This window comes from Oceanobacillus chungangensis (genome assembly GCF_003369565.1).
GTDB classification, from domain to species: Bacteria; Bacillota; Bacilli; order Bacillales; family Amphibacillaceae; genus Oceanobacillus; species Oceanobacillus chungangensis.
Genome location: NZ_PIOD01000008.1, coordinates 173,015 through 218,156, shown reverse-complemented (window position 1 = coordinate 218,156; position 45,142 = coordinate 173,015). Strand labels below are relative to the sequence as shown.

The 45,142-nt window shown below is 38.7% G+C and carries 38 protein-coding genes and 1 riboswitch (1 of these 39 only partly in view); of the genes, 5 read left to right on the top strand and 33 right to left on the bottom strand.

Features of this window, described 5'->3' with window-relative positions:
• Positions 1 to 75: 75 nt before the first annotated feature.
• Positions 76 to 1,452, bottom strand: coding sequence for a 23S rRNA (uracil(1939)-C(5))-methyltransferase RlmD (rlmD, locus tag CWR45_RS09270; RefSeq protein ID WP_115749585.1), 1,377 nt, complete (start codon positions 1,450 to 1,452; stop codon positions 76 to 78).
• A 151-nt stretch (positions 1,453 to 1,603) separates the two neighbouring features.
• Here rlmD and CWR45_RS09265 point away from each other — a divergent pair, with 151 nt between their 5' ends.
• Entirely contained in the window at positions 1,604 to 2,062 is a 459-nt protein-coding gene (locus tag CWR45_RS09265; RefSeq protein WP_115749584.1) for a CBS domain-containing protein, read from the top strand.
• Positions 2,063 to 2,191: 129 nt separating this feature from the next.
• On the opposite strand, the gene CWR45_RS09260 is transcribed toward CWR45_RS09265, so the two are convergent.
• The 5 genes from CWR45_RS09260 to CWR45_RS09240 all read right to left on the bottom strand — a co-directional run bounded on the left by CWR45_RS09260 (position 2,192) and on the right by CWR45_RS09240 (position 5,864).
• Positions 2,192 to 2,767: a DUF6434 domain-containing protein gene (locus CWR45_RS09260; RefSeq protein ID WP_115749583.1), complete on the bottom strand. Its 576-nt coding sequence runs from the start codon at positions 2,765 to 2,767 to the stop codon at positions 2,192 to 2,194.
• Positions 2,768 to 2,888: 121 nt separating this feature from the next.
• Positions 2,889 to 3,794 carry a hypothetical protein gene (locus tag CWR45_RS09255; protein WP_115749582.1) on the bottom strand — a complete coding sequence of 302 codons (906 nt, stop codon included), beginning with the start codon at positions 3,792 to 3,794 and terminating at the stop codon, positions 2,889 to 2,891.
• Positions 3,791 to 4,864 (bottom strand): hypothetical protein, encoded by a 1,074-nt coding sequence (locus tag CWR45_RS09250; protein WP_115749581.1) that lies wholly within the window; start codon positions 4,862 to 4,864, stop codon positions 3,791 to 3,793. Before CWR45_RS09250 ends, CWR45_RS09255 begins: the two co-directional genes overlap by 4 nt.
• Entirely contained in the window at positions 4,864 to 5,322 is a 459-nt protein-coding gene (locus CWR45_RS09245; RefSeq protein ID WP_115749580.1) for an anti-sigma factor, read from the bottom strand. The genes CWR45_RS09250 and CWR45_RS09245 overlap by 1 nt, the downstream gene beginning before the upstream one ends.
• A complete protein-coding gene (locus tag CWR45_RS09240; protein ID WP_115749579.1) occupies positions 5,319 to 5,864 on the bottom strand; it encodes an RNA polymerase sigma factor in 546 nt (181 codons plus the stop codon). The genes CWR45_RS09245 and CWR45_RS09240 overlap by 4 nt, the downstream gene beginning before the upstream one ends.
• 241 nt (positions 5,865 to 6,105) lie before the next feature.
• Here CWR45_RS09240 and CWR45_RS09235 point away from each other — a divergent pair, with 241 nt between their 5' ends.
• The 4 genes from CWR45_RS09235 (at position 6,106) to CWR45_RS09220 (ending at position 11,641) form a co-directional block, all read left to right on the top strand.
• Positions 6,106 to 6,855, top strand: coding sequence for a DeoR/GlpR family DNA-binding transcription regulator (locus CWR45_RS09235; RefSeq protein ID WP_115749578.1), 750 nt, complete (start codon positions 6,106 to 6,108; stop codon positions 6,853 to 6,855).
• Positions 6,852 to 7,763 carry a 1-phosphofructokinase gene (gene pfkB, locus CWR45_RS09230; protein ID WP_115749577.1) on the top strand — a complete coding sequence of 304 codons (912 nt, stop codon included), beginning with the start codon at positions 6,852 to 6,854 and terminating at the stop codon, positions 7,761 to 7,763. The genes CWR45_RS09235 and pfkB overlap by 4 nt, the downstream gene beginning before the upstream one ends.
• Before the next feature lie 42 nt (positions 7,764 to 7,805).
• A complete protein-coding gene (locus CWR45_RS09225) occupies positions 7,806 to 9,689 on the top strand; it encodes a PTS fructose transporter subunit IIABC (RefSeq protein WP_115749576.1) in 1,884 nt (627 codons plus the stop codon).
• A 497-nt stretch (positions 9,690 to 10,186) separates the two neighbouring features.
• On the top strand, positions 10,187 to 11,641 hold the full coding sequence (locus CWR45_RS09220; RefSeq protein ID WP_115749575.1) for a GMC oxidoreductase: 1,455 nt from the start codon (positions 10,187 to 10,189) through the stop codon (positions 11,639 to 11,641).
• 98 nt (positions 11,642 to 11,739) lie between these two features.
• Here CWR45_RS09220 and CWR45_RS09215 read toward each other — a convergent pair whose 3' ends face one another.
• The 27 genes from CWR45_RS09215 to CWR45_RS09090 form a co-directional block, all read right to left on the bottom strand.
• Positions 11,740 to 12,645: a diacylglycerol kinase gene (locus CWR45_RS09215; RefSeq protein ID WP_115749574.1), complete on the bottom strand. Its 906-nt coding sequence runs from the start codon at positions 12,643 to 12,645 to the stop codon at positions 11,740 to 11,742.
• 137 nt (positions 12,646 to 12,782) lie between these two features.
• A complete protein-coding gene (gene gatB, locus CWR45_RS09210; RefSeq protein ID WP_115749573.1) occupies positions 12,783 to 14,213 on the bottom strand; it encodes an Asp-tRNA(Asn)/Glu-tRNA(Gln) amidotransferase subunit GatB in 1,431 nt (476 codons plus the stop codon).
• Positions 14,213 to 15,679 carry an Asp-tRNA(Asn)/Glu-tRNA(Gln) amidotransferase subunit GatA gene (gene gatA, locus CWR45_RS09205; RefSeq protein ID WP_115749572.1) on the bottom strand — a complete coding sequence of 489 codons (1,467 nt, stop codon included), beginning with the start codon at positions 15,677 to 15,679 and terminating at the stop codon, positions 14,213 to 14,215. The genes gatB and gatA overlap by 1 nt, the downstream gene beginning before the upstream one ends.
• Positions 15,680 to 15,774: 95 nt before the next feature.
• Complete coding sequence (gene gatC / locus CWR45_RS09200; RefSeq protein ID WP_115749571.1) at positions 15,775 to 16,071, bottom strand: Asp-tRNA(Asn)/Glu-tRNA(Gln) amidotransferase subunit GatC; 297 nt, start codon at positions 16,069 to 16,071, stop codon at positions 15,775 to 15,777.
• A 254-nt stretch (positions 16,072 to 16,325) separates the two neighbouring features.
• Positions 16,326 to 16,463 carry a hypothetical protein gene (locus CWR45_RS19810; protein ID WP_170138832.1) on the bottom strand — a complete coding sequence of 46 codons (138 nt, stop codon included), beginning with the start codon at positions 16,461 to 16,463 and terminating at the stop codon, positions 16,326 to 16,328.
• 18 nt (positions 16,464 to 16,481) lie between these two features.
• The gene (locus tag CWR45_RS09195; protein ID WP_342770091.1) at positions 16,482 to 17,753 is read right to left on the bottom strand and encodes a helix-turn-helix domain-containing protein; all 1,272 of its coding nucleotides are present in this window, start codon (positions 17,751 to 17,753) and stop codon (positions 16,482 to 16,484) included.
• A 288-nt stretch (positions 17,754 to 18,041) separates the two neighbouring features.
• Positions 18,042 to 19,289, bottom strand: coding sequence for a CamS family sex pheromone protein (locus CWR45_RS09190; protein WP_115749569.1), 1,248 nt, complete (start codon positions 19,287 to 19,289; stop codon positions 18,042 to 18,044).
• Positions 19,290 to 19,305: 16 nt separating this feature from the next.
• Positions 19,306 to 21,309 (bottom strand): NAD-dependent DNA ligase LigA, encoded by a 2,004-nt coding sequence (ligA, locus tag CWR45_RS09185; RefSeq protein WP_115749568.1) that lies wholly within the window; start codon positions 21,307 to 21,309, stop codon positions 19,306 to 19,308.
• A gap of 11 nt (positions 21,310 to 21,320) precedes the next feature.
• Positions 21,321 to 23,555, bottom strand: coding sequence for a DNA helicase PcrA (gene pcrA, locus CWR45_RS09180; RefSeq protein WP_115749567.1), 2,235 nt, complete (start codon positions 23,553 to 23,555; stop codon positions 21,321 to 21,323).
• A gap of 17 nt (positions 23,556 to 23,572) precedes the next feature.
• On the bottom strand, positions 23,573 to 24,256 hold the full coding sequence (pcrB, locus tag CWR45_RS09175; protein WP_425453612.1) for a heptaprenylglyceryl phosphate synthase: 684 nt from the start codon (positions 24,254 to 24,256) through the stop codon (positions 23,573 to 23,575).
• A gap of 263 nt (positions 24,257 to 24,519) precedes the next feature.
• Positions 24,520 to 24,822: a YerC/YecD family TrpR-related protein gene (locus tag CWR45_RS09170; protein WP_115749566.1), complete on the bottom strand. Its 303-nt coding sequence runs from the start codon at positions 24,820 to 24,822 to the stop codon at positions 24,520 to 24,522.
• A gap of 21 nt (positions 24,823 to 24,843) precedes the next feature.
• Positions 24,844 to 25,911, bottom strand: a complete 1,068-nt coding sequence (locus CWR45_RS09165; RefSeq protein ID WP_115749565.1) for a DUF3048 domain-containing protein — start codon at positions 25,909 to 25,911, stop codon at positions 24,844 to 24,846.
• Between the two features lie 198 nt (positions 25,912 to 26,109).
• On the bottom strand, positions 26,110 to 27,852 hold the full coding sequence (locus CWR45_RS09160) for an adenine deaminase C-terminal domain-containing protein (RefSeq protein ID WP_115749564.1): 1,743 nt from the start codon (positions 27,850 to 27,852) through the stop codon (positions 26,110 to 26,112).
• A gap of 589 nt (positions 27,853 to 28,441) precedes the next feature.
• Positions 28,442 to 29,689, bottom strand: coding sequence for a phosphoribosylamine--glycine ligase (gene purD / locus CWR45_RS09155; protein ID WP_115749563.1), 1,248 nt, complete (start codon positions 29,687 to 29,689; stop codon positions 28,442 to 28,444).
• A 61-nt stretch (positions 29,690 to 29,750) separates the two neighbouring features.
• Complete coding sequence (purH, locus tag CWR45_RS09150; RefSeq protein WP_115749562.1) at positions 29,751 to 31,286, bottom strand: bifunctional phosphoribosylaminoimidazolecarboxamide formyltransferase/IMP cyclohydrolase; 1,536 nt, start codon at positions 31,284 to 31,286, stop codon at positions 29,751 to 29,753.
• A 5-nt stretch (positions 31,287 to 31,291) separates the two neighbouring features.
• On the bottom strand, positions 31,292 to 31,864 hold the full coding sequence (gene purN, locus CWR45_RS09145; protein WP_115749561.1) for a phosphoribosylglycinamide formyltransferase: 573 nt from the start codon (positions 31,862 to 31,864) through the stop codon (positions 31,292 to 31,294).
• Positions 31,861 to 32,880 (bottom strand): phosphoribosylformylglycinamidine cyclo-ligase, encoded by a 1,020-nt coding sequence (gene purM, locus CWR45_RS09140; RefSeq protein ID WP_115749560.1) that lies wholly within the window; start codon positions 32,878 to 32,880, stop codon positions 31,861 to 31,863. Before purM ends, purN begins: the two co-directional genes overlap by 4 nt.
• Before the next feature lie 286 nt (positions 32,881 to 33,166).
• On the bottom strand, positions 33,167 to 34,537 hold the full coding sequence (purF, locus tag CWR45_RS09135; protein ID WP_115749559.1) for an amidophosphoribosyltransferase: 1,371 nt from the start codon (positions 34,535 to 34,537) through the stop codon (positions 33,167 to 33,169).
• Positions 34,538 to 34,627: 90 nt separating this feature from the next.
• Positions 34,628 to 36,853 carry a phosphoribosylformylglycinamidine synthase subunit PurL gene (gene purL / locus CWR45_RS09130; RefSeq protein WP_211315956.1) on the bottom strand — a complete coding sequence of 742 codons (2,226 nt, stop codon included), beginning with the start codon at positions 36,851 to 36,853 and terminating at the stop codon, positions 34,628 to 34,630.
• A 41-nt stretch (positions 36,854 to 36,894) separates the two neighbouring features.
• Positions 36,895 to 38,025: a 5-(carboxyamino)imidazole ribonucleotide synthase gene (gene purK / locus CWR45_RS09125; protein WP_115749557.1), complete on the bottom strand. Its 1,131-nt coding sequence runs from the start codon at positions 38,023 to 38,025 to the stop codon at positions 36,895 to 36,897.
• Positions 38,012 to 38,503, bottom strand: a complete 492-nt coding sequence (purE, locus tag CWR45_RS09120) for a 5-(carboxyamino)imidazole ribonucleotide mutase (RefSeq protein ID WP_115749556.1) — start codon at positions 38,501 to 38,503, stop codon at positions 38,012 to 38,014. Before purE ends, purK begins: the two co-directional genes overlap by 14 nt.
• A gap of 174 nt (positions 38,504 to 38,677) precedes the next feature.
• Positions 38,678 to 38,775, bottom strand: a riboswitch (purine riboswitch).
• A gap of 145 nt (positions 38,776 to 38,920) precedes the next feature.
• Complete coding sequence (locus CWR45_RS09115; RefSeq protein WP_115749555.1) at positions 38,921 to 40,402, bottom strand: AMP-binding protein; 1,482 nt, start codon at positions 40,400 to 40,402, stop codon at positions 38,921 to 38,923.
• Positions 40,403 to 40,655: 253 nt separating this feature from the next.
• Positions 40,656 to 41,399 carry a 3-oxoacyl-ACP reductase FabG gene (fabG, locus tag CWR45_RS09110; protein WP_115749554.1) on the bottom strand — a complete coding sequence of 248 codons (744 nt, stop codon included), beginning with the start codon at positions 41,397 to 41,399 and terminating at the stop codon, positions 40,656 to 40,658.
• 91 nt (positions 41,400 to 41,490) lie between these two features.
• On the bottom strand, positions 41,491 to 42,396 hold the full coding sequence (gene phaZ, locus CWR45_RS09105; protein WP_115749553.1) for an intracellular short-chain-length polyhydroxyalkanoate depolymerase: 906 nt from the start codon (positions 42,394 to 42,396) through the stop codon (positions 41,491 to 41,493).
• Between the two features lies 1 nt (position 42,397).
• Positions 42,398 to 43,423, bottom strand: coding sequence for a 3-oxoacyl-ACP synthase (locus tag CWR45_RS09100; RefSeq protein WP_115749552.1), 1,026 nt, complete (start codon positions 43,421 to 43,423; stop codon positions 42,398 to 42,400).
• Complete coding sequence (locus tag CWR45_RS09095) at positions 43,401 to 44,447, bottom strand: branched-chain amino acid ABC transporter permease (protein ID WP_115749551.1); 1,047 nt, start codon at positions 44,445 to 44,447, stop codon at positions 43,401 to 43,403. The genes CWR45_RS09100 and CWR45_RS09095 overlap by 23 nt, the downstream gene beginning before the upstream one ends.
• Before the next feature lie 6 nt (positions 44,448 to 44,453).
• On the bottom strand, positions 44,454 to 45,142 hold the 3' portion of the coding sequence (locus CWR45_RS09090) for a branched-chain amino acid ABC transporter permease (protein ID WP_115749550.1). It continues 172 nt past the right edge of the window; the window shows 689 of its 861 coding nt (coding positions 173-861); its start codon lies off the right edge, out of view; its stop codon occupies positions 44,454 to 44,456.

The following is a 45,142-nucleotide window of genomic DNA, read 5'->3' as shown; positions in this document are numbered from 1 at the left end:
TCGGAAATGTTTATTTTCACGAAATCGGGGTCTGAATCGGTAATGTTTATTATGGTTGCGGGATGTTAATTATTGTTAGACAAATTTCCTCTCCAACCAACAAACTGCCTCCACATGTGCCGTCTGCGGAAACATGTCAACAGGCTGGACTTCCTTCGTCTCATATCCACCATCTTCTAGAATTCTAAGATCCCTTGCTAATGTCGATGGATTACAAGAAACATAAACAATCCGCTTTGGCTCGGTTTCAATCATCGCTTGTAAGAATTCTGGTTCACAGCCTTTTCGTGGTGGGTCAACAACAATGACGTCTGGACTCAGTCCTTGTGCTTTCCACCATGGCATTACTTTCTCTGCTTCGCCAACAAAGAATTCTGCATTATCAATGCCATTTAACTTTGCATTCATTTTCGCGTCGCTAATTGCTTCTGGTACTATTTCCACGCCATATACTTTTTTAGCCTTTTGTGCTAAAAATAATGAAATTGTGCCGATGCCGCAATAAGCGTCGACGACAACATCGTTATGATCAATCTTGGCATACTCCAATGCTTTATCATAAAGTACCTTTGTCTGTTCCGGATTTACTTGATAAAACGATTTTGCAGAGATTGCAAATTTAACGTCGCCGATTTTATCGTAAATATATTGTTCGCCCCATAATACTTTGGTCTTATCACCTAAAATAACACTTGTGCGTTTATCATTGACATTTTGCACAATTGATTTTATCTCTGGGAACTTCTCGGTTAACTCTCGAATTAAGACTTCCTTATTCGTTAATTTATCTGTACGTGTTACGAATACGACCATGACCTCATTCGTCGCAAAGCCTTTTCTTACCATGATATGGCGTAATTCCCCACGGTGGCTTTCTTCATTATATGCCCTAATCCCAATTCGATTGGCAATTTCTCTTGCCGCCGGGACAATCACATTAATCGTCTCGTCTTGAATACTACATGTATCCATATTTTCAAGGATGCGATGGCTGCGCTTCTGATAAAAACCAGTAATCAGCTCTCCATTTTTTTCACCAACTGGAATTTGTACTTTATTACGGTAATGTAATGGGCTTTCCATCCCGATGATTGGATGAACCGGTACATGCTCGAGATGGGCAACTTTCTTCATCACATTTTTCACTTGATTTTGTTTCATTTCAAGCTGCAAATGATAGCTCATATGCTGCAGCTGACATCCGCCACAATGAACATGGCAGGTTGGTTCTACACGTTCCGGGCTTCGTTCTTCCAGTTCCAGTAATTTACCAAAACCAAAATTTTTATTTGCTTTTACTACCTTTACTGTTCCAACTTCACCTGGCAGAGCATTCGGTACAAATAAGGGATATCCGTTAATTTTCCCAACGCCATTCCCTTCATGAGTTAAATCCTCAAATGTAAGTGTAATCGTTTCATTCTTTTTCACTGGTATTGCTTGTTTAGCCATTTGTATCTTCCTTTTACGAGCATTATTTGTGACCTTTATCTTACCATATTTCCCGTAAATAAATCATGTTTCGACAGATATTGTCTACATTTTCCGCTATTGTAGTATAATAATAGTGTAGAGGATTTTCCAATTAAAGGAGGAAAATAACATGCAAGCACGCGATATTATGATTACGAATGTCTTTACAGTTAAAGCAACAGACAATCTAAAAGATTTATTGGAGATTATGGTAAAGAACCGAATCGGCGGATTGCCTGTAGTTGACGATCAAGGCAATCTCGTTGGAATGGTCTCTGATGGTGATGTTCTGCGTTTTCTAGCACCTAAACCTTTTCAAATTATCGATCTATATAATGCCATGTATCTCGAGGCTGAAACAATTGAAGATGTGTTGCAGCATAATTTAGATACTCCTGTGAAGAAAATCATGACGAAACATTTTATTTTGAAGGTATCACCTGATGAAGAATTCGAAAAGACGATTCGCTTATTGTCACAGCATCATTATAAGAAGCTCCCTGTCGTCAATGAAGCAGGAAGAGTAATTGGTGTAATCAGTCGAGGTGATTTAATATATAATATATCTCAGAAAATGATTTCACTTTAATTAATTGCGCCTAAAGATAATTATCTTGCCCTCTACCTTTAGCAGAAGAATTCTCTGCTAATGGTTTGTAGAATGTATTAGGGAAGGTCTCTGCTTCTCTTCTATAAAAATATTAAACTAAAATGTCGCCTACAGATTCTTATTAGGGTCATATTTATTACTCCCTGGGAGCAGTTTTATCTCATTCCAAGCGGCAATCGCTTCTTTACGGTTTTTGCCTTTATTTTTGGGGACAGCAAAAAAATCACGAATAAACTGATTGTACTCAAATTGGGGAGCAATTTTCTTCTTGTAAGTAGGATTCTTTTTGCGCTCTTCCTCTTCATACCAAGCATTTACTGCATCTCTATATGTTTTTCCAGCATTATTTTTAAAGTAATCTTGAATATATGTAGAAAAATGAAACCTTGGAATAACCGATTTTAGAAACGCTCGCACCTCCTGACTGCAGCGGTGATTCTCCGTAATAACTGTATCAAGACTTAGTTCTATTTGCTTCTCTGCTTTTCCAGACCTAGCTGCTTTTCTGGAAGGCTTTTTTATCTCTCCTGTAAGAAGGAAGGCTTCAATCCTATCAGCAATCTCTAATTTGGAGCCTGACGCACTAATTCCATTTTCCCTGCAAAATGATTGCAATTCCTCTTTTAGCCAATAAAAGTCCTTAAATTTATCTATACTAATATTTTTGGTTAGATTTGGCCGCATTGTCCCACCCCTTTTGTTAATCATTATTATAGAACAAACGTTTCTAATTATCAAAGTATAGACGATAAAAATAAAACATAGAAAGCAATACTGCTCTCTACGTTTTCATTCAAAAAATTCATCAAGACTGTGGCACAGATACTGATACAGCCTCTGCATCATTAATCGAAAGGGTAGCTTTCCCTTCCCCTATTTTCATCGTACCTGAATGCAGTGAATCATCTTGTTTGGAATTACGGCTTTCCCAATCTTTCCCATTTAATTCATAAACATTATTTGCTTCAATAAGTACATTTGCTTCCTGACCGACGAGCATATTTACATCGGCAACTTGATTGATGATCCACGCTTTCGAGATATTTCTCGGCTTTAGGTTAATAGAATTATAATTGCCAGTTACCTCCAATTGCACATCTGATGGAATTAGAATGGTAGCAGATAAATGTACCGGGTCATTAAACGGCTTCGGAAGACTATAGATTTCTTTAAAATCGATATACAATGTGTCCCCTTGTTCTTTTACAACTAAGTAATCATCCTGTGATTTAATCGTCGCCTCATTATCCAGTATTTGCGTGCGGTAGGAACCGAATATGTCCACATTATCCGGCTGACTATCTTCAAAAGTAACAGCGTGATTCCCCGTATTGACAACAATCCTTGAGATCTCCTCATCAATTGCTGTTGTATATTCAGGGAGATGCATTGTTATTGTTTCGATATTTGCCCAGTTATTCATTTTGTCTAGAATCCCTGTCGTTGTGAGAATCGTCAAGCCAATGCCAACCATTCCAATGATGCCGACAAAGAAAATGCTAATAAAGTCGTATTTCACCTTTGCCTTTTCTTGTTTTGATAAAAAGAGATATAGAAGAATCTCACCTCCTAATATAATTAAGATGATTGGCCACCATGTTAACAGAATTGTGACTGCCTCTATATGAAAGACTTGCGATAAGAGGAGCACGATACCTAACATAAGAAGCGCAATTCCCATAGAAATACTGCCTACACGCCATGTTCTCATTCTTTTCCCTCCCTCTTTCGCTTATTGCCAGCGATAAGTTTAATTCCGCCGCCAATAAGGAGCAGACAAACAACTGTTGTTTGGAAATAACTATAAAACCAATATTGGACATTAAAATTCAGCAACCGTTCAACAACTGGTGTGATTGCTGGAATTACCATATCTGCAAATAAATAATAAAGTCCGAGCAATACTAAGCCGATACCGACCCATTTTTGATGATTTATAAAATATGAAATAACAGGTAAGTCCTCAATCTCTTCTTTTCCATATTTTGAGGCTTTTTGCAGTCCATCAAAGAAGCTATAGAACCAGATTATTGGAATTAAGAATAAGAAAATACTAAGTCTTAATACATCCAGTACGTAAATAGAAAAGAGAAAAGCTGCCATTAATTGAATCCCTCTTCTTTGTAATCCTAGATAAAGATGCCCCGCTCCTGGGAAAATTGATAATAAGATTGCAAGCGTCTTGCTCTTTTTCCCATCATCCTGGCGCATCTCGAATTCTTCCATAATCGAGCGATCAATCAATTCCTCACCAGCCTGTTTCTTCGATAGCTGCTGCATCGCATCAAAGAATCCAAATACCCATATAATCGGCAAAAATGCCAGGAATAAAAGAAACTCTCCTCGGTTAGATAGTGCGGTAACAAAGACAACCATCACTCCTAAACCAATAAATGTAACGAGAAGTGTAAGACCTCGATTCACCAAGCCCAATTGAAAATGGCCAAGCCCAGGGATAAAGGATAATATGATTGTGAAGAATCGTTCGGACTCCGGATTTTGAGTGATTTTTCCTTCTTCTAAACCTCCTTTAGAGTGATAAAGACGTGAGGCTGTAACCGCGGTATCGATAAAATTAATGACATATAATCCAAATGCCAATACAATCAGTAAAAATGGCAATTCAAAATTTCCAATTAGACCTTGAATTGCTAATGCCATAATTGGGAGTCCAAACACCACAAGTGTGTAGAAGATTCCCCGTATTTTCCCTAAATAAAACAATCCCCCACCAGGGAAAAATGCCAGTAAAAATGCAATCATTGGATTTTTATTATTCATTATTGTTCACCCTTCTCTGTTTTCATTTCAAATTTATCGATAATCGAAGCAGATTTATCCAACATGTTTGTAAGAATCGACGTTTCATTTTTATTAGATGCTTCAAAGTCAGTAACTGCAGTCATCAGCTGTGAAAATACCCCCTGCGACATAAGGAAGAGTGTAACTGTTGCTGCAACAACATAATGCACGATTGTTTTCTGAAAAAAGCTCAATTTTGCTGTTTTTACTTTCGTTTCTTGCTTTTGCTCACTGTTTATTTTCTGCATCACTTCATCCGTAAAGGTTGCGTTCGTAGACATCACTGGGATTTTCTGTTCCATTGCTTCGATTGCCTCTAAGTAGAGTGACATACATGCATCACAAACATAGAGGTGATTCTCATAGTGCTCACGAGTACCCTCATCTAATGTATCTTCTGTATAGGAAAGCCACTCTTTATATTGAATGTGATTCATGAGAAATCATTCTCCTTCCAATGCTTTTTCATCCACTTTCTTGCACGAAATAATTTGGTTTCAATCGTTTTAACTTGAACCTGTTGTTCCTCCGCTAATTGCTGGTACGATTTTTCCATTATGTAAAATCCGATAATGACTTCACGATACGATTCAGGAAGCTCTTTTATCCGGCTTCTTATATATTGTCTCCTCTCTTTAGCAATTACCAGTTGCTCAGTACTTTCTATTCGCGAAGCTTCCTGCTCAGTAGTTTCAATATCGCTTAGACTTTCTTCACGTCTTCTTTTTTGTTTGCGCATTATATCAATCGCGTGATTCACGGCTATTCTGGTTATCCATGTTTTAAAACCTTTATTCTCATATTTATGGAGCGAAGTGTAGATCTTCAGAAACACTTCTTGTGCCGCATCCTCTGCATCCTTTTGATTGCGCAGAACTGGATAAACACTTTTGAAGATATGTGTCCGATACTTTTCAACAAGCAGCCGGAAAGCATGTTCATTACCATTCTTCGCTTTTTCAATTAATGTTTCATCCACACTTCACCCCCCCTTCGGCAACTCTATTATAATAGACGAAACAAAGTTTATGGTCCCCTACACATAAAATAAATATTTTTTCGTTTTGTTTAGAAAAACTTAGGTTTAACCAAGCATTTAGGTGACAAACCTTTGTTGTACTTATTCGTTAAGAAAGTATTTTACACTTTCTTACCTACCAAAAATCCTTTGATTGTTTTTGAACGTTTTTAATGGTAAAATACTGATTTGGAGGTTTTCTATGTTAACAGAAGAACGATATGCTTTCATATTAAATCAATTAAAACACAATGGCATCGTAAAAACTCAGGAATTAATGACGGCGCTTGAATGCTCAGAATCTACAATTCGCCGGGACCTTGATCAGCTTGAGAAGGATGGGGAGCTAAGACGTGTTCACGGTGGAGCAAAACGAATTTACCGATTAGATGATGAGCTATCCAATAACGAAAAATCATCCAAAAACATTCAAGAAAAGAAAGTTATTGCGAAATTTGCCGCCTCACTTATTGAGAAGAATGATATCATTTTCATCGATGCTGGGACATCCACACTAGCAATGATTGATTATATCGAATATGGGGATATTACAGTTGTGACGAATGGTATTTTACATGCTTCTATACTTACTGATAATAATATCACCACCTACCTTATTGGCGGGAAAATCAAACCCTCAACAAAAGCAATTATTGGCCCAACCAGCTTAGATGAATTAAGGAATTATCGCTTTAGTAAAGCTTTTTTAGGCATTAATGGGATTGACCGTGAGTTTGGCTGTACAACGCCAGATCCTGAGGAAGCAGCATTAAAAAGCTTAGCAATAAAACAATCATCCATTACATATATGTTGGCGGACCAGAGCAAATGGAATAAAGTAAATTTCGCGAATGTATGTGACTTGGAGGAAGTTACAATCATTACGGATGAAGTAAAGGGAAACAATGATTCCTTTAAACAAAAAACAGAAATTATGGAGGCAAAGAAATGATCTATACAGTGACACTCAATCCATCGATTGACTATGTCGTTCATGCAGATAATGTAAAGCTTGGTGAATTAAACTATATGCTAAGCGATCTCAAACTTCCAGGAGGAAAAGGGATTAATGTCTCCCGTATCCTGCATGAACTAAACACGGATACAACAGCACTTGGATTTATCGGTGGATTTACAGGAGAATTTATTACAACATGGTTATCGCGCGACGGGGTAAACACCGACTTTGTTAACGTAAAAGAGGATACAAGAATTAATATTAAGCTGAAAGCCGATGCTGAAACTGAAATCAATGGAAAAGGACCGGCAATTTCTGAAGCAGAAGCAAATCAGCTTTTAGATAATGTGGAAAAAATATCAAGTGAAGATATGATTGTTCTTTCTGGCAGCATGCCCCCAACTCTACCAAAGGATTATTATGAGCAGCTGGTAAAACGAATTATTGAAACTGGTGCTTCATTTGTTATAGACACGACCGGCGATGCATTGAAATCCGTATTACCCTATGGCCCATTACTCGTAAAGCCTAATTTAGAAGAGCTGCAGCAATTATTTAATGTAACCTTTAGCACAAAAGAAGATATTTTACATTATGGAAAGCAGTTACTTGAATTAGGGGCGAAAAATGTGATCGTTTCAATGGCTGGCGAAGGTGCACTCCTATTTACAGAGGATGCAATTTATCAAGGAATCAGTCCTAAGGGAGAAGTGAAAAATTCTGTAGGTGCAGGTGACTCCATGATTGCTGGGTTTATTGGCGAATTCCGTAAAACAGGCGATGTAGAAACTGCCTTTAAAATGGGACTTGCTTCCGGTAGTGCTACAGCATTTTCAGATGACCTCGCAAAGAAAGAGGATATTCTGTCTTTACTTGATAAAGTGAAAGTAACACGTATCTAGATCCGCCTAGTAAAAATATTCTATTAAAGAAGGATGGTAACCTTGAAAATAACAGATGTTTTAAGAAAAGATATTATGATTATGGATCTTGAAGCAACAACAAAAGAGCCTGTCATAGATGAGATGATAAACAGTCTCGCGAATAATGGCGTGATCAATGATCGCGAAACATTTAAAGAAGGTATCATGAAGCGTGAAGCACAGACAACAACAGGTCTTGGCGATGGGATTGCGATGCCACATGCGAAGAATAAAGCAGTAAATAAACCTACCGTGCTTTTCGCAAAAAGCAATAAAGGGGTGGAGTATGAAGCCCTTGATGGTCAGCCATCATACTTGTTCTTCATGATTGCAGTTCCCGATGGTGCGAATGATACCCATTTACAAACATTAGCAGCACTTTCTAGATTGCTAATCGAAAAAGAATTCGTAGATAAATTAAAACAAGCAAGCACTCCTGATGAGGTACATGAGATTTTCAATGAAGCACAAGAGGAAAAAGATGAACATGAAAAAGAGCAAGAACAAGCAGCGAAGCGAGAAGCAGACGGCTCTCAGCAAAAGCCTTTCATCGTTGCCGTAACAGCTTGTCCAACTGGGATTGCTCACACATATATGGCAGAGGATGCGTTAAAGAAAAAGGCTGCAGAGATGGATGTCGATATTCGTGTCGAAACTCAAGGATCTGAAGGTGCAAAGAATGCTTTAACAGCTGTAGAAATTGAAAAAGCAGAAGCTGTTATTATCGCTGCTAGTAAAAAAGTAGAATTGAATCGTTTTGCTGGTAAGCATGTTTTAGAGCGACCTGTAACTGATGGAATCAATAAAACAGAAGAACTAATCACGAAAGCAATCAATCAAGATGCTCCAATTCATCATGCAGAAAGCAATGCCAAATCATCAGACAAAGAAGAAAAGTCAACTTCTGTCTGGGGTACAATCTATAAAGATCTAATGAATGGTATTTCCAATATGCTGCCTTTCGTAGTTGGCGGTGGTATTTTACTTGCAATTTCATTCTTATTTGAAAGTATTTTAGGAAAAGAAAGTGAAGTCTTTACCTTCTTAAATTCAATTGGCAGTAACGCATTTACATTCCTAATTCCTATTTTCGCTGGATTTATTGCAATGAGTATTGCGGATCGTCCTGGTTTAATGCCTGGTATGGTTGGTGGACTTATTGCTGTTAATAGTAATGCCGGTTTCCTTGGTGGGTTAGTTGCTGGTTTCTTAGCTGGTTATCTCGTTGTTTTACTTAAGCGACTTTTCCGTAATTTACCAAGATCACTTGAAGGTCTGAAGCCAATCTTAATCTATCCAGTACTTGGTCTTTTCTTAACTGGTTTACTCATGTATTTCGTCTTTGGTCCAATTTTTGCAGGTATCAATACTGCAATGATCGATTTCTTACAAAATCTAGGAACAGGAAATGCTGTAATCATAGGTGCTATTCTTGGCGGGATGATGGCAATCGATATGGGCGGTCCATTCAATAAAGCGGCATATGCTTTCTCAATTGGTATCTTCACAGACACAGGGGACGGCAGTCTAATGGCAGCTGTTATGGCAGGTGGAATGGTTCCACCACTAGCAATCGCGCTAGCTTCTACGCTATTCAAAAATAAATTTACAGAAGCAGAACATAAATCTGGATTAACAAACTATGTTATGGGTCTTTCCTTCATCACAGAAGGAGCAATCCCATTCGCAGCTGCTGATCCATTACGCATAATTACTTCTTCTGTAATCGGTGCTGCTATTGCAGGTGGTTTAACACAGTTCTGGAATACAGCAATTCCAGCTCCACACGGTGGTATTTTCGTAGTTGCATTAGCAGAACATGCATTATTGTTCTTGTTAGCACTTGCAATTGGTACGTTTGTTGCAGCAATTATTCTTGGGCTTTGGAAGAAGCCAGTAAGATAATATATAGTTTATTAATTAGAGATAAATCCTAATCGGGTTTATCTCTTTTTTTTGTAAAAAAACTCATTTCTTATTGTATATTGCTATCTATTTAAACTACGAACTACTCTAGGGTTTAGGTGCTCACGGGCTATCAATCTGGAAATACAATTTGGCCCCTTAAGAATTGAGCTGAAACGTTGCCCTAAGGCGAGGTACTGTAAACAAGAATAAATTAACTGTAAATCGATTGCTGCTTGCTCTAGGGGTAAATCATTTCCGCGGTTTGTAGTCTGTATTAAAAATTTTATATTTTCCATTTACATCTGGATTAGTCACTTCGCGGTGCAAGTAATTTTAATAGACACATGGACTAGTTAAATAACGGTCAATTGCTGAACCTTGTACTCAAGAATTAAGTAAAATAAGAGGTGAATCTAATATAGACCCCTGACATAATGGATAAGTAGTCCAGCATAGTATGAATAGACAAATATTTATACTAGAGGTGGGCTTCTATGGTTATAAGATACAAGAATAATTGGATTAATACGAAACCAATTTCTGATATGGTAAACACAGAATACGATGTGGTCATTGTTGGAAGTGGTCCCGGTGGTGGTGCCGTTTTACAAAGACTTTGTCAGTTGTGGAAAGATCAAGGGGCAAAGAAGATTGCTATACTTGAGAAGGGAGATAAATTATTTCATTCCCATGCACAAAATATACCTACACAAAATGTAAATACATCACGTGATGACCTTGTTCCTAATAATTCCACTCCTATTGGTCAGCGCCTACCTCAATTTCCAGGGGCCACGATGGTTTATGCTCTTGGAGGAAGGTCGTTGTTCTGGAATGCGGCAACACCGAGACCGATTGAAGAAGAACTGCGAAAATGGCCGATTAATCGCAGAGAACTAGATGTTTACTATCGAATGGCTGAGAACTTATTATATGTCACAACAGATTGGGCAAAAGGTTCATCATTGCAGGATCAAATGTTAATGAGGCTTCATGCTGCGGGTATTTTGGAAGCTCAAGACATGCCACTGGCCATTGATTTGTCTCCTTCGAGACAGGGAGAAGTCCATTCAAATGCGTGGTATAGTTCGATTAATTCATTGGCAAGGGGCCAGTTAGACCGTCCATATGATCTTGCTGTAGATGCTTTTGTTCATAAGATAAATACTGCTCAGAATGGAAAAAGAGCAGCAGGTGTCGAGGTAATCGATACAAAGACGAAATCAAATTATACGATCCGGGCAAAAAATGTTGTCGTATCAGCGAGTACTTTAGAAACTCCACGTATCTTATTGAATTCTGGTATTCAGGAACCAGCGATTGGACGTTATTTAACTGGACACGTATCAATGATTGCAGTTGGAACAGTCAGTCGAGATCAGTTTTCTGATCGGCTTGGAAATTTATCGGTGTTAAAATTTGAAACAGAAGATGATCCTTATCACATTCAGATTCTTGGTCCAGACCAATATTGGTCTTACCAGCAATTTGAAGATAAAGTGTTGGGAGACAAGTTGATGATTGCTTTCGCAGCCTTTGGGAGAGTGGAATCCAGACCAGAAAATCGTGTATACCTCGATTCTAAGCTGGATGAGTACGGTGTACCATTACAACAAGTTCAGTACTCTTTAAGTGATAGAGACCGTCAAACAGCCCAACAGGTAGAACAAGGGATAAGAGATTCTGCGAGAGCGATGGGAGTCACTTTAGATGAGTCTACCTTAGTACTAAGACCACCAGGGGCAGATATGCATGAGTCGTGCACATGTAGGATGGGTAATAATCCAAATACTTCAGCGACAAATCGTAATGGTCAAATACACGGCGTTCAAGGTCTTTATGTCGCAGATAATAGCGCACTTCCAAGTTTAACCGCAGCAGGGCCAGTACTGTCTAACACTGCTTTAGCAATTCGAGTAGCGGATCATATAATTCGTCAGTCAAGATAGTAACTAGTAAGGTAAATGTTTATTGAATGATAAAGGCAAAGCCAACTATTTAGAGCAAAAGCTGATTTAACATAAAAAACGAAGACTAAAGCATCTGTTTAGTCTTCGTTCTCCAAATATTCCTCTGGCACGATAAATTCAATATGCTGCTGCAGGTTGATAAATTCTCCTGGCAACAATCCACCGTATTCACCATCAATATTTAATTGCATTTTTTCTTCTGGTATTACTTTAATATGCTTTGCTTTTGCATAGATGACATTTTTATCTTCTAAATGCGCACCGCGTAGTGCTAGGGTAGCAATGCGGATAAACTCCGCAAGATTTATTTCCCGAAGGATAAGTAAATCAAAGTAGCCATCATTTAGCTTTGCACCTGGTGCAAGCTTCTCGAAACCACCAACAGAGTTTGAATTTGATACTAAAAATAGCATAATATCTTCATCAATCACATTTCCATCATACTCGATTCTAGCACGGGCTGGCTTTAAGGAAGGGAGCATTTCTATGCCCTTCACATAATACGCCAATTGGCCAATCATCGTCTTCAATTTAATTGGGACATCATACGTTAATTCCGTAAGTCTTCCCCCACCGGCAATATTGATAAAATGCTGATCATTTACTTTACCAACATCCAACAACATAGAATTTCCTGCTAAAATAATATCGACAGCTTTCATGATATCACGCGGAATATGCAGTGCCCTAGCAAAGTCATTCGTCGTACCTACCGGAATTACTCCAAGTTTGGGACGATATTCCTGCTCCGCAATACCGTGGATTACCTCATTAATCGTTCCATCTCCACCTGCAGCAACCACAAGGTCATATTCTCTTTCGACTGCAAGCTTAGCAGCGCTTGCAGCATCGCCCTCTCCAACTGTAGCGTGAGCTGATGCTTCATATCCAGCAATCTCAAGCTTCTCTAGAATCGCAGGCAACTCTTTTTTTATTGCTTCACGTCCAGATGTTGGATTGTAAATGATTCGAGCCCTTTTCATTACCATTTCCTCCCATAATCATTCCAAACAAACGGTATATTGTATGTTATTCATTACTTATCATCATAATGTTTATGATTGCGTTTGAAAAGCCTAGACTACAATTACTGATGTAATTGTAGTCTAGTTAATCTTTTCTATCGTTTTTTAATCTCTTCACCTAATATTTTATTAACCATTGGTGGATTTGCTTGTCCTTTGGTTGCTTTCATGATCTGACCGACTAGGAAACCAAGAGCTTTCCCTTTACCAGCCTTGAAATCAATGATTGATTGTTCATTTTCATCCAAGATTTTATTCACAATTTCTTGTAATTGTGCAGGATCAGAAATCTGAACAAGACCTTTTTCTTTCACAACTAGCTCAGGATCCCCACCATTTTCAACAAGCTCTGCAAAAACCTTCTTAGCAATTTTCGATGAAATCGTACCATCTTCAATTAGTTTAATCATTTTGGCTAAAGCTTCTGGCGTTATCGCTAACTCGTTTAATTCCTTCAAATGCTTGTTCATATATGCAGAAACTTCACCCATTAACCAATTCGATGCTTGCTTAATGTCTGCACCATGGTCAACTGCTTCTTCAAAGAAGTCTGACATCTGTTTCGTGCTTGTTAAAACTGCTGCATCATATTCAGATAATCCAAGCTCCGCAATATAACGTTGTTTTCGTGCATCTGGAAGCTCTGGTATCTCACTGCGAACGCGCTCTTTCCATGCGTCATCGATATAAAGAGGCACTAAATCTGGTTCAGGGAAGTAACGATAATCATCGGATCCTTCCTTGACGCGCATAAGAATCGTTTCTTTTGTCTTTTCATCATAACGGCGTGTTTCCTGTAAGATTTCGCCACCTGATAAAAGAACCTTTTCTTGGCGTTTCTCTTCAAACTCAAGCCCTTTTTGTACGTATGAGAAGGAGTTCAAGTTTTTCAATTCTGCTTTCGTACCAAATTTCTCTTGGCCAATTGGGCGAAGCGAAATATTAGCATCACATCTTAATGAACCTTCCTGCATTTTCACATCAGAAACACCTGTATATTGAATAATGTTTTTCAGCTTTTCTAAATATGCATATGCTTCTTCTGGTGAACGCATATCTGGTTCAGAAACAATCTCAATAAGTGGTGTACCTTGACGATTAAAGTCAACATAAGAATACCCATCATCACCATGTGTTAATTTACCAGCATCTTCTTCTAAATGAAGACGTGTAATCCCTATTCTCTTCTTCTTGCCATTTACTTCGATTTCAATCCAACCATTTTCACCAATTGGCTGATCAAATTGCGAGATTTGATATGCTTTTGGATTATCTGGATAGAAATAGTTTTTACGGTCAAATTTTGTGTTGGTTGCAATCTCACAGTTTAGTGCCATTGCCGCCTTCATCGCAAAGTTTACCGCTTCTTCATTTAGTACCGGAAGTGTTCCTGGATAACCAAGATCAATCGGGTTTACATTCGTATTTGGATCAGATCCGAATTCATTCACACTCGGGCTGAAAATCTTAGATTTTGTTTTTAATTCTACGTGTACCTCTAGTCCAATAATTGTTTCGAAATTCATTAGTTGGCACCTCCTAGTTGAGGTCGTTTTGTATGATAATCTGTTGCTTGTTCAAATGCATGTGCTGTACGGTATACCGTGCTTTCATCAAAGTGCTTGCCAATAATTTGAAGCCCGATTGGTAAACCTTCTGGAGAGAATCCACACGGAATTGAAATACCTGGTACACCTGCAAGGTTAACTGGAACCGTTAAAATATCGTCAGCATACATTGTCAACGGATCATCAATCTTTTCGCCTAGCTTAAATGCAGTTGTTGGCGAAGTTGGTCCAATAATTACATCATATTCTTCAAAGATTTTATCAAAATCATTTTTTATTAATGTCCGTACTTGCTGTGCTTTTTTATAGTAAGCATCATAGTATCCAGAGCTTAGGGCAAATGTTCCAAGCATAATACGGCGTTTTACTTCTGGTCCAAAGCCTTCGCTGCGAGATTTCTTGAACATATCAATCATATTGTCGGCATTTTCCGAGCGAACACCATAACGTACACCATCAAATCTTGCTAGATTCGCAGATGCTTCTGAAGATGAAATCAAATAATATGCTGCAACCGCATATTTCGAATGTGGAATAGAAACCTCTTCCCATGTTGCACCTAATGATTCATATACTTTTAATGCTTCTAAAACGGATTCTCTAACTTCTGGTGCGATACCTTCCGCTAGATACTCTTTTGGCACCGCGATTTTAAGTCCTTTTACATCACCAGTCAATGCTTCGGTATATGCAGGCACTTCAAGGTTCGCACTTGTTGTATCCATCTTGTCATGACCAGCAATTACTTCTAATACACGTGCATTATCCTCAACAGTGCGTGTAATCGGTCCAACTTGGTCAAGTGATGATGCAAACGCAACTAAGCCAAAACGTGATACACGGCCATAAGTCGGCTTCATCCCAACAACTCCACAAAATGCTGCCGGCTGACGAATGGAACCACCTGTATCAGATCCTAAAGAATAAAGTACTTCTCCCGCAGCAACTGCCGCTGCAGAACCACCACTTGAACCTCCTGGAACATAATCGGTATTCCATGGGTTTTTTGCAGCAGCATAGCTTGAATTCTCATTAGAAGAACCCATCGCGAATTCATCCATGTTTAATTTCCCAACAGCAATCGTTTGTTCATTATTTAATTTCTCCACAACAGTTGCATCATAAAGTGGATCATTGAAATTATCAAGAAACTGACTTGCACACGTTGTACGAAGTCCCTTTGTCATGATATTATCCTTTATTCCACCTGGAATCCCAAATAATTTAGCCGTAGCGTCAGGATGTTCATCAAGTACCTTCGCTTTTGCTAATGCATTTTCCTTGTCCAATGTTAAAAATGCATTAACCTGTCCGTCTACTTCCTCAATCCTTTTATAGGATTCTTCTACAAGATCCTGCACCGTAATTTCTTTATTATGTAGCATTGTCTCTAATTCTTTAATCGTATGGTCAAATAGTGACATCTAGTGTTACCTCCTTATTCTTTGAAAACTTGCTATATCATAGACCACTATGACAAATAACCTCGCTGCGTACCTTTACAGGCAGAATTTGATTCTTAATTATCTGCCATGATAGATGGTACGCGGAATTGACCATCCTTATGATCAGGAGCATTTCTTAGTGCATCTCCTTGTGTAATCCACTCTTTTGATTCATCTTTACGCATAATATTTTTCAAGTCAAGAACATGCGTTGTAGGTTCAATACCTTCCGTGTCCAGTTCATTCAACTGTTCTGCATAATCAATAATTGCTCGTAAGTCTTTTGCTAAATGCTCAACCTCTTCATCTGTAACGGCAAGTCTTGCCAAATGTGCAACATGCTCTACTTGTGCTTTCGTAATTTCTGCCACGCTATAATACCTCCAAATCGTAATTTATATCGGTAGTACATTATTATCTCATTATATTATTATACCACTATAGATAATAGCAAAGATAGTCACATCAAGGCAAATAATGTCGATACTTTGGAAGGAAAATTAGTAAATTTCTTTGTCATGATAACAAAAAACACCTGAAATGGGTTCCAAACCATTTCAGGTAAATTCATCACTGTGTAATATGGTAAATAATTGTTACTAACAACAAGACTTAAAAATCTAAATTAAAGTTCTACTGTTGCTTGGTTAATAGAAAATACACTTGGCTCTCTATCCATTGATAGATCTGTTGGCGCATCCGCGAAAGCAAAACCAGTTACTAGAAGTGCTCCTAATGATAATCCAGCTAAAATTTTCTTCATTCTTTTACCTCCTATTTTTTATATATTGATAATTTGCTCATAGGCAAAATTAGCCTCTTTATAATACTTAGATGCATCTTTATATTTATGTATCTTTTCATAATGATTAGCTAATAATTTTGAATAAATAATTACACTTGCATAATCTTCATGCTTCTGTAAGTAAGGCAAAAAGTCTTGTTTAACCAACGCTTCGAATTTATCATATTCTTCAGTTAATAAGTAATGATAAGTATAAATAACATAATAAAATATTCTACATGATTCTATATCTGAGATTTCCTCGATTAGCTCCTGTCCATAATTAACAATCTTTCTCGTTTCTTCATAATTTTTGATTGTATAATATTCTCTTACCAAGGATGAAACAGTAGCCAATCTTTCTACAGGTTGAATTGATTTATCATAAATTACTTCTGTGTAATGCTTTATTGCCTCAATCGAGTTCCCTTTTGTTGAATACAAGTAGCCTAAATTTTGATTCGTTAATTGAATGAGCTGCCTATTATTGTTTAGCTTTCCTAAATGTAATGCTAAATTATAATTCTTAATCGCCTTATCATACATTTTAATTCTGCGATAAGAAATTCCTAATATATTATGGCATTGCGCGCATCGGAGAAAATTATATAACTTCATATAAATATCTAATGCTTTATTGGCATATTCAATTGCCTCTAGAGTGTTTCGTAATTTACTATGCGTTACTGCAATTGTGTAATTTAAATCTGCAATTTCTATTTCCTCTAAGTCGTATTCAAGATAACCACTTTTTTCTTCTGATTTTTTATACATTTGCATTGCATGACTATAATCAGATAAAGCAGTATAATAATTCCCCCGAAACTTATACCAATAAAACTGCTGTAAGCTATCAAAGTTATTCGATAGTCCTTTTAATTCATTGATTTTCTTGGCTGCTTCATCATACTCACCTAGTATTAAGTAATAACGGATTTTGTGAATCTCAAATAACAATAGGTTTTCCGACAGATTTCGGTCTAAAATTTCTTGAATTTCCTCATATGCTTTTATGATTTCTTCCTTGTTATTAACCTCGAAAAGCATGCTGAACCAATCATTCAGCTTTTCCTTAATCAATTCTTCCTCACGATTATCAATTTGGATACCTAGTCGATTACATAATAGTTTAATAATCTCGGGGCTTGCCTGTGTTTTCGAGTTTTCGATTTTAGATAAATAGGATATGGAAACAACACCTTCAGCAAGCTCACCCAATGTCTTTTCCTGTTTGGTACGTTGTAGTTTTATAAAGGATCCAATTTCCATCAAAATACCCACCCTATCGTTTTACCAAAATTTTCCACATGTAGTATTTATAGTTTCATTATACCATGGATTCAGATTATTCATATTGGGAAAATCACATTAAAAAACACCGATTAACGCCCTAAAATGTTTCCTTTTTTCCTCGAATAGGAAAAATCACCACTTATTAGAGTAATATCCTCTTAATAAGTGGTGATTAATAATATTTAAACTATTTTTCAATTAAATTTCATGTTTTTTTCATACGTGATTACGGGTAATCCTTACCATTACAATATATTCAATCGTTTAATGGAAAATATGAACATTTGGAGTATCTTTCCCTGCATCACGATAAATCAGACTCTCACTTCCGTTAATCGATGTAACATTTATTTCAATATCATAGTAATTGGGAAACATTTCTTGAACTAGACCATAAGCATACTGGGTAAATCCAATGATTTCCGATTCACCGTAAAATTCAAGTGGGATTTCGATTGATAACTCTTGCAGCTCTTTATTAATATAAAATCCTTGACCAATAATACCTACATAGTTCGGGAAAAACTTGGCAATTTCATTTCCAAAGCTAGTGACAATCTCATGGTCATCAATATATTCTTTTTGTCCTTCAGCTGATGGGAATAATATATATTCTTCTGTAATTTTTTCCCAATCCCCAATAGTCGCGGAACCACCAGCAACATTCGTTTTCGCAACGAAGTTTCCTGGTACTGGCGAGGATTGATCCTCTTCTCGATATAGGGCGAACATCACTGGGATATTCTCTAAACCTTCCATACCACGAATTCTTTCTATAATCTGTCCAGCAATTTCATTCCCTTGCTTCATTGCTTCATCAAGTGGAATATCCTCGTAGTAGTATGGTCCACCAGTCTCCGTTTGGAATCGATAAACAGATTTTAATGCTAGTCCAATTGAAATTCCAGCAAGCTGAACAGTAGAATTATCTTCATTACGCTTTAAGAAATTCTGTTCTAAAATATGTGATAAATAACGCGGGCTTTCTCGGTTTATCTTAATCTTTTCTTCCTGTTCTGCATCTTCAGGAATCTCCTCGATAGGCGGATTTAATCCGTTTTGGAACTCTGTTCTGATTTTGTCTTCATTTACAGTCATTTTTGCTTCTTCAAGTCTCTTAATTTCTGCTTGAACTCTCTCTTCCAATTGCTCCTCTGTTAAGCCTCTTCCAAGCCATTCATAAACCATATCAGATGTTAAATATTGTCCTTCTTGGAAATACAATTCCTTTGGATCGAATACTTCCGTAGAGTGTCGACGTAATCCTTCTTCCATTTCGTCAATATCTAGTCGATTAGCGACTTGGTTAACGATAACTCCTCTAGCTTCGCTCGGTTCATAAGGAATAATGATTCGATAGTTGTCATCCGCTAAACGATAGCTTGGTACAATTGATGTTTTCGTTTCTTTATCATCCTTACTTAATAGTTCTTCTTCATCATTTCGGTTATTAGGCGCACAACTAGTAAGCAATAGAAGCGCACATAATAGACCGATACTTATTTTTTTCATAGGGATAACACTCCTCTTACCCTTCGATTGCTTCTTTCAGCTGTTGTTCGTCCCAAATCGTTATACCTAATTTCTTCGCCTTATCATATTTAGAACCAGCATCAACGCCTGCAACGAGAATATCTGTTTTCTTACTTACACTTCCAGTAACAGCTCCACCTAATGATTCAATTAATTCCTTCGCTTCATTGCGAGTATAGGTTTCCATCTTTCCTGTTAGCACTACCGTCTTTCCTGTAAAGATAGATTCACTTGCTTGTTCGGCTTTCTTAGGTCCTTTATATTCCATATTAAGATCAAGTGCTGCTAATTCCGTTATTAGATCAATAACTTTTTGTTCGGAAAAATATTGAACAACGGAATCGGCCATTTTCTCACCAATCTCGTCTACTGCTACAAGTTCATCATACGTAGCCTGCCGCAGTTTCTCCATCGTTTCGAATTCAGTTGCCAGTGTTCTTGCAGCCTTTGCTCCAATGAATCGAATCCCTAAACCAAATAGTAGCTTCTCTAATGAGTTTTCCTTCGATGCTTCAATTGCCCGAAGTAAGTTATCAACTGACTTCTCACCCATTCGTTCTAATCCTAGTAACTCCTCACGATCCAACCGGTACAAATCAGCGATAGTATGGATCAGTTTCTCCTGGAAAAGCTGGATGACTACTTTTTCGCCTAGTCCATCGATATTCATTGCATTTCTGGAAGAAAAATGAATCAGACCTTCCATTAATTGTGCAGGGCAATTCGGATTGATACAACGAATGGCTACTTCACCTTCAAGGCGAACAACCTCACTTCCACATGCTGGACATTCATCAGGCATTTGGAATTCCTTTTCTTCACCTGTTCGCTTTTCAACTACTGCACGAACAACTTTCGGAATAATGTCACCTGCCTTTTTTATTACAACTGTATCACCAACTCGAATATCCTGCTCACGAATTAAATCTTCATTATGCAAGGAGGCACGTCCAACCGTCGACCCTGCAATTTTAACGGGTTCAAGGATTGCGGTAGGGGTTATCACACCAGTTCTGCCAACACTTAATTCAATGTCCACTAGTTTTGTCATTGCCTCTTCAGCTGGAAATTTATATGCAATTGCCCAGCGTGGACTTTTTGCTGTAAAGCCTAGATTTTCCTGCTGTTCAAGACTATCTACTTTAATTACAATTCCATCAATTTCATAGGAAAGATTAGGGCGTTCTGTCGTCCAGTACTCAATGAATTCAAGAATTTCTTCAATGCTTGAGCACTTTTTCCATTCGGAGTTTGTCTTGAATCCAAGCTCCTTCAATTTTTCAAGACGCCCACTATGGGTCGTAATCTCGTTCGCATTCCATTCACCGACACCGTAAAGAAAAACATCCAAGTTACGTTTTGCTGCAATTTTTGGATCCAGTTGTCGCAAGCTTCCTGCTGCAGCATTTCTCGGGTTCGCAAAAGGTTCTTCTTCATTAGCGAGTCTATTTTCATTTAATGAAAGGAATGATTGATGTGGCATATATGCTTCTCCACGTACTTCAAGCGTCTCATTTTCTTTAATCACCAGCGGGATACTGCGAATGGTTCGTAAATTAGAAGTAATATCTTCACCTGTTGTTCCGTCGCCACGTGTTGCTCCCCTAACAAATTTCCCGTTTTCATAAGTCAGTGAAACAGCAAGTCCATCAATCTTCAGTTCACAGACGAAGCTAACAGGCTGATCCGTACTTTTGGTGGCACGTCGAACAAAGTCACGAAGATCTTCTTCATTAAAGGCATTCCCCAGGCTCATCATCGGAATATTATGCTGTACTTTCTTAAACGCATCAAGTGGAGCTCCACCAATCCGTTGTGTTGGCGAATCATCTGATAAAAACTCTGGAAATTCAGCTTCTAAATCCCTGAGTTCACGTAATTTCTCATCATACTCAGAATCCGGAACACTCGGGTTATCGAGAACATAATATTCGTAGCCATATTGATTCAAAACTTCTTTCAAGGCATTTATTTGGTCTTGTGCTTGTTGTTTATCCAAAAAATCACTTCCTATTGTTTCGTAATTGGAGCGAATTTAGCAAGTAGGCGTTTGATTCCTACTGGTGCTGGGAAAGCGACATCTAATTCCATTCCTTCACCTTCACCTTGTACTTTCACAACTGTACCGACACCCCATTTTTTATGTGCTGCTTTATCTCCGGCACTCCAGGATTTACTTTCTGCGCCCGTTGTTTGCTGCATCCGTTCTGCTTTTCTTTTCACTGGTGTTGGTCGATCCTGTGTCCCTACAGCAAATCCTCTACCGCCGCTACCGAAGATCGATTGTTTTGCTTCTTTCATACCCTCGATAAGTTCTTTTGGAATTTCATTAATAAAGCGGCTGACTGGATTCATATTCGTACGACCAAATAAAGTTCGCATTTTCGCATGGGTTAAGTAAAGTTCCTTCTCTGCCCTTGTAATACCAACGTAAGCAAGTCTACGCTCCTCTGCCATTTCCTCTTCATCCATAATGGAGCGGCTATGCGGGAAAACATTTTCCTCCATCCCGATTAAGAACACGACAGGGAATTCTAGGCCTTTTGCAGCATGCAGTGTCATTAATGTGATTTTCTCCTCATTTTCTGGATCCTCTTCATCCACACTGTCAATATCTGCGATTAATGCAAGATCTGTTAAGAAGGCAACGAGTGTTTTATCTTCTCCACTTGTTTTCTCGAAATCCTGTGTTACCGTCATAAACTCTTCCAAGTTCTCCAAACGACTTTGTGATTCAATTGTTTGTTCATTCTTCAGCATTTCTTCATATCCTGTCCGTTCTAAAACAGTTTCAACCATTTCTGTTGCCGTTAAGAATTCTTGTTGCTGACTTAAGGTTCTAATTAAATTACCAAATTCCGCTAACGCATTTGCAGCTCGTGCTGAAACGCCTGAGAAGTCTACTTCTTGAACTGCTTGATTTAAGGAAAGATCGTTGTCTGCGGCATAAGCTTGCAGGCGCTCAATCGATGTTTTACCGATACCTCGTTTCGGCTCATTAACGACCCGAACAAAACTAAGGTCATCGTCTGGATTCGTGATTAGTCGTAGGTATGATGTTAAATCTTTAATTTCCTTTCGATCATAGAACTTGTGTCCACCAACCATTTGATAACCGATATTCGATTTCATAAATGCCGCCTCAATCGCACGAGACTGCGCATTTGTCCGGTATAAAATAGCAATATCGCCAGGTGAATAGCCTTCATTTCTTGTCAATTGCTGAATCTTCTCTGTTACAAATAAAGCCTCTTCCTGCTCTGTCATTCCTTGGAAATAGTTCAGCTTCTTCCCGTCTGGATTCTCTGTCCAAAGATTCTTCGGCTTACGACCTGCATTATTTGTAATTACTTTGTTGGCTGCAGCTAGGATTGACTTCGTTGAACGATAATTTTGTTCAAGGAATACTGTTTTGGCTGCTGGATAGTCCTTTTCAAAAGAAAGGATATTCGCGATATCCGCACCACGCCAGCGATAAATTGATTGATCCGAGTCTCCAACTACACATAAATTCTGAAAACGGCTTGCAAGCTGTTTGACTAGGAAATATTGTGCATGGTTCGTATCTTGATACTCATCAACATGAATATATTGAAAACGGCGTTGATAATACTCTAGCACTTCCGGAATTCGTTTAAATAAATGGATGGTTTGCATAATCAAATCATCGAAATCAAGTGATTGATTTTTGTTTAAAATCTTTTGATAAGCTTCGTAAATTTGTGAGATTTGCCGATCATAGAAATTACCTGCATTTTTACTATATTCTTCAGGGGTAATCAATTCATTTTTCGCTGCACTAATTTGTCCAAGCATTGCACGTGGATCGAACTTTTTCGGATCGATATTCAAATTTTTCAATACTTGCTTCACGACAGATAATTGATCGCCACTATCAAGAATTGTAAAATTACGATTGATACCAATTCGGTCGATATCTCTTCTTAAAATCCGTACACACATCGAGTGAAAGGTAGATACCCACATGTTCTCGCTCTCAGGACCAACTAATTTCTTTACACGTTCACGCATTTCCCTTGCTGCTTTATTCGTGAAAGTAATTGCTAGAATATTACGTGGAGAAACTTCTTTTTCTCGCATTAAATACGCTATACGATGTGTTAGCACCCTCGTTTTTCCACTTCCTGCACCTGCCATAATTAAGAGTGGACCTTCTGTATGCTTCACCGCTTCTTGCTGTTCTTTATTTAAACCTTTTATTAAGTCATGAATGGATTGACTCATTATTACACCGCCTTAAATCATTTAACTTTTACTGCTGCCACTGTTTCTAATGCTTCATCGATATTGTGATAAATATGGTTGCCAACAATTATCACATCCGCATATTCTTTCATTTCTTTTGCATGATTACTATTTTCAATTCCGCCACCATAGAAAAGCAGCGTATTGTCTAACTGTTCCTTTGCTTGCTTCACTACCTCAACATCGCCATATTTGCCACTATACTCAACGTAAAAAACCGGCAAATGGAAAACATGCTCCGCCATATAGGCATAAGCTCTAACATCTTCTATATCAGGTAACCTGCTATTCGTATATTTAAACACCTTTGCTTCTTCATTTAAGATACAATATCCTTCAAAAATAAGCTCCGTATAATCTATAAAATCAATATATTCTTTAATTCCCTGATGCTGGATGTCCATCATCCATGTTTTATCCTTCGAATTTAATACCATGGGAATGTAGTATGCATCAAACCCGGGAATGATAGCTTCCATCGTGGATACTTCAAGGATACAGAACAATTCATGTCTTTGTTTAATCCGTAGTAGTAAGTCCTCTACACCATCAAGTGTAACATTATCCGTGCCACCAATCATAATCGCATCTGTACCTGACCTGCAAATTAAATCCAAGTGTTCATCCGAAATTTCCTTCGCTGGATCAAGCTTAAATATGTGTTTCCATTTTCGCATCATATTAATCAAAAGGGAATTCCTCCATTGTCTTTATCCATTTATCTATTATACCAAAAATCTAGACTGAAATTTAGCTGGAAGGTGAATCTTTTTGAAAGGGTTATTTCTAATTGGGTGTTGCTATAGGATATTAGAGAATGGCAGCATGTACTGCCCCTCCGGACAAAATAAACAATTCCAAACGTATTCTTTAGAAGAATGGGGTAAGAGGAAATTCTTTCGATTAAAGCATCAATACCGCCACCCAAGAGGTAGCGGTATTCCTATTCTTCTTCGTTTTTATTAATTCGCTCGAGTACCATTCCATAGCCATCACTGCCGAAATTAATGCAGCGGCGAACACGGGAAATCGTCGCGGTCGATGCTTTTGTTTCTTTTTCAATTTCGTTATACGTATTTCCTTCTGTTAGCATTTTCGCAACTTGTAGGCGCTGTGATAATGCATGGATTTCTGCCATCGTTGCAATATCGTCAAAAAATTGATAGCATTCTTCGCGATTTTCCAACGACAAAATGGCATCAAACAATTGATCCAATTGTTCTCCACGTAATTTATCTATTTGCAATGCAAACCCTCCAAATTTGAACTAGTTTGATATTGTAACTGATTGCTGTATACCTGGATTCGTTGGGACAACATTAATCCAGGTCTTCCCTGGTACGAAGCCAACAAGTTGATTATTTAATACTGGAACGATTCTTCCATCCCGATTTTCCCATTTTACTCTTTGCAGCTTGCCTTTTTGGAGTAAATACGCATTTCCACCGGACTTAAGGTCAATCGAACGACGTCCTGCATCATCAATGACTTCATGATATGTCTCAACAATAAAGACATTATCTACTTGTACCGGCTCTCCTGTTTCCCGTTCCACTGTCTGTTCGCGGTCATTATATCGCATATACGTTTCCCTTGATCCATCATATTCGAATTCAACTATTTCCATAGGCTTGGTGGAATAGACAATTTCTACATGATTTGCTTGCTCACCCGAGAGCTCGGCAATCTGATTGTCCGATAAAAATTCTAGCAACTCACTTTCTTCAGTAAGCTTATAACCTTTACTCCCAGCTATTTTATCGATTCCATCAACAAGTAAATAAGAATTATGTGGTGCTTTACGCGTAGTATCTCGTTTGAATAGTACTCCATCATTATCATAGGTGGAACCATTTAGAAATTCAATTCCTCTGTTCGCGATAAGTTCATTAATAAAATCTGCTGCACCATGATACATATATAATGCATCATAACCATTCGCTAATTCAACATAATACTCTCTTGCACTGCGAACGGGTCCGATAGTATCTGGCATTTCACTTTGGTACAATGCGAGAAAACGTGTAATCATACCTTCTGCTAGAATTTCAAAGACGATATCTGCTTGCGATAAACCTGTTTGCGGTCTAGCTGATTGATGATTATTCATCATTACGCCAACAGTTCGCTGATTGACAGCTTCTTCCGTACTTATTCCCGTCAATGGATAACGGTTAACTGAATCCACTATTTGTGGCGATTCAACCTGTTCTGAATTATTTTGTTCTTCATCATTATGATTCTTTTCTACATCGCTTTGCTCCTGCTTCTCTCCACTGTTACATGCAACTAATAGCCAGGAAAGAAGTAGCATAATAGCTAAGCATTTCCTCATGATCCCAACACCTTTTCAGAAAAATCGGCTATCACTAATCATAAAGGTGACAACCATAATTGTTCTTACGCAGTGTAAAGTTTTTTGCCTTATCACCGAATCATAAGTCCAATTTCTCTTCCTATTATTTAGCTCGGAGCGCCTGCTTAGCGACTAGCGTCGTCGCAAAACTGGCGCTTCAACCTTTTATATTATATGCTATCTCATCGTAGCTGGGAAGAGGACTTTTCTTTCCTTTACATCGATAATGCCTTGTTGGGTAATTCGCACATATGGTAAATGTGTTGCTGACAAAAAGAGCAAGCTATAGATTGGATCATTAAAACGGTAGCCAAATTCCTTTAATACTAGCTTCATTTGCTTTTCTTGCTTGATTAGTTCGCCCATTGAATTCTCTGACATCATTCCGGCTAGTGCAAGCGGTAATTCAACTAAGATTTCTCCATTATGAACGATAACAATTCCTCCACCAATCGATTTCAACCGATTCCATGCTGCAAGGATATCCTGCTTACATTTTCCAATAAAAACTATATCTCCTGAAGCTGAGAAGGATGATGCTAATGCGCCTAAATTACTAGTAAACCCTTGGATAGTAGTATTTACACGCCATTTACCATGCTTATCTATTAACAACAGAAAGGCATCTTTAATGGAATTCGCGAGCGTATCTGCGGAAACATCCGCTTCAATTGTATACGGCTTTACAATTACATCATTTACCATTTCCAACCCCATCGGCATCGAAAATTGCAAATCATTTTCATGTAAATCAAAGTCGTATGTATTAGGACCAATTCCATACTGCTTCCAATTGATAATAGTAGGAAGTTCTAAAACTTTCCCCTCTTTAACAACCCATTTTCCTTTCGCAAGTACACTTTCAGGATGTGGATTATCCTTACTAACTAGAAAATTAATATGGGCGACCCTCCCCGGTGCGATACTTCCAACATGTTCATCCAGATTAACATGTTTTGCAGCATTATAACTCGCCATTCGGTATGCTTCTTCGCTTGGAATTCCTTTGCCGATAGCAATCTCAATGCATTGATTAATCAATCCTTTTTCAATAAATTCAGGAGTTGATCCATCGGTTGTAAAGGATAAATTATCAAATGATGTTATGTTTAATTCTAGCATTCTCTCAATTAACTCTGGCAAATCAGGTCGGATAGAAGATTGACGTAGAGGGACATGATAGCCTATCTCCAGCCGTTTCAGCACTTCATCTCCTGTCATCGCTTCATGATCTGAACTAACCCCTAGGAGCTTCATTTTCGTTAATGTCTTCTCAGATGCACCTGGAAAATGCCCTTCAATTGGTTTGCCTCGTTTCGCAGTTTCTTGCATCCAATATAATAATCGTTCATTCCCGGCTAACAAACTAGGCCAACTGGTTAATTCTCCACCTTGAACGACCGCAGGATGATTGATCCAAGCTAATACGTTCTCCGTATTAAATAGAGATTCTTCATCCTGTAGCGCAGTCTGCGAATCAAATCGTGCCCACCAATACATTGAGGATGGCATATTATTAATATCACCCACTAAAGAAAACGCTTTCTTTTTATCTAACATAAAATGCCATAATAGATTATCATTAACCAATGTCGTTGTTCCAAATCTTGCAGCATGGTTTGCTAATTGCTCAGGATTTGTTAACTGAAATGGATGGGAGTGTGGCTCGATATAGCCTGGTACAAGATACTTCCCTTTACAATCCACGACTTCAGCCGTTTTCATTGTCCTTGGAAGCAAGTCACCAACATATACAATGCGATCATTATATATCCAAATATTTGCTTGCAGCCATTGTTTTGTAAACATATTTAAATACGTACCATTCTTTAAAATTAGGGTAGGCTCTACAATTCCGTCTACCACTTTCACATGATGCCGAAGCTCTCGATTTCTCCAATTATATTCATTTGCTGACATACAATCAACTCTCCAATATAATAATATAGATTAATCTTATCATAATTCTCTACTTTAGTGTTGTAAAGTTAATGTAGAAATAATAACGTTTTTTTAACAGTTAGCAGCACTTTAGGTTGGAATGGATAATAATTTGTAGATAATGTAAATTGTGAACTAACCTAGGATATCAAATGCTCTTGGGCCAGTCGCTCCGAAAATACACTTCGCTTTCCGCGGGGAGCTGGTGAGCCTACTTGCGCTACCGCACTTCGTAGTCTCACCTAGGCTCTTCTTCCCGCAGGAGTCTTCGTGTATTTTCTCCGCTGGAGATGGTGCAAATCCATCGAGATAGGAATTACGAATGAACTAAATATCTCTATTCATCTTCGCTATAGGCAGAGTACTCCTCAAAAATAAAGGTAGATTTTCTAACGAAGGTGTAACTCTACCGAAGCCTTTTTCACCCTAAGTTGCGCAACTGTCTTACCCCGAATTTAACATCGAAACTAGACCGCAGTTCATCTAAATTGCAACAAATAAATAAGATATGTGCTTTATAAAAAAACAACTTATAAGGGAAATTCGATCGCCCTTATAAGTTGAGTTTTTACGCGTTGCCGATATCTTTTCTATAAAAGAAGTTACTCATGTCGTTTGCTGAGTTTAGCACATTATAGACTGCTTTTGATGCGCCGGCGAGCGTAGTATCTTTTGCACCTACTAAGAGCACTCGACCACCATCCGATACAAGTGATTCACCATCGCGTATTGTACCTGCGTGCACTATGAATTCGTTATTGGGAGTAATAAATGAAGGGATTAATCTACCTTTATTATATGCACCCGGATAGCCATTTGATGCTAAGACAACCCCGACACAATTTTCATCCTCCCATGATAATTGCGGATCTTCTCCTGCTAACACATCAAGGAAAACTTGGAGCAAATCATTTTTTAATAACGGGAGTACGACCTGTGTTTCTGGATCACCGAATCTCGTATTGAATTCAATTACTTTTGGACCTTCCTCCGTCATGATTAATCCCGCATACAGGATTCCAGTGAAGGGACGTCCCTCATCAATCATACCTTCTACTGTTTTTTGTAATATATTGTCCATTGCAAAGCTAATATGTGCTTTCGTCACATCAGGGACTGGCGCAAATGCTCCCATTCCTCCAGTGTTCGGACCCGCATCATGATCATAAGCCCGTTTATGATCTCTAGCTGTTACCATTGGATACACCTTATTTTCATAAACGAAAGCCATTAGCGAAAATTCTTTTCCATCTAAGAATTCCTCGATTACGATAGTTGCTCCTGCACTAGCGAAGTTTTTTGACACAAGCATGTCATCAACTGCCTGAAGAGCATCCTCTTTCGTTTCCGCAACGACAACACCTTTTCCTGCTGCAAGTCCGTCAGCTTTTATTACAATTGGTGCACCTTTTTCTTCGATATATGACTTCGCTGCCTCAGCGTCTGTGAATGTCGCATATGCCGCAGTAGGAATCTCATATTTCTCCATTATTTCTTTAGCAAAGCGTTTGCTGCCTTCTAATAATGCCGCTTCCTTTGTTGGTGCAAAGATAGCTAAACCAGCTTCATGGAAACGATTAGCAATACCTGCATTAAGTGGGGCTTCTGGTCCGACAATAGTAAGATCAATCGCTGCCTCCTTAGCAAACTTTACTAAACCTTCGATATCCATTTCATCAATTGGAATCATTTTTGCCTGGTCACTCATTCCACCGTTTCCTGGCGCTGCATATAGGTTTGCAATCCGCTTACTTTCTGCAAGCTTCATAACAATACTATGTTCACGTCCACCACGTCCGACTACTAATACATTCATCAAGAATGCCTCCCTCTAACTGGATTAAAAGCTTAGAAAACTAGGGAAATGTACCAGTTTTCTAATGTTTAAAATGACGCATCCCTGTATACACCATGGCAATTCCATGCTCATCACAAACATCAATCGAATCCTGATCGCGAATCGAACCACCTGGCTGGATAATCGCTGTTACTCCTGCTTTAATCGCCTTTTCTACTGTATCTGGCATAGGGAAGTATGCATCAGATGCCATGACGGATCCTTTTGTCTTTTCTCCTGCTTGTTCAATCGCAATTAATGCGGATCCAACACGATTCATTTGCCCGGCTCCAACACCAACTGTTTGGTTATCCTTTGCAAGCACAATTGCATTGGACTTCACATGTTTTACTGCTTTCCATGCAAACAATAAATCTGCTACTTCTTGTTCGGTTGGTTCCCGTTTAGTCGCAACCTTTAAATCAGCTGCCGTTACTTTTCCTTTATCACGGCTTTGGATCAGGACCCCACCATCAACAGTTGTAAGCTTATGGTTTCCTGCCTTTTCCTCATTCATTTCTAATTCGAGTAAACGAATATTTTTCTTCTTCGAAAGAATCGCAAATGCTTCTTCTGCAAAGCTTGGTGCAATCACGATTTCCAAGAAAATTCCACTTAGCTTCTCAGCTGTTGCTGCATCAACCTCACGATTTAATGCAACAATTCCACCGAAGATTGATGTTGAATCTGCTTCATACGCTTTTTCAAATGCTTGATTGATTGTTTCCGCAACACCAATTCCACATGGGTTCATATGTTTTACTGCAACTGCAGCTGGATTGTCGTATTCCGATAAAATCTCTACGGCAGCATTTGCATCCTGAATGTTGTTATAAGATAATTCCTTACCATGAAGCTGCTTCGCTGTTGCTAAACTCATCGTTTTAACGATTGGATTTTTATAAAATGCTGCTTGTTGATGCGGGTTTTCCCCATAGCGTAAATCTTGTACCTTTTCATATGTAACGGTGTAAGTTTCCGGGAATTCCTCATTCGTTTCAGTCATGAAATACTGTGCAATCATTGCATCATAATATGCTGTGTGACGGAATACCTTCCCTGCAAGCTGTTTGCGCTTTTCAAAATCAAATGTTTCTTCACGTAATCCTTCAAGTACGCTGTCATAATCAGCTGGATCAACTACAACAATTATATCCTCAAAGTTTTTCGCTGCTGCTCGAAGCATTGTTGGTCCACCAATATCAATATTTTCAATGATTTCTTCTTTCGATACACCTGCTTTTTCCAGCGTTTCTTTGAACGGGTATAGGTTAACGACAATAATATCAATTGGTTCGATATTATTTTCTTCCATCTGTCTGATGTGCTCTTCATTAGCTCGTTTCGCTAGAATTCCTCCATGGACAAGAGGATGCAAGGTTTTCACACGACCGTCCATAATTTCCGGGAAGCCCGTAATATCTTCTACTAAGATTGGCACGACCCCAGCATCTTTAATCGTTTGGTATGTACCGCCACCTGTTGAGATGATTTCGTAACCTAACATATCTAGACCTTTAGCAAATTCTTGCAAATTATCCTTATTGGAAACACTAATTAACGCACGTTTCTTCATTATTTTTAGCCCTCACTTTGTTGTAAAAGTTGATTAATTACGTTTGGATATAATTCATGCTCTACTTCTTGAATTCTCTTTTTCAATGTCTCTTCTGTATCTTCACTATAAATAGCTACCGATTCCTGAGCAATAATTGGTCCCGTATCAATTCCCTCATCAATATAATGTACCGTTACGCCTGTAGTATTGACCCCCGCTTGATATGCTTGCTCAATTGCATCCTTTCCAGGAAAATTCGGCAAAAATGATGGATGAATGTTTACTATTTTCCCTGGAAATGCTTGTAATAATGTCGAACCAACAATCCGCATATAGCCTGCAAGGAAAATCCACGATACTTCTATTTTTCTTAGTTCGGAAACGATTTTTTCCTCAAATGCTTGCTTTGATGCAAATTCTTTTGCACTAAAAATGAATGTCGGAATCTGATGTTTCTTCGCTATCTCAATCACACCGGCATTTTGCTTGTCACAAATAAGTAAGGCAATTTCACAAGCTAAATCTCTCTTTTCAATTATTGCTTGAAAATTACTCCCTGCCCCAGATGCAAATACCGCTGCTTTTAGCTTGCTCATGATGTGAAATGCACCCCTTCATTTGCGACGATCTTACCAATTACAGTTGCTTTTTCCCCTTGTTCTTCAAGAATAGCGATTGTGCTGTCAACATCTTTTTCTGTCACAACTAGCGCCATACCAATCCCCATATTAAACACGCCGTACATTTCTTTCTCCGGTATCGCGCCTTTCTCTTGTAAGAATGGGAAAATCTCTGGGATATCCCAACTATTTTTTTCAATTTCTACACCTAGTCCTGCGGGCATCATCCGTGGGAAGTTTTCATAAAAACCTCCGCCAGTAATATGTGAAATACCTTTTATTTCTATCTTTTCTAAAGCTGCAGATACTGGTTTCGCATAAATTTTCGTTGGTGTTAGTAATGTCTCGCCAAGTGATTGAGACAATCCTTCATAGGTTTTATTCAAATCAAGCTCCTTGGTAACTTTTCGAACAAGTGAGTAACCATTAGAGTGAACCCCACTTGAAGCTAGACCAATCACTACATCACCTGCTTGAATCGATTCCCCTGTAATCAGCTTTGATTTTTCGGCAATTCCAACAACAAAGCCTGCCAGATCATATTCATCGTCCTGATACATTCCTGGCATTTCTGCCGTTTCTCCGCCAATTAACGCTGCACCTGCATCAACACATCCAGCTGCAACACCAGCAACGATTTGTTCAATTCGCTCAGGTTCATTTTTCCCACATGCAATATAGTCGAGGAAAAACAGAACTTTAGCACCTTGGGCAATAATATCATTCGCACACATTGCGACAAGATCGATACCAACAGAATCATGCTTATCTAATTTAAATGCAAGCTTCAGCTTTGTTCCCACGCCATCTGTGCCAGAAACCATTACAGGTTCTTTATAATTAAAATTGGTTAAATCAAACAGTCCCGCAAAGGAACCAATACCGCCTAATACTTCAGGGCGAGTGGTTTTGGCAATATGCTTTTTCATCCGTTCAACTGCTTCATAACCCTTTTCTACATCTACCCCAGCATTTTTATATACATCTGACATGATACGATGACACATCCTCTTCTAATGTTATTGCTTTTGTGGTTAGGTGAATAATTTATGAGTGGAGTGGAGCGCTTATTCGATTTTCCGAGCGGTCACTGACCTAGTATGAGCTCTCATTCGATTTCCAGAGCGATCAAGGGCCTTGTTGGAGCGCTTATTCGATTTCTAGAGCGATCACTGACCTATTTGGAGCGCTTATTCGATTTCCAGAGCATCACTGACCTATTTGGAGCGCTTATTTGAATTCACGAGCACTCGCTCCGATTCACACCGTTTTCTCACCTTAATGCGTTGTGAATTTACAATCCATTTTCTCATTTTCCATGACAGGATATTTCCCTGTCATACATGCCATGCATACTCCTTGATTAATCGTTTTATCTTTGACAATGGCCTCTTCAAGTCCTTTATCGGATAAATATGCTAAGCTATCTGCACCAATGATTTCTGCTATTTCTTCTTCCGTGTTATTGGCCGCTATTAATTCTTCTTTTGTTGACATATCAATCCCGTAATGACATGGATGCTGTATCGACGGTGAGGCAATGCGAACATGCACCTCTTTTGCTCCGGCATCTTTTAGCATCTGAACGATTCGCTTACTTGTCGTTCCTCGTACAATTGAATCATCGATCATAATGATTCGTTTCCCTTCGACAATTCCACGAACAGGTGCTAGCTTCATTCGTACCCCTTGTTCACGTAACTCCTGTGATGGTTGGATAAATGTCCGACCGACATAACGATTTTTAATTATCCCCATTTCATAAGGTAGGCCACTTTGTTCTGCATAACCAATTGCAGCTGAAATACTGGAATCTGGTACACCGATTACGATGTCTGCATCAGCTGGAGCTTCCTTTGCTAATTCCTTGCCCATACGCTTCCGTGATGCATGAACATTCACATAATTAACGTCGCTATCAGGCCGAGATAGGTAAACATATTCCATCGCACACATTTTCCGTGGCTCGCGAATGGAAAATCTTGTGGATTTTATTCCTTCATCACTAATTGTAACAAGTTCACCTGGCATAACTTCTCTTTCGAACGTTGCACCGATTTGATCAAATGCACAGGTTTCTGATGCTACAACATAGGAATCTCCTAATCTGCCAATCGATAATGCACGAATGCCAGAGGAATCAAGGGCAGCATACATTTTATCTTCCTTAATAATCAAATATGCATAGGCACCAACAAATTGCTGTAATGCACTTGCGATTGTTTCCTCATTGACTTCATGGCCTTTCCTTCTAATTAAATGTGCAAGGAGTTCCGTATCTGATGAAGTTTGTAGAATACTCCCCTCGTCCTCAAGCTCTCCTCGAAGCTTTTGTCCGTTTATGATGTTCCCATCTAATGCTAGAGCCATACTTCCCGTTTGCGACCGGAATAATAATGGTTGAACATTATCAATTCCCTTTGCCCCATTGGTGGAATAACGAACATGACCAATTGCAGCATTTCCTAAGAGTTCAGGGAAATTCGCACGCGTGAAAACATCATTGACTAATCCCGTATCCTTATGAAGTTCTAATTTCTTCCCATTACTAACAACGATTCCGGCTCCCTCTTGCCCACGATGCTGGAGGGAATGTAATCCATAGTACGTTAGCTCGGCTGCTTTTTCATGCCCCCAAATTCCAAACATAATGCACTCCTCTTTTCCCCAGATTTACAGGCCCACCGCTCTGGAGTCTTTATCCAATGTTAAGGAGCTAATATAGCCTGGTTATTCCAATTAATTCTTTGCTGCTACTAAATTCGGGATCGCTTCATTCCAAAGTTTTTGAAGATCTGCAACCTTTTCCTCAATCACTACTTCTTCATTTACATGAACTGATAAATTACCATCGCCGGTAACAATACCAATTTGATTAGCATCACTAATTAGATTAACAAATTTCGCTTTATTTTCTTCTTTTACAGTTACTAAAAATCGGGATTGTGATTCACTAAATAAAGCTACTGTAGCGTCACCTGTAAGACTTACTTGGACACCTAAATCTTGGCCTTTAAATGTACTCTCAGCCAATGCTACCGCTAATCCACCCTCAGATAAATCATGCGCAGACTGTACGATTCCCTGCTGAATTGCATTGCTTAGCAGTTGTTGACGATTCGCTTCCACTTGCAGATCGATTACTGGAGCCTTCCCAGCGTAATTTCCTTCTACAACATTTTGCAATTCACTTCCACCAAATTCAGGAAGTGTATCACCGATTAAGTAAACAAGGTCACCATCTTGTTGGAAATGATTTGCTGTTACATACTCTGTATTTTCAACTATTCCGACCATACCAATGATTGGCGTTGGTAAGATTGCTTCTTCTTTTGATTGATTATAAAGGGAAACATTTCCACTAATAACAGGTGTTTCTAGTGCTAAACATGCAGCACTGATACCATCGATACTCTTCTCCATTTGCCAAAACACTTCTGGATTTGTTGGGTTTCCATAGTTTAAACCATCCGTAATCGCTAATGGCTTTGCACCAGAGCAAACTAGATTTCGAGCAGCCTCAGCAACTGCAATCTTCCCGCCAACCTCAGGGTCTAAGTAAATGTAACGGGAATTACAATCCGTCGTCATGGCAATTGCTTTATTTGTTCCTTCAATCCTTACAATTGCCGCGTCAGATCCTGGACCAGCAATCGTGTTTCCTTGAGCTTTAGAATCATATTGCTTGTATGCCCATTCCTTATTTGCAATCGTTGGTTGCTGTAATAAGTTTCGCAGCATTTTCTGATGGTCATCAACTTGTGGCACTGTATTCTCGATTGCTTGGAACTCCTTGTAATATGCCGCTTCTTGGGATGGCAAATGATATACAGGTGCATCGTCAGTTAGCGCAGTTACAGGGATATCTACTACAAGCTCCCCATGCTGCTTAATTCGGAATGCCTTATCCTCAATTACTTCACCGACAACTGCTGCATCCACATCATGCTTCGCAAAAATATCTAAGATTTCTTGTTCTTGCCCTTTTTTAACGACAAGTAGCATCCGCTCCTGTGATTCAGATAGCATAATTTCGTATGCATTCATTCCTGCTTCACGTTGTGGTACTAGATCGAGATTCATTTCAATTCCTGTTCCCGCTTTTGCTGCCATTTCACTTGCTGATGAGGTTAATCCGGCCGCTCCCATATCCTGAATTCCTACTAATGCATCGGAATGGATAACATCTAAACATGCTGCGATTAGCTTCTTACCGATATGTGGATCACCAATTGCTACTGCAGAAGAATTCCCCTCTTGCCCGCCATCAACAACATCAGAAGAGAAAGTTGCACCGTGAATACCATCTTTTCCTGTATCTCCACCAGCATAAATGACTGTATTACCTACACCTGCAGCAATTCCTTTTTGCACGTCATCATGATTAACGAGTCCAACAATCATCGCATTTACAAGTGGATTTCCTTCATATTGTGCATCGAACTGAACTTCACCACCAACTGTTGGAACTTCAATTACATTTCCATAACTAGCAATTCCTCGAACAACTTCTGAGAACAGCATTTTTGTATTGTCATTATCTAAATTTCCAAAACGTAATGAGTTCAGTGCAGCAATTGGTTTCGCACCCATTGAGAACACATCACGAACGATTCCCCCAACACCTGTTGCAGCACCTTCAAATGGTTCAACCGCGGATGGACTATTATGGCTTTCAATTTTGAAAACAACTGCTTGATTATCACCAATATCGACAACTCCAGCACCTTCGCCAGGTCCCTGTAATACATGTTCACCTTTTGTAGGGAACTTCTTAAGTAATGGTTTCGAGGTTTTATAGCTGCAATGCTCAGACCACATAACGGAGAAAATTCCTGTTTCCGTATAGTTTGGTTGGCGCTTTAAAGCTTCTTTTGCCATTTCATACTCCTGGTCTGTCAATCCCATTTCTCTATAAATCTTCTCGTTTTCAATTTGACCTGGACTAATTTTATGTTGTGACATCAATGGTTCCCTCCAAAAATTGAATTATTATTTTTCTCTAATTACGATAGGCCTGCTTCGAAATGCTGTACCTGCGTATCTAATATTTCTTTTGTTTTGCCAATAAACGTGATATGTCCCATCTTCCGCTTGGTTTTCGCTTCGTCTTTCCCATAAAGGTGAATGAAACCATCTTTCGCATCGGGCATTGCATGTATAACTGCTTCCATCGCGTCACCTAAAATATTTATCATGATGGAAGGCTGAAGGAGCTCAATCACTGCCAGCTGTAATCCACAAAGTGCTCGGATATGCTGAGTAAATTGTGAAATGTTACATGCCTCTATCGTATAATGGCCCGAATTATGTGGCCGAGGGGCCATCTCATTCAAATAAATCTCATTATCTTTAACAAACATTTCAATCGTGAACGTACCAACGATATTCATCTTATCTGCTAGAATCGTTGCTGCTTCATATGCTTGTGTACTAACTGTTTCACTAATACTTGCCGGCACCGTCGTTTTATATAGAATATGGTCACGATGTTCATTTTCTGCAATCGGGAAAAACTCAATTTGACCCTCAGTTGTTCTTGTAAAAATGACGGAAATCTCTTGATTAAATGTAATCCATTGTTCGATAATGCAGTGCTTGTTCTTTTCAGCAAAATCGATTGCTTGCGATATGTCGTCTTTTGATACTAATTTTATTTGCCCCTTCCCATCGTAACCGCCACGACAGGTTTTGATCACTGCAGGAAATGTAATATTTTCTAAAGCTGTTTCACATTCTTTTCCACTCGTTACAATCGTAAATGACGGAATTGGTAAACCAGCATCCTTCATTAAGTGTTTTTCTTTTTCCCTGTTCTGTGTAATTTCTAGTGCTAAAGCTCCTTGTGGTAATTTACCCTCTGCTTCTATGAATCTCGCAGCTTCTAGATCGACATTTTCAAATTCATAGGTAACAACATCACTGATTATCGTTAATTCTTTAATTGCACTCATGTCATCATATGCCGCAACAATCTGCTTATCTGCAACCTGAGCTGCCGGGCAATTTGGTGTTGGATCTAATACCGCAATCTTATATCCCATATATCTAGCGGCGATTGCCATCATTCTTCCGAGTTGTCCGCCGCCAATGATGCCGATCGTTTGTGGTGGGAGTATAACGTTATTTTCTAGCAAGTTCGTCCCTCATTTCTGTCACTTTTTCCTGCATTTTTTTCCGATAGTTTATTAGTCTTTCTGCAACTGTTTCGTCAAATGCACCAATTATTTGTGCTGCTAGAATTCCAGCATTGGTAGCTCCCGCCTTGCCGATTGCAACGGTCGCAGTTGGGACACCACCAGGCATTTGCACAATTGATAATAAGGAATCCAATCCATTCAAAGCTTTCGATTGTACAGGAATACCAATTACTGGCAGTGTTGTTTGCGATGCAACCATACCTGGTAAATGTGCAGCACCACCAGCTCCAGCAATAATAACCTTCAAGCCACGATCTCGAGCTGACTTCGCATACGTAAACATATCATCTGGTGTGCGATGTGCGGAAATGACATCTTTTTCATAAGTAATGTTTAATTCCTCAAGTACCTCACATGTATGCTGCATCGTTTCCCAGTCCGAAATACTTCCCATTATTACGCCAACCTGTGCCATGAGATCCCTCTTTCTCTTTTTGAAAATTTTAGATAACTTACACTTCGTTTAACCAAGGTGCAGATGGAGATCACTGTCCCCATATTTGCTACAAAATAAAAAAGTTCATTCTTCTTCCTCAAATACTATGAGAAGATGAATAAACTTCAATGTAAAAACAGATCATTGTAACGGGCAATGACTCATCTTCCCCATAGTCTAGCATTTACGGTGCTAGGTAGAGACTCTAAGCCATATCCTTAGTATATATGAGGTGTTTTCCGTATTCTTTTGTCGTGTTAAGCATAACAAACTCAAAGTAGCACTGTCAATAAAAATCGTACGATTTAATATTAAATTTGCTTAATGTTCGGATTCTGACCAAATTACCTTTATGCTCGCTCCAGATTTTCTACAAAAAATGCTTAGTGTGCATTACTACACTTCTATTTTTCGCAATGAAACTTTATTTATTTTCCCAATAGATGTCTTCGGCAGCTCCTTAATAATGAAAAACTTCTTCGGTACCTTATACCGGGTTAATTTTTGGTTACAATAGGCTTCCAGCTCTGCTTCTGTCATTTCATTTATTAAAACAACAAATGCAGTAACAACCTCTCCCCATTTTTCATCTGGCATACCAATCACAGCTGCTTCATCAATATTAGGATGGGCTTCAAGCCACTGTTCTATTTCTAATGGATAAACATTCTCCCCACCTGTTATAATCATATCTTTCTTTCTGCCAACAATATATACATATCCATCTTGATCTTTCTTAGCAAGATCTCCTGTGTGTATCCAGCCATCTACAATCGTTTTTTTCGTCTCTTCTTGTTTTTTCCAATAATACTCAAAAGCGTGATTTCCACGAATTAATAATTCCCCAACCTCGTTTATTGACGCTGTTTTTCCATGCTCATTAATTATTTTAATATCATTAAATAGCATAGGTTTTCCGACGGATCCTAACTTAGAGCCTACAACACTAGAATCAATATAGAAATTATTTGGCCCCGCCTCCGTTAACCCATACCCTTCTTTAAATTTAAGTCCTTTCTTGGAAAATTCCTTATAGATGTTAAGCGGACATGGAGCCCCACCTGTGACGAACACTTTCATGTCAGGAAAAGACGATTGTTTAAATACATTCGTTTGAATAATCATGTGATACATTGTTGGAACAAATAATACGACCGTACATTTATATTTAAGCAGATCTCGGACAGCCTTCTCCGCATGAAATTCAGAAGCAATAACAATCTTTCCACCAATTAGCAAGAGTGGTAAAGTATAAACATTTAATCCTCCAGTATGGGACATTGGCAGGCAGGTAAGCGTCGTATCATCACTACTTAAGTTCCAGCTTATAATTGTATTGAAGGCATTCCATAATATGGACCGATGAGATAGAATAACCCCTTTTGGTTTCCCAGTCGTCCCCCCCGTATATATCATCACTAATGGATCTTCTTCATTTAGAATGGTATTTACTGTGATTTGCTTAGTTTGTAAGTGATTTATATATTGATTGTGACTAATGGTGATTAAACTAGCATTGATTGCAAGTGCGTTTATTTTCCCTGCAAATGATGGAGCGACTCCAATTATTTTTGGATCAGCATCTTGAATCATATATTCAAGTTCAGTTTCAGATAATCTCCAATTTAATGGGACAAAGATAGCACCAACCTTCATCGCAGCAAAAAAGAAATCAAAATAGCTAATATGATTCAGCGCAAGGATTGCAACTCGATCCCCTTTTCGCACATCATTCATGTGGAAGTAATTCACTATTGTAGTGACCCGATACTGCAGTTGTTCATATGTCCATGAATCATTTGTATCTGAATCGATAATCGCGATTTCATGTGGCGTTAACTTCACTCGGTTCTCAAACCAATTGATATTGTAGTGCATAACCTCTTCTCCCTCCACACCTAATATTAATTAAAGTATAGATTGAAAGAGTTACATGGTGGTTACATAGTGAGTAAGGGGACAAGTTTACTGTAAATGTTAGGTTGAAAGTCGAGTTGCTTTATTCGAATTTGGAAGGCTTAGGCATAGAGATGGAGCGAGGATTCCAATTTCTGGAGTGTCCATCCTTATTCCTCCAAGGAAAACTAACAAAAGAGCCATCCAATGAAACAGGACAGCTCTCGTCTTTCACCTACATCATAATACCACCATCAACATGCAATGCATGACCATTTACATAATCGGATTCGTCAGATGCTAGGAATAAATATGCATTTGCGATATCTTCCGGCCTTCCAAGACGCTGCATTGGAATTTGTTCCTTCATTTTGTCGATTACTTTATCTGGTACCGCTTGGACCATGCTCGTTTCCGTGAAGCCCGGTACAACTGCATTTACATTAATTCCTTTTCTTGCTAGCTCTTTTGCCCATGTTTTTGTCATACCAATAATGGCTGCTTTTGCTGCAGCATAATTCGTTTGCCCTACATTTCCATAAACGCCAGAAACGGATGAGGTGCTAATTATTTTCCCCTTCCCTTGTGCAACCATAGATGGGAGAACCGCCTGTGTGCAATGAAATACACCAGTTAAATTTACATCAATCACTTGCTGAAACTCTAGTAAAGTCATTTTTGAAAGCATTGCATCTCGTGTTATTCCTGCATTATTTACTAAAATATCAATTTTTCCATATTCACGAACTGTACGATCTACCAATTGATTAACACTATCTCGCTCTGCAACATTTACTTGGATAAATTTACACGTAAAGCCTTTTGCTGATAGCTCCCTTTCGCTATCCAATCCCTTTTCCTCGTTGAAATCAGCAATAACAACCGTTGCACCTTCTTTTGCAAATGTACTTGCTGCCTCAAGACCAATCCCATTTGCTGCTCCTGTTATAATTGCCACTTTATCTTGCAATCGCCTCATCTTTAAAACCCCTTTAATCGATTTTTCACTTTCGTTAGCGAGCGAACTTAAGCAAATTCATATACGACAGTTCTGCCTTTGTCATCCCTATCTAAAGAACTTCCTGTTTACTAAGGAATCTCTCCATCACACCTAAAAGTTGGTCAAGATTATCAGTTTGTGGTGAATGACCGCATCCCTTTAATTCTTGATAGTTTGCTCTGTCCCCAAAGTCGGCTATCAATTCATCTGTCATTTGCCTTGTCACGACCATATCGTTTTCTCCCCAAGCTATCAGAACTGGTATTTGAATGTCTTTAATTCTATCTTCGCCATCAACCAGGCCATTGTGAACGGCACTTAAATTAAAAATATTTAACGCTTGATAGCATTCTGCCAGATTTCGCTGTTTTGTCATTTCTTCTAAATAGGTTTGGTATTTTTCTGGAGATGGTTTATTATCAACGTAAATAACCATATCCCACATTTGCCGTAAGAAGTCATAATTTAATGTATCATAAGCAGTTTGAACAATCTTCGGCTTATCATCTTCTTTAACCGCCTCCAGTGTCTCATAGCGTTTTGCAATGTCAGGCAAGCCGTCTTCTCCTAATGGATAAAATCCATATCCCCTGGAAGAACCAGATGCAAGCAAAAACAAACGATTACAATTTCCTGGATAATCGGCACAAAATTGCTGGCAAACCGTTCCACCGAGTGACCAGCCCACTAATGCAAAATCTTGTAACTGAAGTGCCTCAACAAATAGCTTCAAATCATCTGCAAAATCCTTAATCGCTAAAATCGGCTGCTTGTAGCTTGACTCTCCAAAGCCACGTAAATCAACTGCATATACTTTGTATTCTCTTGATAGATTTTCAATTACTACATCCCAGTGAACAGAAGATGTCATGTTGCCATGGACTAAGATAACAACATCCTTCCCACCTTCTCGTTCACGATAAGCTAGCTCTTCCTCATTGTTAAGCAATATTTTCTTCAATTCAACAATTGCCATTTTACATAACCTCCTTATTTTTCCCCCATCTAATCACATTCGCTCCCCATGCATAGCCAATCCCAGCAGAAACGAGAACAACGATCGAACCATCCTTCAATTTCCCTTGCTGCTCTGCTAATTCAAGTGAAAGAATTTGATCAATTTGTCCGATATGACCATAGTCTTCTAAATAGATTGATTTATCATGGGATACGCCTAGTTGATCTAGTACGTAATGATGTGCAGAACGCTTCATATGTAGGAGCGCAACATAGTCAATATCCTTTTTTGAATAGCCGCTTTTCGCTAATGCCTTTTCAATACAACTAATAAAATTTTTCATTGATTTTTCTTCTAGTCTTTGTTTCATTCCTGTTGGATCTAATACATCGAACTGATAGAGCCCAGCTGCTAATGTATCTTGTGTAATTGGACTTTTCGTCCCACCTGTTGGGATAACAACATCTTCGGAAAACGATCCATCCGTCATCAGATGCGTTCCGAGCAGCTGATTTCGCTCGTAACCCTTTTGCAGAATAATTGCTCCTCCACCAGCTCCAAGATTAAACATGAAACGAGTATTAGGATTTTGGTAATTGATAAAATCAACATTGCGATAACCACCAGCGAGCAGCACCGTATTGATTTCATCATCCGCTGTCATCATGTCTTTTGCAAGCTTCAAGGCCATAATCGTCGTTCCACAGCGAAGCGCCGTATCAAAAGCCCAAGCATTCTCCGCACCAATCTCATGCTGTAATTTAATTCCTGCAGTCCAAAGAGGATACTCTTTATGTTCTTCACCAATATAAATCACAAGGTCAATTGCTTTCGGATCAATTCCTGCTTTATCAATTGCTTTTTTTGCAGCATCAATCCCCATTAATGCCGTATGATCCTTATCCTCTGGCAATGTTTTCTCCTTTATTCCCATTTTTTCTTCGACAACATGTAGGGGAAGACTTGCAGCTGAAGCCAATTCATTGGAAGACATCCGTTTTTCAGGTAGGTAAATTCCTGTACTAACCATTCCGATAGAGCTCATCCTCATCTTCCTTCCTGCCTTCGTCTAGTTTTCTACGGGGATTTTGCTGCTTTTTCTTTTGGTAATTCTGTCGATTGAAGAACTTCTTTTGGATTGTACCGACGATACCAAGCGGGAAAAAGATAACGACGAGAATATAGACAATCCCATATAAGATAATCCAACGCTCGAAGATCCAATGAACATCTGCCAAACTCGATAGCCAATGATGGGCAAATTCTACTAATCCTGCACCAATGATTGGTCCAATTAAAGTTCCAACTCCGCCGATAATAGTCATTAAAAGTACATCAATCGTCATATCTGTAGCAAAAACGCTCGTATTTACGAAACGTAGGGAAATAGAATAGAGTACTCCAGCAAAACTAGCAACTACCCCTGCAACGACACTAGCAATTACCTTATAATGAACAATCTTATAGCCTAACGATTCCGTTCGTTTTTCATTCTCTCGTATCGCCATTAACACCCGCCCAAACGGTGATTTCGTCAAGCGTCTAAGTCCAAAGAAAATCAGCACGAGCGACAGAAGGCAAAGCATATATAAACTCTGTGAATCACGGAGAATTTCTGGCAGACTGAAGGTAAATCCATCATTACCACCAGTTAAAGACCGCCACTTCTCAGCTCCAACCAAGAATAAACCCGCAAGTGCTAAAGTGAGCATCGCATAAAAATGGCTTTTTAATCTTAGTGTCAGCATACCGACGATTAAGCTCACAATTGCGGCCAAGATGATGGCAATAATAATTGCCAAAATAAACGATAGAATTGTCGAATCAAACCGGTTCATTACAATTGCAGTTGAATAGGCTCCAATTCCAAAAAACATTACATGTCCAAAAGAAATGATTCCTGTATAACCTAATAAAATGTCATAACTCATTGCGAAAATCGCGAAAATGAAAAACTGAATGATAATAAATTGCATACTTCTACCTGTTACGATGAACGGAACAATTACTAACAACAAACTAATAGCAAGATAGATCCATGTACTTTTTTCAACTTTTGCTAGGTTCATATTTTTTCACCCCTTCGCCTTAAACAGGCCTTGTGGTCTAAAGATGAGTACGACGGTCATTAATAACATATTGACTGCAAGTGAAAGTGCTGGGACATAGTATGCCATGAATGCTTGCGCTATACCTACTAAGATTGCTGCAAATAATGATCCAGAAAAGCTCCCCATACCGCCGATTACAACTACTATAAAGGCTAAAATTGAAAATTCCAGCCCCATTTCTGCATAGATCACACCAGAGTATGGGGCATGAAGCATCCCACTAAGGGCAGCCAGTGCAGCGCCAACCATGAAAACCAACATGAAAACAAGTCGGATATTAATTCCAAGTGATTGGACCATTTCTTTATTCATCACACCTGCACGAACAATCAATCCGATCCGAGTTCGTTTTAATATGAACATCGAAACAAAGTAAACGAGCAAGCCCAAAATGATAATGAATAGGCGATACTTGATAAAAATGACGTCACCAACATAAAAACTCCCTTGCAGGAACGCTGGGGGAGAAACTGCTATTTGATTCGGTCCAAAGACAACTTTAATAAATTCCTGCAGCACGAGCATGAACCCTAAAGTGATTAAGATTTGTTGAATGTGATTGCCGTATACGGGTCGAATGATTAACTTTTCCGTAATAAGTCCGAGTAATAATCCAGTTACAATCGCAACAATAATCCCGATGATAAAGCTGC

Excerpts from the sequence above, each read along its gene's own strand:
- CWR45_RS09245 (WP_115749580.1), bottom strand. The coding sequence starts at position 5,322 with ATGAATCACATTCAATATAAAGAGTGGCTTTCCTATACAGAAGATACA.
- CWR45_RS09190 (WP_115749569.1), bottom strand. The coding sequence starts at position 19,289 with ATGAAAAAAATAAGTATCGGTCTATTATGTGCGCTTCTATTGCTTACT.
- CWR45_RS09095 (WP_115749551.1), bottom strand. The coding sequence starts at position 44,447 with ATGAACCTAGCAAAAGTTGAAAAAAGTACATGGATCTATCTTGCTATT.
- gatB (WP_115749573.1), bottom strand. The coding sequence starts at position 14,213 with ATGAATTTCGAAACAATTATTGGACTAGAGGTACACGTAGAATTAAAA.
- CWR45_RS09220 (WP_115749575.1), top strand. The coding sequence starts at position 10,187 with ATGGTTATAAGATACAAGAATAATTGGATTAATACGAAACCAATTTCT.
- purM (WP_115749560.1), bottom strand. The coding sequence starts at position 32,880 with ATGTCAGATGTATATAAAAATGCTGGGGTAGATGTAGAAAAGGGTTAT.
- purE (WP_115749556.1), bottom strand. The coding sequence starts at position 38,503 with ATGGCACAGGTTGGCGTAATAATGGGAAGTATTTCGGACTGGGAAACG.
- pcrB (WP_425453612.1), bottom strand. The coding sequence starts at position 24,256 with ATGATGCGAAAATGGAAACACATATTTAAGCTTGATCCAGCGAAGGAA.
- CWR45_RS09235 (WP_115749578.1), top strand. The coding sequence starts at position 6,106 with ATGTTAACAGAAGAACGATATGCTTTCATATTAAATCAATTAAAACAC.
- phaZ (WP_115749553.1), bottom strand. The coding sequence starts at position 42,396 with ATGGCAATTGTTGAATTGAAGAAAATATTGCTTAACAATGAGGAAGAG.
- purN (WP_115749561.1), bottom strand. The coding sequence starts at position 31,864 with ATGAGCAAGCTAAAAGCAGCGGTATTTGCATCTGGGGCAGGGAGTAAT.
- CWR45_RS09215 (WP_115749574.1), bottom strand. The coding sequence starts at position 12,645 with ATGAAAAGGGCTCGAATCATTTACAATCCAACATCTGGACGTGAAGCA.
- purL (WP_211315956.1), bottom strand. The coding sequence starts at position 36,853 with ATGTCACAACATAAAATTAGTCCAGGTCAAATTGAAAACGAGAAGATT.
- CWR45_RS19810 (WP_170138832.1), bottom strand. The coding sequence starts at position 16,463 with ATGAAGAAAATTTTAGCTGGATTATCATTAGGAGCACTTCTAGTAACT.
- rlmD (WP_115749585.1), bottom strand. The coding sequence starts at position 1,452 with ATGGCTAAACAAGCAATACCAGTGAAAAAGAATGAAACGATTACACTT.
- CWR45_RS09195 (WP_342770091.1), bottom strand. The coding sequence starts at position 17,753 with ATGGAAATTGGATCCTTTATAAAACTACAACGTACCAAACAGGAAAAG.
- gatA (WP_115749572.1), bottom strand. The coding sequence starts at position 15,679 with ATGTCACTATTTGACCATACGATTAAAGAATTAGAGACAATGCTACAT.
- CWR45_RS09260 (WP_115749583.1), bottom strand. The coding sequence starts at position 2,767 with ATGCGGCCAAATCTAACCAAAAATATTAGTATAGATAAATTTAAGGAC.
- pcrA (WP_115749567.1), bottom strand. The coding sequence starts at position 23,555 with ATGAGTCAATCCATTCATGACTTAATAAAAGGTTTAAATAAAGAACAG.
- CWR45_RS09165 (WP_115749565.1), bottom strand. The coding sequence starts at position 25,911 with ATGAGGAAATGCTTAGCTATTATGCTACTTCTTTCCTGGCTATTAGTT.
- purF (WP_115749559.1), bottom strand. The coding sequence starts at position 34,537 with ATGTTTGGAATTTGGGGGCATGAAAAAGCAGCCGAGCTAACGTACTAT.
- CWR45_RS09265 (WP_115749584.1), top strand. The coding sequence starts at position 1,604 with ATGCAAGCACGCGATATTATGATTACGAATGTCTTTACAGTTAAAGCA.
- CWR45_RS09250 (WP_115749581.1), bottom strand. The coding sequence starts at position 4,864 with ATGAATAATAAAAATCCAATGATTGCATTTTTACTGGCATTTTTCCCT.
- CWR45_RS09115 (WP_115749555.1), bottom strand. The coding sequence starts at position 40,402 with ATGCACTACAATATCAATTGGTTTGAGAACCGAGTGAAGTTAACGCCA.
- pfkB (WP_115749577.1), top strand. The coding sequence starts at position 6,852 with ATGATCTATACAGTGACACTCAATCCATCGATTGACTATGTCGTTCAT.
- purH (WP_115749562.1), bottom strand. The coding sequence starts at position 31,286 with ATGAAGAAACGTGCGTTAATTAGTGTTTCCAATAAGGATAATTTGCAA.
- CWR45_RS09255 (WP_115749582.1), bottom strand. The coding sequence starts at position 3,794 with ATGAGAACATGGCGTGTAGGCAGTATTTCTATGGGAATTGCGCTTCTT.
- CWR45_RS09100 (WP_115749552.1), bottom strand. The coding sequence starts at position 43,423 with ATGAGCTCTATCGGAATGGTTAGTACAGGAATTTACCTACCTGAAAAA.
- CWR45_RS09160 (WP_115749564.1), bottom strand. The coding sequence starts at position 27,852 with ATGTCAGCAAATGAATATAATTGGAGAAATCGAGAGCTTCGGCATCAT.
- purD (WP_115749563.1), bottom strand. The coding sequence starts at position 29,689 with ATGAATGTATTAGTAGTCGGACGTGGTGGACGTGAACATAGTATTGTT.
- fabG (WP_115749554.1), bottom strand. The coding sequence starts at position 41,399 with ATGAGGCGATTGCAAGATAAAGTGGCAATTATAACAGGAGCAGCAAAT.